This window comes from Pseudomonas sp. R9.37 (genome assembly GCF_963878885.1).
Lineage (GTDB): Bacteria > Pseudomonadota > Gammaproteobacteria > Pseudomonadales > Pseudomonadaceae > Aquipseudomonas.
Window position 1 is genome coordinate 1 of sequence record NZ_CAWNZA010000016.1, and the last position, 42,510, is coordinate 42,510.

General features: G+C 61.7%; 42 protein-coding genes and 1 pseudogene. 30 read left to right on the forward strand and 13 right to left on the reverse strand.

Translation table 11 applies throughout. The annotated features are described in order from the left end of the window. From AACU78_RS11395 to AACU78_RS11405, 3 genes and pseudogenes are all read left to right on the forward strand, one after another. A pseudogene (locus AACU78_RS11395) lies at positions 1-273 on the forward strand (hypothetical protein); the annotation flags it as partial. Positions 274-275: 2 nt separating this feature from the next. Continuing rightward, the gene (locus tag AACU78_RS11400; RefSeq protein ID WP_106580610.1) at positions 276-638 is read left to right on the forward strand and encodes a hypothetical protein; all 363 of its coding nucleotides are present in this window, start codon (positions 276-278) and stop codon (positions 636-638) included. 201 nt (positions 639-839) lie between these two features. Next, positions 840-1,202: a hypothetical protein gene (locus AACU78_RS11405; RefSeq protein ID WP_106580612.1), complete on the forward strand. Its 363-nt coding sequence runs from the start codon at positions 840-842 to the stop codon at positions 1,200-1,202. Positions 1,203-1,259: 57 nt separating this feature from the next. Here AACU78_RS11405 and AACU78_RS11410 read toward each other — a convergent pair whose 3' ends face one another. From AACU78_RS11410 to AACU78_RS11420, 3 genes are read right to left on the reverse strand one after another with little or no spacing between them, the layout of a single operon-like run. Beyond that, on the reverse strand, positions 1,260-2,600 hold the full coding sequence (locus AACU78_RS11410) for a c-type cytochrome (protein WP_106580613.1): 1,341 nt from the start codon (positions 2,598-2,600) through the stop codon (positions 1,260-1,262). Between the two features lie 16 nt (positions 2,601-2,616). Next, a complete protein-coding gene (locus AACU78_RS11415; protein ID WP_106580614.1) occupies positions 2,617-4,854 on the reverse strand; it encodes a xanthine dehydrogenase family protein molybdopterin-binding subunit in 2,238 nt (745 codons plus the stop codon). Next, on the reverse strand, positions 4,854-5,321 hold the full coding sequence (locus AACU78_RS11420; protein WP_106580615.1) for a (2Fe-2S)-binding protein: 468 nt from the start codon (positions 5,319-5,321) through the stop codon (positions 4,854-4,856). The genes AACU78_RS11415 and AACU78_RS11420 overlap by 1 nt, the downstream gene beginning before the upstream one ends. Before the next feature lie 270 nt (positions 5,322-5,591). Here AACU78_RS11420 and AACU78_RS11425 point away from each other — a divergent pair, with 270 nt between their 5' ends. The 3 genes from AACU78_RS11425 (at position 5,592) to AACU78_RS11435 (ending at position 7,530) form a co-directional block, all read left to right on the forward strand. Beyond that, entirely contained in the window at positions 5,592-6,332 is a 741-nt protein-coding gene (locus AACU78_RS11425; RefSeq protein WP_106580616.1) for a hypothetical protein, read from the forward strand. A gap of 131 nt (positions 6,333-6,463) precedes the next feature. Then, positions 6,464-6,754, forward strand: a complete 291-nt coding sequence (locus tag AACU78_RS11430; protein ID WP_106580617.1) for a hypothetical protein — start codon at positions 6,464-6,466, stop codon at positions 6,752-6,754. 266 nt (positions 6,755-7,020) lie between these two features. After that, the gene (locus AACU78_RS11435; RefSeq protein ID WP_177410146.1) at positions 7,021-7,530 is read left to right on the forward strand and encodes a hypothetical protein; all 510 of its coding nucleotides are present in this window, start codon (positions 7,021-7,023) and stop codon (positions 7,528-7,530) included. A 49-nt stretch (positions 7,531-7,579) separates the two neighbouring features. On the opposite strand, the gene AACU78_RS11440 is transcribed toward AACU78_RS11435, so the two are convergent. Both AACU78_RS11440 and AACU78_RS11445 read right to left on the reverse strand, forming a co-directional pair. Further along, the gene (locus AACU78_RS11440) at positions 7,580-8,206 is read right to left on the reverse strand and encodes a helix-turn-helix domain-containing protein (RefSeq protein WP_106580618.1); all 627 of its coding nucleotides are present in this window, start codon (positions 8,204-8,206) and stop codon (positions 7,580-7,582) included. A gap of 5 nt (positions 8,207-8,211) precedes the next feature. Continuing rightward, positions 8,212-8,370: a hypothetical protein gene (locus AACU78_RS11445; protein WP_164487920.1), complete on the reverse strand. Its 159-nt coding sequence runs from the start codon at positions 8,368-8,370 to the stop codon at positions 8,212-8,214. A gap of 261 nt (positions 8,371-8,631) precedes the next feature. On the opposite strand from AACU78_RS11445, the gene AACU78_RS11450 reads away from it, so the two are divergent. From AACU78_RS11450 to AACU78_RS11460, 3 genes are all read left to right on the forward strand, one after another. Further along, positions 8,632-10,749, forward strand: a complete 2,118-nt coding sequence (locus AACU78_RS11450) for a TonB-dependent receptor family protein (RefSeq protein ID WP_106580619.1) — start codon at positions 8,632-8,634, stop codon at positions 10,747-10,749. 383 nt (positions 10,750-11,132) lie between these two features. After that, on the forward strand, positions 11,133-11,675 hold the full coding sequence (locus AACU78_RS11455; protein WP_106580620.1) for a sigma-70 family RNA polymerase sigma factor: 543 nt from the start codon (positions 11,133-11,135) through the stop codon (positions 11,673-11,675). Beyond that, complete coding sequence (locus AACU78_RS11460; protein WP_106580621.1) at positions 11,672-12,604, forward strand: FecR family protein; 933 nt, start codon at positions 11,672-11,674, stop codon at positions 12,602-12,604. The genes AACU78_RS11455 and AACU78_RS11460 overlap by 4 nt, the downstream gene beginning before the upstream one ends. 1 nt (position 12,605) lies before the next feature. Here the strand turns inward: AACU78_RS11460 and AACU78_RS11465 are convergent, their stop codons facing one another. Further along, positions 12,606-14,438 carry a sigma-54-dependent Fis family transcriptional regulator gene (locus AACU78_RS11465; RefSeq protein ID WP_106580622.1) on the reverse strand — a complete coding sequence of 611 codons (1,833 nt, stop codon included), beginning with the start codon at positions 14,436-14,438 and terminating at the stop codon, positions 12,606-12,608. Between the two features lie 377 nt (positions 14,439-14,815). Here AACU78_RS11465 and AACU78_RS11470 point away from each other — a divergent pair, with 377 nt between their 5' ends. From AACU78_RS11470 to AACU78_RS11495, 6 genes are read left to right on the forward strand one after another with little or no spacing between them, the layout of a single operon-like run. Then, the gene (locus tag AACU78_RS11470) at positions 14,816-15,910 is read left to right on the forward strand and encodes an ABC transporter ATP-binding protein (protein WP_106580624.1); all 1,095 of its coding nucleotides are present in this window, start codon (positions 14,816-14,818) and stop codon (positions 15,908-15,910) included. Next, entirely contained in the window at positions 15,910-17,007 is a 1,098-nt protein-coding gene (locus AACU78_RS11475) for an ABC transporter ATP-binding protein (protein WP_106580625.1), read from the forward strand. The genes AACU78_RS11470 and AACU78_RS11475 overlap by 1 nt, the downstream gene beginning before the upstream one ends. After that, positions 17,004-17,870 carry a carbohydrate ABC transporter permease gene (locus AACU78_RS11480; RefSeq protein WP_106580626.1) on the forward strand — a complete coding sequence of 289 codons (867 nt, stop codon included), beginning with the start codon at positions 17,004-17,006 and terminating at the stop codon, positions 17,868-17,870. The genes AACU78_RS11475 and AACU78_RS11480 overlap by 4 nt, the downstream gene beginning before the upstream one ends. A gap of 10 nt (positions 17,871-17,880) precedes the next feature. Further along, positions 17,881-18,681 carry a carbohydrate ABC transporter permease gene (locus AACU78_RS11485; RefSeq protein WP_106580627.1) on the forward strand — a complete coding sequence of 267 codons (801 nt, stop codon included), beginning with the start codon at positions 17,881-17,883 and terminating at the stop codon, positions 18,679-18,681. 10 nt (positions 18,682-18,691) lie between these two features. Then, positions 18,692-18,964: a DUF2160 domain-containing protein gene (locus AACU78_RS11490; RefSeq protein ID WP_106580628.1), complete on the forward strand. Its 273-nt coding sequence runs from the start codon at positions 18,692-18,694 to the stop codon at positions 18,962-18,964. Positions 18,965-18,996: 32 nt separating this feature from the next. Then, positions 18,997-20,739 carry an ABC transporter substrate-binding protein gene (locus tag AACU78_RS11495; RefSeq protein WP_106580629.1) on the forward strand — a complete coding sequence of 581 codons (1,743 nt, stop codon included), beginning with the start codon at positions 18,997-18,999 and terminating at the stop codon, positions 20,737-20,739. A 208-nt stretch (positions 20,740-20,947) separates the two neighbouring features. Here AACU78_RS11495 and AACU78_RS11500 read toward each other — a convergent pair whose 3' ends face one another. Then, the gene (locus tag AACU78_RS11500; RefSeq protein ID WP_106580653.1) at positions 20,948-21,838 is read right to left on the reverse strand and encodes an AraC family transcriptional regulator; all 891 of its coding nucleotides are present in this window, start codon (positions 21,836-21,838) and stop codon (positions 20,948-20,950) included. Positions 21,839-21,976: 138 nt separating this feature from the next. Between AACU78_RS11500 and AACU78_RS11505 the strand changes: the two genes are divergently transcribed. The 5 genes from AACU78_RS11505 to AACU78_RS11525 all read left to right on the forward strand — a co-directional run bounded on the left by AACU78_RS11505 (position 21,977) and on the right by AACU78_RS11525 (position 27,019). After that, positions 21,977-22,720 (forward strand): SDR family NAD(P)-dependent oxidoreductase, encoded by a 744-nt coding sequence (locus tag AACU78_RS11505; RefSeq protein WP_106580630.1) that lies wholly within the window; start codon positions 21,977-21,979, stop codon positions 22,718-22,720. Positions 22,721-22,735: 15 nt separating this feature from the next. After that, positions 22,736-23,134 (forward strand): VOC family protein, encoded by a 399-nt coding sequence (locus tag AACU78_RS11510; RefSeq protein ID WP_106580631.1) that lies wholly within the window; start codon positions 22,736-22,738, stop codon positions 23,132-23,134. A gap of 178 nt (positions 23,135-23,312) precedes the next feature. After that, positions 23,313-24,692 carry an iron-containing redox enzyme family protein gene (locus AACU78_RS11515; RefSeq protein WP_106580632.1) on the forward strand — a complete coding sequence of 460 codons (1,380 nt, stop codon included), beginning with the start codon at positions 23,313-23,315 and terminating at the stop codon, positions 24,690-24,692. Positions 24,693-24,704: 12 nt separating this feature from the next. Beyond that, entirely contained in the window at positions 24,705-25,649 is a 945-nt protein-coding gene (locus tag AACU78_RS11520; RefSeq protein WP_106580633.1) for a methyltransferase, read from the forward strand. A 125-nt stretch (positions 25,650-25,774) separates the two neighbouring features. Next, positions 25,775-27,019 (forward strand): zinc-dependent alcohol dehydrogenase, encoded by a 1,245-nt coding sequence (locus AACU78_RS11525; RefSeq protein WP_106580634.1) that lies wholly within the window; start codon positions 25,775-25,777, stop codon positions 27,017-27,019. A 49-nt stretch (positions 27,020-27,068) separates the two neighbouring features. Here AACU78_RS11525 and AACU78_RS11530 read toward each other — a convergent pair whose 3' ends face one another. Continuing rightward, a complete protein-coding gene (locus tag AACU78_RS11530; protein WP_106580635.1) occupies positions 27,069-27,500 on the reverse strand; it encodes a hypothetical protein in 432 nt (143 codons plus the stop codon). Between the two features lie 167 nt (positions 27,501-27,667). On the opposite strand from AACU78_RS11530, the gene AACU78_RS11535 reads away from it, so the two are divergent. Then, complete coding sequence (locus tag AACU78_RS11535; protein WP_106580636.1) at positions 27,668-28,060, forward strand: RidA family protein; 393 nt, start codon at positions 27,668-27,670, stop codon at positions 28,058-28,060. On the opposite strand, the gene AACU78_RS11540 is transcribed toward AACU78_RS11535, so the two are convergent. Further along, entirely contained in the window at positions 28,061-28,957 is an 897-nt protein-coding gene (locus tag AACU78_RS11540; RefSeq protein ID WP_106580637.1) for a LysR family transcriptional regulator, read from the reverse strand. It abuts the gene before it with no gap. A gap of 148 nt (positions 28,958-29,105) precedes the next feature. Here AACU78_RS11540 and AACU78_RS11545 point away from each other — a divergent pair, with 148 nt between their 5' ends. Beyond that, positions 29,106-30,119 (forward strand): ABC transporter substrate-binding protein, encoded by a 1,014-nt coding sequence (locus AACU78_RS11545; protein ID WP_106580638.1) that lies wholly within the window; start codon positions 29,106-29,108, stop codon positions 30,117-30,119. 1,339 nt (positions 30,120-31,458) lie between these two features. Here AACU78_RS11545 and AACU78_RS11550 read toward each other — a convergent pair. Continuing rightward, the gene (locus tag AACU78_RS11550; RefSeq protein WP_106580640.1) at positions 31,459-32,247 is read right to left on the reverse strand and encodes an AraC family transcriptional regulator; all 789 of its coding nucleotides are present in this window, start codon (positions 32,245-32,247) and stop codon (positions 31,459-31,461) included. An 85-nt stretch (positions 32,248-32,332) separates the two neighbouring features. Here AACU78_RS11550 and AACU78_RS11555 point away from each other — a divergent pair, with 85 nt between their 5' ends. The 6 genes from AACU78_RS11555 to AACU78_RS11580 all read left to right on the forward strand — a co-directional run bounded on the left by AACU78_RS11555 (position 32,333) and on the right by AACU78_RS11580 (position 37,197). Continuing rightward, positions 32,333-33,331, forward strand: coding sequence for a bile acid:sodium symporter family protein (locus AACU78_RS11555; protein ID WP_106580641.1), 999 nt, complete (start codon positions 32,333-32,335; stop codon positions 33,329-33,331). Between the two features lie 86 nt (positions 33,332-33,417). After that, positions 33,418-33,780: a hypothetical protein gene (locus tag AACU78_RS11560; RefSeq protein WP_106580642.1), complete on the forward strand. Its 363-nt coding sequence runs from the start codon at positions 33,418-33,420 to the stop codon at positions 33,778-33,780. A gap of 111 nt (positions 33,781-33,891) precedes the next feature. Continuing rightward, a complete protein-coding gene (locus AACU78_RS11565; RefSeq protein WP_106580643.1) occupies positions 33,892-35,079 on the forward strand; it encodes a sugar transporter in 1,188 nt (395 codons plus the stop codon). A gap of 44 nt (positions 35,080-35,123) precedes the next feature. Further along, positions 35,124-35,684 (forward strand): hypothetical protein, encoded by a 561-nt coding sequence (locus AACU78_RS11570; protein ID WP_106580644.1) that lies wholly within the window; start codon positions 35,124-35,126, stop codon positions 35,682-35,684. 377 nt (positions 35,685-36,061) lie between these two features. Then, complete coding sequence (gene aqpZ / locus AACU78_RS11575) at positions 36,062-36,748, forward strand: aquaporin Z (protein ID WP_106580645.1); 687 nt, start codon at positions 36,062-36,064, stop codon at positions 36,746-36,748. Between the two features lie 89 nt (positions 36,749-36,837). Continuing rightward, on the forward strand, positions 36,838-37,197 hold the full coding sequence (locus AACU78_RS11580; RefSeq protein ID WP_106580646.1) for a lysozyme inhibitor LprI family protein: 360 nt from the start codon (positions 36,838-36,840) through the stop codon (positions 37,195-37,197). A 79-nt stretch (positions 37,198-37,276) separates the two neighbouring features. Here the strand turns inward: AACU78_RS11580 and tal are convergent, their stop codons facing one another. From tal to AACU78_RS11595, 3 genes are all read right to left on the reverse strand, one after another. Beyond that, positions 37,277-38,200 carry a transaldolase gene (gene tal, locus AACU78_RS11585; protein WP_106580647.1) on the reverse strand — a complete coding sequence of 308 codons (924 nt, stop codon included), beginning with the start codon at positions 38,198-38,200 and terminating at the stop codon, positions 37,277-37,279. Between the two features lie 102 nt (positions 38,201-38,302). Continuing rightward, positions 38,303-38,602 carry a YciI family protein gene (locus AACU78_RS11590; RefSeq protein WP_106580648.1) on the reverse strand — a complete coding sequence of 100 codons (300 nt, stop codon included), beginning with the start codon at positions 38,600-38,602 and terminating at the stop codon, positions 38,303-38,305. Positions 38,603-38,676: 74 nt separating this feature from the next. Continuing rightward, positions 38,677-39,621, reverse strand: coding sequence for an aliphatic sulfonate ABC transporter substrate-binding protein (locus AACU78_RS11595; RefSeq protein ID WP_106580649.1), 945 nt, complete (start codon positions 39,619-39,621; stop codon positions 38,677-38,679). A 245-nt stretch (positions 39,622-39,866) separates the two neighbouring features. Here AACU78_RS11595 and AACU78_RS11600 point away from each other — a divergent pair, with 245 nt between their 5' ends. Then, positions 39,867-40,805: an aliphatic sulfonate ABC transporter substrate-binding protein gene (locus AACU78_RS11600; protein ID WP_106580650.1), complete on the forward strand. Its 939-nt coding sequence runs from the start codon at positions 39,867-39,869 to the stop codon at positions 40,803-40,805. Beyond that, entirely contained in the window at positions 40,802-42,127 is a 1,326-nt protein-coding gene (locus AACU78_RS11605) for an LLM class flavin-dependent oxidoreductase (protein ID WP_106580651.1), read from the forward strand. Before AACU78_RS11600 ends, AACU78_RS11605 begins: the two co-directional genes overlap by 4 nt. Positions 42,128-42,510 lie beyond the last annotated feature (383 nt).

Below are 42,510 nucleotides of genomic sequence, written 5' to 3' on the forward strand. Positions count from 1 at the left end.
CGGCGGGCGAAATATGTGGAGACGGGGAAATTGATGGGAGGGGTGGCGGGGGCTTATGGCGCAGGGAAGCTGGGTTCAACAGTAGCCCGTAGCGGCTGTAGGGTTCTTTTGGGCATCGCGGCTAAAGGAAACGGTGCGCTGGCCTGCGCAGTGATCGGCGGCGCTGCGGGCGGGTACGCAGGGGGCAATGCAACGGGAGAATTCGGAGCGTTTCTGGGCGGGAAGATCGAAGAGATCGACGGTGATTTGATCTTTCAGCCAGAGGGGGCTTAAGCATGGACTTTCAACTCATCCTGGCAATCATTTTAGCTGCCGGGACACTGATTTTCGCAGGGCTGACTATATACGCTGAGTACACAAAGCTCGAAGCCCTGGAAAGCTACTTCAGCCAGAACAAAGTGATCTGCGACAACAAACGCTTTTGGGGCAGAAATCAGCATATCGACAGGTTTCATCGCATGCTCGTGATCAATGGCCTGTTGGGAATGCCTAAATTTCACATCAAAAGAGGGGAGGTAACCGAGGCTGAATTGGCGTCCGTGCCCTTGTCCCTCAAGCGTTGGGCGTTGTGGCCGTATCGTTTTGGAATGGTGTGGTTTGCCGGCTGTATGCTTTGGTCCATTTTGTATGGCTGGTAGCCCGGGACGCACGGCGTTCCGGGCTGCGTTCCCACGGGTGCTGGTCACTGGCGTCGTGTCTAAAGGAAACGGTGCGCCGGCCTGCGCAGTGATCGGCGGCGCTGCAGGAGGCAACCTATTCGGCACTGGCGGTGCGTTTCTGGGCGGGAAGATCGGAGAGATCGACGGTGATTTGATCTTTCAACCAGAGGGCGCTTAAACATGGATTTTCAACTCATCCTGGCAATCTTTTTATTTGCAGGGGCGTTTGTTGGCGCGGGACTCACTTTATATGCTGAGTACACAAAGCTCGAAGCCCTGGAAAGCTACTTCAGCCAGAACAAAGTGATCTGCGACAACAAACGCTTTTGGGGCAGAAATAAACACATCGGCAGGTTTCATCGCATGCTCGTGATCAATGGCCTGTTGGCAATGCCTAAATTTCACATCAAAAGAGGGGAGGTAACCGAGGCTGAATTGGCGTCCGTGCCCTTGTCCCTAAAGCGTTGGGCGTTGTGGCCGTATCATTTTGGAATGGTATGGATTGCCGGCTGTATGCTTTGGTCCATTTTGTATGGCTGGTAGCCCGGGACGCACGACGTTCCGGGCTGCATTCCCACGCGGGAGCGTGGGAGCCCTCTCTCAGCGCATATGCAAAATGATCGGGCTGCTGCTCGCCGGGTCCGTATGCCCGCGCAGTTTATTCACCGCCGCGGCATCGACTGCGCCGCCGTTGTTGCCCCACGTACCTCGCACGTAAGTCAGCACCTGCGCGATTTCCTCATCCGACAGCTGCTCCCTGAACGCCGGCATCCGGTAAGCATCCGGCACACCGGCGGTCACGATCCGTTGTGAGCCATTGAGCGTGATGTTGATCGCCGAGGCATTTTCCTTGGCCAGTGCCGAGGTGGCGCCCGCCAGCGGTGGCATCCACTCCGGCTGGCCCTTGCCGTCCAGGCCATGGCAGGACGCGCAACGGGTTGCGTAGGTGTGGGCACCAGGGGCGTCTGCGCGCGCGTTGGCCGCCTGATACTGCCACGGCGAACCGTCCCGCTGCGGGTCGCCAGGCAGGGATTTGAGGTAGCGGGCGATGGCGTTCAAATCTTCATCGCTCATGAATTGCGTCGAGTTGTTGAACGCCTCGGTCATCGAGCCATACACCACTGCATGCTGGTTACGCCCGGTCTTGAGGAACCGCACGATCTCGTCCTCGCTCCAGCGGCCCAGCCCGGTGTTGTGGTCCTGGCGCAAACTCGGTGCATACCAGCCATCGAGCAGAGCGCCCGCCAGGTAGGGCGCGCCGGACTCGTCCAGTGCCTTCTCGTTGAACGCCAGGCCGCGCGGCGTGTGGCAACTGCCGCAGTGCCCCGGGCCTTGGACGATGTAGGCGCCACGGTTCCACAGCGCGTCCTGGGCGGGTTTGGCCGCGTAGGTGGCGTTGGGGGCGAACACGCCGTTCCACAGGGCGATGGGCCAGCGCATGTTCAGCGGCCAGGGAATGCTGCTGTCGATATTGGGCTGATTGGCCGGCTCCACGCCTTGCATGAAAAACGCGTACAGCGCACGCATGTCGTCGTCGCTGAGCTTGGCGTAAGACGGGTAGGGCATGGCCGGGTAAAGCCTGCGCCCGCCCGGCGCGACGCCGTGGCGCACCGCACGGTCGAAGTCGGCCGGGGTGTAGGCGCCAATGCCGGTGTTGCGGTCGGGCGTGATGTTGGTGGCGTGAATCGCGCCCAGCGGCGTGGCCATCTCCAGGCCGCCAGCGAACGGCGCCTTGCCCGGCAAACTGTGGCAGGCCACGCAGTCGCTGACGCGAGCGACGTACTCGCCGCGGCTGACCAGTGCCGGGTCCGCTTTGGCGGCAGGTTGTTGCTCAAAAGGCGAGGCGGGCTCGCGGGTCACGTACCAGGCCAGTACGCCTGCGGCGACCGCGCCGGCCAGCACCAGCCAGCCTGCGGTTCTAGCCAATCGTTGGTTGTTCATGCGCGTTCCTTGTCGGTCAGGCGAAAGTGTATCGGCTCAAAGGCAGGCTACGAATGCGCTGGCCGGTCAGGTGCGCGACTGCATTGGCCACGGCCGGCGCCACTGCAGGTAACGGCGGTTCGCCGATGCCACCCATTTTTTCACCACTCTCGACAATCTTCACGTGCACCTGGGCCATGCGCGACAGCGGCAGGATCGGGTACAGGTCATAGTTGCGCGCCCGTGGTTTGCCGTCCACGTACACCGCCTCCTCCAGCAAGGTTTGCGACAAGCCCAGGGCCACCGCGCCATTTACTTGCGCTTCAACAATCGCCGGGTTGACGATGCTGCCCGGGTCGATGGCTTCCCAGATGTGGTGCACCTTGACCTGGCCGTTTTCGATCGACACTTCGGCGACCACCGCAGCGTGGGAGCCGAACGGTGAGGCCATGGCCACGCCGCGTGCACGGCGGCTGCCGTCCTCTGCGGTGTAGGGGCCACGCTTCCAGCCGCCGGACAACTCGCCCACCGCCTGCAGCAGCGTGGTTAGCCGCGGGTTATCGCGCAGCAAATGCAGGCGCAGCTCGTACGGGTCTTGGCCGCCTTTGTCGGCCAGCTCATCGAGGAAGGCTTCATAGAAGAAGTCATTCAGCGAATTGCCCACCGAGCGCCAGTAGCCGAGCATGGTCGGGCCTTTGACGTAGATCTGCGCAATGCGCTTGTTGGGGATCGCGTAGCTTTTGCCCGACAGCCCTTCGAGGGCCGTCGGGTCGATTTTGTCGCCCTGTTTACCGGCGATGGCTTCGCTGGGGCCTTCGGTGGCACTCACCGCTTCAATGGCTACCGGCAACCCTTGCGCGTCCAGCGCGGCGCGAAACTTGACCACCGCCACCGGGCGCAGCACGTCGCGCAGGAACTCCTCTTCACGGCTCCAGATCAGCTTGACCGGGCGACCGACTGCCTTGGCCAGTGCGATGGCCTGCGGGTAAGGGTTGGCCGAGTCATACAAGAAGTGCCGGCCGAAAAAACCGCCCAGCAGCGGTGAATGCAGAGTGATCTTCGCCGGGTCGAGCCCGGTGCGTTTGGCCATGTCGGCGCGGAACATATCCGGCGCCTGGTTCGGCAGCCACACCTCCAGCGTGCCGTCGGGGTTGAAGCGTGCCAGGGCAGAAGGTGGCTCCAGCTGGGCGTGGTTGACGTACTGGTTATGGTAGGTGGCTTCGACTTTGGTTTTGGCGTTTGCCAGTGCGCCGGCTACATCGCCTTCGTTCTCGTCGTCACGCGCCGGGCCTTGCTGGGCGGCGAGGAAGTCGCGGTACTTGTCGCTGGAAAAATCCGCCGGCATCGCGCGTACGGTCGAATCTGCAGCGGCTTCCAGCCATTCCACCTGGATCGCCTCCACCGCGCGCTTGGCGTGCCACCAGCGCTCGGCCACCACGGCCACGGCGCCGGGCAGTTGATGCACCGAGTGCACGCCCTTCATGGCTTCGACCTGTGCCTGGTTACGCAGGCTGCCCACGGTCATGCCCAGGCGAGGCGCGTGCTGGACGGCGGCGTGGAGCATGCCGTCGACTTTCAAGTCGATGCTGTATTGCGCCTTGCCGGTGGATTTGTCGTAGGCATCCAGGCGTTTGACCGGCTTGCCGATCCAGCGGAACTGGCTCGGGTCGCGCAGGGTGATGGTGGCTGGGTCGGGCACCGGCATGTCCAGGGCGCGCCCGGCCAGCTCACCGTAGCCCAGCGAGCGGCCGGAGGCGGCATGCACCACGCGGCCGGGTGTTGTGGTCAATTGCGCGACCGGCACGCCAAGCTGCTCGGCGCCGGCCTGCAGCAGCATCGCGCGGGCCAGGGCGCCGAGGCGTCGCATGGTCGGGTAACTCATGCGCACCGACATGCTGCCGCCGGTGATGCGCATGCCGTTTTCCATCACCACATACGCATCGCCGGGCGGCGCGGCCTCGACAATGAAGGTGGCGGGGTCGGCGTCCAGCTCTTCACCGACAATCTGCGCCATGGCGGTGTGAGTGCCCTGGCCGCCTTCCATGAAGGGGCTGAGCAACCGCACGGTGCCATCAGGGCGAATCTCTAAAAACGCCGGCACCTGGGTGCCGCGTTCTGCTGCGTTGGGCGTGGCGGCGTAGGCCCTGGGCGTGCCCAGCGGCAGGCCGAAGCCAATGACCAGCGCGCCCACGGCGGTGCTGGCCAGAAAGCGGCGCCGGGACAGGTTGATCGGTTCGCCCAATGGCGTATCAGGGAGGGCGTTGCGCGTGTTCATCAGGCGCTCTCCTGCCGGGCAGGCTGAACGGCCAGGTCATGCACCGCCGTGCGAATGGCGTTATAGGTGCCGCAGCGGCACAGGTTGATCATCGCCGCTTCAATCTGCGCATCGCTGGGCGCCGGGGTGTGCTTGAGCAGCGCAGTGGCGGCCATCACCTGCCCGGACTGGCAGTAACCGCATTGCGCCACTTGATGCTCGACCCAGGCCGCGACCACGCGCTTGCCCACGTCATCGGCTTCGATCGCCTCGATGGTGGTGATCTCGTGGCCAACCACACCCGCCACTGGCGTGACGCACGAGCGCACCACGTTGCCGTCCACCAGCACCGAGCAGGCGCCGCACTGGGCCAGGCCGCAGCCGTATTTGGTGCCGGTCAGCCCCAGGTCATCACGGATCACCCAGAGCAGCGGCGTATCGGCGTCTGCATCGACCTCGTAGGATTTCTGGTTGATACGTAATTGCATGGTTCACCTGCTGATCATCGGTTGGTGTGGCTTTTTTTATAAGTTGCCCATCGTTGCACTCTAGACCACGGCGCAACAGCTATCGATCCCGTCATCGACAACTCGGAGGATCAGGCAAGAATTCGACAGGATTGCACCACTGCGCGTGCTTTTAGCCTGTAGGCCTTTGCTGATCCACGCCGGCGCGCTGCACTTTTTTTCATTCTTCTGATCTATCCCTGTCACGACCGCGCTCATTCTGCGCGTGGACAGCAGCCAGACCCGGTGCCGATGGATCGAACGTCAATTGCTTTTATCACCCGCTGGCCGCTGCTGATCGCAGCGGTGTTTATGCTCTGTGCCACCGGCTGCAGCCAGCAACAGGGCCGCGATATCGCCAGGCAGTTCAGCGATGGCAAGCCCGATGAGTTTTTTCAGACCAGCGTCGACCGCATGGCAACCTTGAGCATGCGCGACAACCTGCAAAGCCTGTACGTGCTGATGAACAAGCTCTACCTGCGCAACCCCAACCAGTGGCGCCAATCGGGTTATACCGATGCGGTGAGTGCCGCACGGGAAATTCGCCGCGCCATCGAGAACCGGCAACCGCTGCCTGCCCTGGGGGACCGTCGTGACCTGGTGGCCTTGAGCTATTCGCTGAGCCCGGACTTTCGCGGCGACCGGGTCGGGGCGTTTATCTATGCCATTGGCAGCATGCTGGTGACTGCACACGGTGGGCGCACGCAGTTTTATGTCACCGACTCGATCAACCCGCAATTTGTCAGCAATGCCGCGCGCAATATCGAGAAAGCCACCTGGCTGCTCAGCCAGCGCCAGGACGCCAATGGCGTGTTGCTGTTGTTCTCCAATGAAATCTCGGAGGAGGGCAGCAACCTCAGTTTCGCCGTTGAGTTCGGCAAAGTGGTTGCGCGCCTCGACCTGCTCGCGCAGATGCTTGATGAGCGTTACCGGCGCGTTGCCCTCAATTACGCGCAGAGCTTGCTGCTGATGAATTTTTTGCCCGTGCAGTGATGTGTGGACCGATCTTGCAGTGCGGCATTTCCCTTTCATATGTGGGAAACGGCCTATCTTGCCCCCCTTTGCTTGAAACATACCCACGGTCGGCAATAGCCTCGGACTTTTCTTGACGATGAGTGCCTACCTTGGGAAAGCGCAAAACGGTTTGGCCTACTGATCGCGAAGTCCGCCTGCGATTTATCCTGTTTGCCGTGATCGACGTGGCAAGTGCTCAAGGCGTCCCCGCCGACGTGCTATTGCCCGCCCACAAACTGCTGCGCGACGCACCGACAGAGGCGCAGTTGCGTGAAGCGCTCGCAAGTGTTCTGGCGTGTGACGAAATGCTTGGGTTCAGGTTTCCACAGGGCACGGAGGCGGATGATTTGCTGCGCTTGCTGGCGCCGACGGCCGATGAGACCCCTGCGGGGTTTATTTGAAGCGGGTTAGATCGTTTATTTCCTTACGATTGGTCTCAAGAGCGTAATCGCATATCTACAGCGACGTTTATCTGCCTATACAAGAGGTCAGCGGCGTCGCGACGTCGCTGGCTCTGTTATCGCAGCGTGCGCAGCTGTTCTGGTCAACTAAGCTTGTCCCCGAACAGCCAATCCTGCTGCTCTGCTGCCGTCTTGCGCCGCTGCCCGGCGTCTCTAGAATCGGCGCCAGAACTTAGCCATTTCCTGTCGATTACGGAGTTTCGAACATGATGAATGCAATGCAGATGCCGATGAACACCTCCATGCCAATGATGCCGATGATGATGGGCATGCCGATGATGATGGCCACCATGCACTGCGAAATGGCCGGCGACGCCATGATGTGCACCATGAAGCCCGCAGCCGGTATGGACATGGCTCAGTTCAAGACTAACGCCGAGATGATGGCGATGATGATGAACTGCGGCATGCCGATGATGATGCAGTGCGCCAACCTGTCGATGATGTGCCTGTCGGCCGACGCCATGAAGATGAACATGGAAATGCCGAACATGATGCCGATGATGGCCATGGGCATGTCGATGCCGATGATGAAGTGCATGATGGAATGCACCCTGATGGGCGACAGCCTGCAGTGCAAAATGATGCCGATGCCGGGCATGAGCATGGCCATGATGGAAAACTGCTGCATGCTGATGAACAAGCTGATGAATGACTGCGCCATGCCGATGATGATGAGCTGCAATGGCATGCCGATGATGTGCTGCACCTGCTGATAGCACCCGCAGACTAAAAAACGCCCCGATGATTCGGGGCGTTTTGCATTCAGTCCAGGCGTTCCGGGTAGGTGATCACTAAAAACGCCACCGCCTCGCTGTCCGCCGGGTTGCGGTAGCGGTGGGGCTGGTCGGCGTAGAACAGGATCGAATCGCCGGTGGAGAGCAGGTAGCGTTCTTCATTGACGCTGACTTCCAGCACGCCCTGTGCCACCACCAGGTTTTCCTGGATGCCCGGGCCATGGCCTGCGCAGACTTCCTCGCCGAGGGCGCGCAGGCGGATCTCGTAGAATTCGGACTGGCGGGCGGTGTCGTAGGGGAACAACGCGCGGCTGACAAACGCACCATCGGCACTCACCAGGCGCTTGCTCTGCTGCGCCGGCAACACCTCGACGCCTTCAAAGGCGCGGTCTTCCAGAAAGGCCGCCACTGACACCTTCAACCCCTTGGCAATTTTGCACAGCACCTTGATCGACGGCACGCTGCGGCCCGATTCGATCTGCGCCAGCATTGCCCGGCTGACGCCGCAGGCGCGCGCCAGCCCGTCCAGCGACAGGTGGCGTTTGCTGCGCAGGCGCTGCAGGTTCTGCGCAACACACAGGCTGGTGTCGTCGTCATCGGTGCCAGGTTTTGGAAGCGGTTCGGGTGACTCGGCAAGTACCTGCAGAAAATTCATCGGCCTTACGCCCGGCGCGTATCACTGGAGGGCGTCGCCTGGGCGGTCAACACGGCAAGCCCGGCACGTGCCGCGTACATCGCCCACATCAGCTCGGCCGCTGCACGCGCCTGGCGGCGCTTACGGTGGAGGGTGAAGTCGATGACGGTGGCAGATGTTTGCATGGGCGCGATCTCTTGGGGCCGGGGTGATTCACGTAGGTGACTCAGTGGCTCCACAGTACTGCGTGGCGGTTATTTCCTTAAATACTGAGTTTGCATGTGTTAATTCGATTTTGGACTTAACCAATACAAGCAGTCCGAACCTGTTGTGGGAAGGGTCTGGTCCGTTAATAAGGCGTGACTCGGTAAGCCTGCGTGGCTTCCCACCCCTGTTCGCGTGCTCGGCCCCGGCCTGTCTCGCCCCTACATTCCAAGGATCTGTCCATGCTGTTGCGCCAACCTCCGCTCCTTTTTGCCGCCTTGACCCTCAGTTCGCTGGCGCAGGCCGACGCCCTGCAATTGGCACCGGTCGAGGTCACCAGCAGCGAGGTCAGCGCAGGCGAAGTGGCCCAGGCGCAACTCAAAAGCGTGCCCGGTGGCACCAACTACATCGACATGAGCAGCGTGCAGCAGGGCCGGGTCAGCACCAATGAAGACGTGTTCAAGTACCAGGCCGGGGTGTACGCCAAGGCGGCCAACAATGAAGGCGTGAAGCTTTCGATACGCGGTTCGGGCTTGAACCGCAGCCCCGGTTCGCACGCCTCCGGCCTGTATGAAATGTTCGACGGTTTGCCGCTGACCGGCCCGGGCGGCACGCCCTACGAACTCAAGGACCCACTGTGGCAAAGCCGCGTCGAAGTGCTGCGCGGCGCCAATGGCTTTGACCAGGGCGCGCTGGCCTTGGGCGGGTCGGTGAATTACGTCACCCGCACGGGTTACGACGCACCCAACCTGCAAGTGCGTTATGAAGCAGGCAGTCGCGGTTATGCCCAGCGCGAGATCAGCTCCGGTCAGGTGCTGGGCGATGCCGACTATTACATCAGCCTCACCGACTCCGAATCCGATGGCTACCAGCACCAGAGCGCCGGTACCGGCAAGGGCATCGCCGCCAACTTCGGCTACCGTTTCAACCCGGACCTGGAAACGCGCTTCTATTTTCGCTACCGCGAAACCACCAATGACACCCCCGGCAAGCTGACGCGTGACCAGATCAGCCACGATCCAACGGCCGCCAACAGCCTCAACGCCGCCCGCGATTCCAAGCGTTTGCAGCCGGGTTCGACCTGGATCGCCAACAAAACCACCTTGCAGTTGGATGACAATTCCCGCGTTGAAGTCGGGCTGGCCTATCACGACTATCCGATGGACTTGCGCGAGGGCACCAATCGCCTGAAAGTCGCCTACACCGACGTCAGTGGCACGCTCAATTACATCCGCCAGGACCTGCTGTTCGGCCACGACAGCAAGACCACGATAGGGCTGCGCAGCACCCAGGCGATGCCGAATAACGGTGCTTCGGAATACGTGCGCACGCCTGCCGGCAACACGGCTATATACGCGCCCGGCACCAAGACCCGCGACTACAGCTATCTCGGCGCTGACACCGTGCTGCATGTCGGCAACGACTTGGAACTGGTTCCGGACCTATGGCTGACCACCGGCCTGGCCGCGATCTACACCCGCCGCGAAACCCAGGTCACTTATCCCGAAGGTCAGGCGCCGTTGAGCCAGCACGACTGGGATTACGCCCCGCGTATCGGCCTGCGCTATGACTTCACCGCGCAATTGCAGGTGTATGGCAACCTGAGTCGCTCGGTTGAGCCACCGCATGCGTGGTCGATGATCTGGGGTTCCAATAAATACTTTCCCAGCGGCAGCGGCCCGGCCACCGGCTTGCAGCGTGAAGGCGTGAGCCTGCGCAACCAGACCGCTACCACTGTGGAAGTCGGTGGCCGTGGCGAACAGTGGTTTGGCCAGTGGGACCTGGCGCTGTACCGCTCAGAAGTGCGTCACGAACTGCTCACCGTCGAAACTCAAGCGCAAACCGCCACCACCAACGCGATTGTCGCCGAGGCCAACGCCAGCCCCACCGTGCACCAGGGTGTGGAACTGAGCCTGCTCAGCCCGCTGTGGGAGGGCGGCGGCAATGGCCAGTTGGCCTTGCGCCAAACCTACACGTTCAGTGACTTCCACTACCGCGACGATGACCGCTTCGGCGACAACACCCTGCCGGGCATCCCCAAGCACTACTACCAGGCGCAGTTGCGCTACAGCCATCCGACGGGGTTCTACACCAGCCTCAACACCGAGCATTCCTCGCGTGTGGCGGTGGACTACGCCAATTCCTACTACGCGGCGGCCTACACCACCCTCGGCGCCACCTTCGGCTACGACGCGCCGAAGCAGGACTGGCAAGCATGGGTCGATGTGCGCAACCTCACCAACCGGCGCTACGCCAATACGGTCACCCCGGGTTATGACGACAAAGGCCTGGATGTGGCGCGGTCCACGCCGGCAGACGGGCGAGGCATTTTTACCGGCGTGTCGTGGAGTTGGCGTTAAGCAACCGTGTGGGGAGCAGACTTACTGTGAAGCGCGGGTTTACCGTGGAGCGCGGGTTTGTTGACGGCGGGCGGGCCTGTTGTGGCGAGCGGGCTTGCCCCGCGTTGGGCTGCGCAGCAGCCCCAAAACCAGCTAATGCGTTCTAACTGTAAAAAACGCGGTGACCTTACTGGGGCCGCTACGCGCCCCAACGCGGGGCAAGCCCGCTCGCCACAACAATCCCATTGGCCACAACAAGCCCAGTCGCCACAACAAGCCCGCTCGCCACAACTACCAGCATGGAAGCCCGAAAAGCAGCAGACCTGAGCCCCCTTGCCCTCATACCGTTTTGCTGGCATTGTTCGCGCAATTGGTAATATTTCCCATTTGAGAAGTTTTTGCGCATGCATGACATTCCGGCCGCGCCGGGCGATGGCGCCCGTCAGCAGACCCTCACGGCAATGTACCGCGAGCACCACGGCTGGTTGCACGGCTGGCTGCGCAAAAAACTCGGGTGTTCGCAGCACGCCGCGGACCTCGCCCACGACGCGTTCATCCGCGTCCTGATGCTGGCCGAACCCCACAACATCAAGGAACCGCGGGCTTTTCTGGCCACCACCGCCGGGCGTTTGCTGATTGATGGTGCGCGGCGCCGCCGCATCGAAAGGGCCTATACGCAAGCCCTGGTGATTCAGTGCGAAGACGCCGGCATGCCCGATCCGGCGGCAATCCACGTGGCGTTGCAGGCGCTGGAACGCATCGCCGAGATGCTCGCCGGCTTGCCCGCCAAGACCCGCGAAGCCTTTCTGTTAAGCCGCCTCGACGGGCTGACTTACAGCGAAATCGCCAGCTGCCTGGACGTGTCGCCCAGTACCGTCAAAAATTACATTTCCACGGCGCTGGTGCATTGCTACCACAGCCTGCACGCGGCGGACCCGCTGTCGTGAGCACTGAACACATCATCCAGCAAGCGGCGAACTGGTTGACGCGCCTGCACGACGAAGACGTCAGCGACGCCGACCGTCAGGCCTTCAACACCTGGTGCCAGGCCGACCCGCGCCATGCCGTCGCCATCGACCGCATGCGTGCGCTGTGGGGCAATTTCGACGCCGTGCCCGCGCGCCCGGCGCGCATCGCCCTCAACCGTGCTTTCGCCCCACAACGCTCGCGGGGTGCGCAGGTGCTGGGTTTACTCGGCGTATTACTCTGCGGCTGGGTCGGTGTGGAGCGCGCGCCAGTGTGGATGGCCGACCAGCGCACCGGTGTCGGCGAACGCCGTCAGGTCGCGCTCGAGGACGGCAGCCGCTTGCAGCTCAACAGCAACTCGGCCGTGGACGTGAAATTCGACGGGCACCAACGCGTGATTCAGTTGCTGCAAGGCGAGCTATGGGTCGAGGTGGCCAAGGATGCGCAACGGCCATTCGTGGTGCGCACCGATCAAGGCACGGCCACCGCCCTGGGCACCCGCTACCTGGTCAAGCGCGCCGCGGACGGCACCACCGTGGTCACGGTGATCGAGTCCAGCGTGGCGGTCAAAGGCGAGGGCGCAGAAGGCGTCAAGGTCGCAGCCGGCCAGCGCACGGTGCTTGCCCATGGCCGCGCCCAGTCGCCGCAGGCGATTGGCAACACCGACCCGGACGCCTGGACGCGTGGCCTGCTCAAAGTCAATGACCAGCCCTTGAGCGAGGTGCTGCAAACCCTCGCCAACTACCGCCATGGCCTGGTGCGGTTTGACCCACAGGCCCTGCAAAACCTGCGGGTGTCCGGCGTGTTCAAGCTCGACGACACCGCGGCGGCGCTCGCGGCATTGGCCGACAACCTGCCGATCAAGGTGGAGTACTTCACGGACTTGCTGGTGGTGGTCAAGCCGCGTTAAGTCAAGGCTCATGTTGGCGCAGGCGCTTGTACAGCGTGTTGCGACTGACGCCCAACTCCCGCGCCAGGTGGGAAATATTGCCGCCAGCGGCCTTCAAGCGTTGCGTGAGGTCGATGCCATCTTCCACATCCTCGCTGGCAGGCAACGGCGCTGGCACGTTCAAATCCACAAAAAAATCATCCGGCAGATGCTCGGGGCGCACCGGCTGCTCCTCGGCCATGGCCAGTGCTACCTGCAACACGCTGCTGACCTGGCGCAAATTGCCCGGCCACGGGTGTTGCTCGAACAACGCCAGCACCTCGGCACTCAGCCCGGCCCATTGAGTTGGCTCGCGGTGCTGCTGCCACAACTGCTGGAACAACGCCTGCTTGTCGGTGCGCTCGCGCAACGGCGGCAGCTCCAGGGTCAGGCCGCCGATGCGGTAGTACAAATCCTCGCGAAAGCGCCCGGCCTGCACCCATTCGCGCAACGCGCGGTTGGTGGCGGAGATGATCCGCAAGTCCACCGGGAACAGCTCGCTGCTGCCCACCGGCTGCACGCAGCGCTCCTGCAGCACCCGCAGCAAACGGGCCTGGGTCGGCAGCGGCATGTCGCCGATCTCATCCAGAAACAACGTGCCTTTGTCCGCCTTGCGAATCAGGCCGATGCTGCCTTTTTGATTGGCGCCGGTGAAGGCGCCTTTTTCATAGCCAAACAACTCTGACTCGACCAACTCCGCCGGAATCGCCGCACAGTTCACCGCGATAAACGCCTGCGCGCTGCGCGAGCTGGCCTGGTGCAGGGCTTTGACGAACACCTCTTTGCCGACGCCGGTTTCGCCGTGGATCAGCAACGGAATGTCTTTTTCCAGCAGACGCTCGGCCTGGCGCACGGCTTTTTCCACACGCGCATCGCCAAAGTGCAGGGTCTTGAGGTTGATCGCGGTCGGCTTCAGCTCGGCAGGCTTGCCCGGCTTGGGCTCACTGAAGACCCGCGCCTGCACCGGCATCTTCTTGGGCCGCTTCAATAAACACTGAAACCGGTTGCGTCCCGCCGCCTGCAGCGAGAACGGCAAGCCTTCCGGCTGGTTCAACAACTCCAGCAACGAGACCTTGAACAAACTGTCGATCAGCACCCGCGACAAACTGATGCCCAGCAAATTGTCCGCCCGGCGGTTGGCCGACAGCACTTGCCCGCTCTCATCAAAAATCAGCAGGCCGGCCCACTGACTGTCGAGGTTGTTCAGGCCGGTGTTGAAGGTCAGCTGAAAATGCTCGCCGCGAAACAGGTTGAGGATCAGCCGATTTTCCACGGTCTGGCTCATCATCTTGACCATGCCCAGGGTGTGGGAGGGCGGCAGATAGCTGTCGCTGGACACATCCAGCACCGCGATGATTTCGCGCTGGGCATCGAAGATCGGCGCCGCCGAGCCGGTCATGAAGCGGTTGGCCTTGAGGAAGTGTTCGTCGTGCTCGATATGCACCGCCTGGGCACAGGCCAGTGCGGTGCCGATGGCATTGGTGCCGCTGCTGCGCTCCCTCCAGCTGGCACCGGCGCTGAAACCGCGCGCCAGTTTCGGCTCGATAAAGCGCTGGGTGCCCCACGAGGTCAAGACCTGGCCCTGATTGTCGGCCAGCATGATCAGGCAGTTGGAGTTGCTCAGGATGTTTTCGTAATAGGGCAGCACTTCCTGGTGAGTGGTCTGCACCAGCGAATGCTGGCTTTCCAGCAATTGGCTGATGCCCTCGGCGGGCAGTTGGTCGAAGCTGGGCGTGCTCTGGTGATCCAGGCCAAACGCGCGGCAGCGGCGCCAGGAATCCTGGATGAGGGTGTCGTGAGCCAAGGGTTCGGCCATGGGGGCGACCTTCTTTTTTATTGTTATGGGCGTGCACAATCGGGCTGAAGAAACAGGGCCGAAATGTGGGAGCGGGCTTGCTCGCGAATGCGGTGGGTCAGCCAATACCGATGCCGACTGTTCTACCGCATTCGCGAGCAAGCCCGCTCCCACCTTGAATCTGTGTCGCCCATCAATTGTTGTTCAGAACTGTTCATTGTCAACCCGCCCGTTGTTCAGTTGTTCAGCCCCAATTGTTCACTTCTGTTGATGCCTGAACAGCCGATCGGGTCCATGTCCTTACAGATCAATCACCTGCCAGTTCTGGCACGAAACTCGCTCTGGGCTCTGGTCGAACGTATTGCCAGATTCATTCCAATAATAAAAAAGGGCGTGTCATGTCATTGACCCTGGAACATGTCTCCCGCGTCGTCGAAGGCCAGACCTGGATCGACGACGCCAACCTGCGTTTCGAAGCCGGTTCCTTCAATGTCTTGCTGGGCCGCACCCTGTCCGGCAAGACCAGCCTGATGCGCCTGATGGCCGGCCTGGACAAGCCCGACAGCGGCCGCATCCTGATGAACGGCGTAGACGTCACGCACAAGCCGGTGCGCCTGCGCAACGTGTCGATGGTCTATCAGCAGTTCATCAATTACCCGACCATGACCGTGTTCGAAAACATCGCCTCGCCGTTGCGCCAGACCGGTGTGTCCAACGAGCTGATCCAGAGCAAGGTGCTCGAAACCGCGAAAATGCTGCGCATCGAGAAATTCCTCCAGCGCCATCCGTTGGAGTTGTCCGGTGGCCAGCAGCAACGCACGGCCATGGCCCGCGCGCTGGTCAAAGACGCCGAGTTGATCCTGTTCGATGAGCCGCTGGTGAACCTGGACTACAAACTGCGCGAAGAACTGCGTCAGGAAATGCGCGAGCTGTTCAAGGCCCGCCACACCATCGCCATCTACGCCACCACCGAACCCAACGAAGCCCTGGCCCTTGGCGGCACCACCACGATTCTGCATGAGGGCCGGGTGATCCAGAGTGGCAAGGCTGCCGAGGTGTACCACCAGCCGCAGACCGTGCTGGCTGCCGAATTGTTTTCCGAGCCGCCGATCAACCTGATGCCGGGGCGTATCAGCGGCAATGAAGTCAGCTTCGCCAATTTTGTGCACTTCCCGCTCAACGTCGACCTGCGCCCCATCGGCGAGGGCGAGTTCCGCTTTGGCGTGCGCCCCAGCCATATCAGCCTGGTGCCGAGTAACGACGATGACCTGGAACTGGCCGTGACCGTGGAAGTGGCCGAAATCAGCGGCTCGGAAACCTTCCTGCACGTGCGCAGTGAGCATTTCCTTCTGGTGCTGCACCTGCCGGGCGTGCACGAGTACGACGTCGATGCGCCGATCCGCGTGTACATCCCCACCCATAAACTGTTTGTGTTCGATGGCCAGGGCCGCTTGGTCCAGGCCCCCGGGCGCCGCGTAGCGAGGGTTGCCTGATGGCCGAGATCCATTTGCAGAACCTCGCGCACAGCTACAACCCTACACCCGCCGGCCCTGAAGACTACGCGATTCGGGAAATGAACCACGTGTGGGAGCAGGGCGGTGCCTACGCTTTGCTCGGGCCTTCCGGGTGCGGCAAGTCGACCTTGCTGAATATCATCTCTGGCCTGCTCAACCCTTCGGAGGGCCAGGTGCTGTTCGACCACAAGGTGGTCAACGAACTCACCCCGGAACGCCGCAATATCGCCCAGGTGTTCCAGTTCCCTGTGGTGTACGACACCATGACGGTGTTCGACAACCTGGCCTTTCCGCTGCGCAACCAGGGCATGCCCGAGGCGAAAATTCACAGCAAGGTGCAGGAAATTGCCGAAGTCCTCGACCTGCAAACCCTGTTGAACAAAAAGGCGCGCAACCTTACTGCCGATGAAAAGCAGAAGGTCTCCATGGGCCGTGGCCTGGTGCGTGACGACGTGTCGGCAATCCTGTTCGACGAGCCGCTGACGGTGATCGACCCGCACCTGAAGTGGAAACTGCGGCGCAAGCTCAAGCAGATCCACGAGCAGTTCAATATCACCATGGTCTACGTGACCCACGACCAGCTTGAAGCCTCGACCTTTGCCGACAAAATCGCGGTGATGTACGGCGGGCAGATCGTGCAATTCGGCACCCCGCGCGAGTTGTTTGAGCGGCCGAGCCACACGTTCGTCGGCTATTTCATTGGCAGCCCCGGCATGAACCTGATTGAAGTGCAGGCCGAGGCGGGCGGCGTGCGTTTTGCCGGCACGCTGCTGCCGTTGCCCGAGGCGATGCAGCAGCGCATCCGCGAGACCGATTGCCAGAAGCTGCAGGTGGGGATCCGCCCGGAATTTATCCACGTGTGGGACGAGTACAACCCTGACGCGCTGCAGGCCGACGTCACCCATGTCGAAGACCTTGGCACCTACAAGATCATGACCCTCAACCTTGACGGCGCGCCGTTGAAAGTACGCCTGGCCGAAGACAAACCGGTGCCCCAGGGCAGCGCCTCGATCAGCTTCCCGGCGCAGTGGCTGATGGTCTACGCCAATGATTACCTGCTGGAGGTGCAGCCATGAACAAGGTGCAGAACAACAAGGCCTGGTGGCTGGTGTTGCCGGTGTTTCTGTTGGTGGCGTTCAGTGCGGTGATCCCGATGATGACCGTGGTCAACTACTCGGTGCAGGATATTTTCGACCAGTCCAGCCGCTACTTTGTCGGCGCCGACTGGTATAAGCAGGTGCTGCTCGACCCGCGCTTGCATGACTCCTTGCTGCGCCAGTTCATCTACTCGGCCTGCGTGCTGCTGATCGAAATCCCGCTGGGTATCGCCATCGCCCTGACCATGCCGACCAAAGGCCGCTGGTCGTCGCTGGTGCTGATCATTCTGGCGATTCCGCTGCTGATTCCGTGGAACGTGGTGGGCACCATCTGGCAGATCTTCGGCCGTGCCGACATCGGTTTGCTCGGTTCAACCCTCAACGCCATGGGCATCAACTACAACTACGCGGCCAACACCATGGACGCCTGGGTCACGGTGCTGGTGATGGACGTGTGGCACTGGACCTCGCTGGTGGCGTTGCTGTGTTACTCGGGGCTGCGGGCGATTCCGGACGTGTACTACCAGGCCGCGCGGATTGATCGGGCATCGGCCTGGGCGGTGTTCCGACATATCCAGTTGCCGAAGCTGAAAAGCGTGCTGCTGATCGCGGTGATGCTGCGGTTCATGGACAGCTTCATGATCTACACCGAGCCCTTCGTGCTCACGGGCGGCGGGCCGGGTAACGCCACCACCTTCCTCAGTCAGACGCTGACCCAGATGGCTGTCGGCCAATTCGACCTGGGCCCGGCGGCGGCGTTTTCCCTGGTGTATTTCCTGATCATTTTGTTGGTGTCCTGGCTGTTCTACACCGCCATGACCCACTCCGACGCCAACCGCTGAGGCCGCCAGCATGAGCAAACGCAAGCTGATACCGCTGCTGATCTACATCCTGTTCCTGCTGGTGCCGATCTACTGGCTGCTGAACATGTCCTTCAAGAGCAACACCGAAATCCTCGGCGGGCTGACCCTGTTTCCGCAGGCTTTCACCCTGGCCAACTACAAAGTGATCTTCACCGACCCGAGCTGGTACACCGGCTATATCAACTCACTGTATTACGTGAGCCTGAACACGGTGATTTCCCTGAGCGTGGCGCTGCCGGCGGCCTACGCCTTCTCACGCTACCGCTTCCTGGGCGACAAGCACCTGTTCTTCTGGCTGCTGACCAACCGCATGGCACCGCCGGCGGTGTTTTTGCTGCCGTTTTTCCAGCTGTATTCGTCCATCGGCCTGTTCGACACGCACATCGCCGTGGCCCTGGCGCATTGCCTGTTCAACGTGCCGTTGGCGGTGTGGATTCTGGAAGGCTTCATGTCCGGCGTGCCCAAGGAAATCGACGAAACCGCCTACATCGACGGCTACAGCTTTCCCAAGTTTTTCGTGAAGATTTTTATCCCGCTGATCGGCTCCGGCATCGGGGTAACCGCGTTTTTCTGCTTCATGTTTTCCTGGGTCGAGCTGTTGCTGGCGCGCACGCTGACCTCGGTCAACGCCAAGCCCATCGCGGCGGTGATGACCCGCACGGTCTCGGCTTCGGGTATCGATTGGGGCGTGCTGGCGGCGGCGGGGGTGTTGACCATCCTGCCCGGCATGCTGGTGATCTGGTTTGTTCGCAACCACGTGGCCAAGGGCTTTGCCCTGGGCCGGGTCTGAGGAGTCGATGATGGAATGGATGGCCTGGACCACTCCCACCGCGTTGTTCTTTGCGGCCATTGGCGTGCTGCTGGTGGGCATGACCACCTGGGAACTGCGCTCGCCGAGCATCCCTCGGCGCGGTTTTTTACCGATCAGCACCACCCGTGGTGATCGCCTGTTTATCGGTCTTCTCGGCAGCGCCTACCTGCATTTACTGGTAATCGGCGTTACCGACTGGAGCATCTGGGTGGCGTCCGCGCTGTCCCTGGTATGGCTGTTGAGTGTGATGCGTTGGGGCTAGTGCCCTTGTGAATAAACCACCAGGAGGTCTCTATGTTGAATAAAAACAATAAGCTGCGACATAGCATTTCATTGGCCGCCGTACTGGCCCTCAGCGGTTTGAGCGCCACGGCCTGGGCCGATGCGTATGAAGACGCGGCGAAAAAATGGATCGGCAGCGAGTTCAAACCGTCAACCCTCACCCAAGACCAGCAGCTCGAAGAGTTGAAGTGGTTTATCAAGGCGGCAGAACCGTTTCGTGGGATGAAGATCAATGTGGTGTCGGAAACCCTCACCACCCACGAGTACGAATCCAAGGTGCTGGCCAAGGCCTTCAGCGAAATCACCGGCATCAAGCTGACCCACGACCTGCTGCAGGAAGGCGACGTAGTGGAAAAGCTGCAAACCCAGATGCAGTCCGACAAGAACATCTATGACGGCTGGGTCAACGATTCCGACTTGATCGGCACGCACTTTCGCTATGGCAAGACAGAGTCGATCACTGACCTGATGGCCAACGAAGGCAAGGACTTCACCTCGCCGACCCTGGACATCAAGGACTTTATCGGCATCTCGTTCACCACCGCGCCGGACGGCAAAATTTACCAACTGCCCGACCAGCAGTTCGCCAACCTCTACTGGTTCCGCGCCGACTGGTTCGAGCGGCCGGAGCTGAAAGCCAAGTTCAAGGAAAAATACGGCTACGACCTCGGCGTACCGGTGAACTGGTCGGCCTATGAAGACATCGCCAAATTCTTCAGTGAAGACGTCAAGGAAATCGACGGCAAACGTATTTATGGGCACATGGACTACGGCAAAAAAGACCCGTCACTGGGCTGGCGTTTCACCGATGCCTGGTTCTCCATGGCCGGCGGCGGCGACAAGGGCCTGCCCAACGGCTTGCCGGTGGACGAGTGGGGCATTCGCGTGGAGGACTGCCACCCGGTGGGCTCCAGCGTGACCCGCGGCGGCGACACCAACGGCCCGGCCGCGGTGTACGCGACGCAGAAATACGTGGACTGGATGAAAGCCTATGCGCCACCCGAAGCGGCGGGCATGACCTTCTCCGAATCCGGGCCGGTGCCGTCCCAGGGCAACATCGCCCAGCAGATCTTCTGGTACACCGCGTTTACCGCCGACATGACCAAGCCTGGCCTGCCGGTGGTGAATGCCGACGGCACGCCGAAATGGCGCATGGCCCCATCGCCGGTCGGACCTTATTGGGAAAAGGGCATGAAGAAGGGCTATCAGGACGTGGGCTCCTGGACTTTCCTCAAGTCGACGCCTGAGAAGCAGAAACTCGCGGCCTGGCTCTACGCGCAGTTCGTGACCTCGAAAACCGTCTCGCTGAAAAAAACCATTGTTGGCCTGACGCCGATTCGTGAGTCCGACATCAACTCCCAGGCCATGACCGACCTGGCGCCCAAACTCGGTGGCCTGGTGGAGTTCTACCGCAGCCCGGCACGGGTCGAGTGGACCCCGACCGGCACCAACGTGCCGGACTACCCGCGCCTGGCGCAACTGTGGTGGAGCAACATCGCCGCTGCCGCCAGCGGCGAGAAAACCCCGCAGCAGGCGCTGGACAACCTGGCCAAGGAGCAGGACGCGATCATGACGCGCCTGGAACGCTCCAACGTGCAGCCGATATGCGGCCCGAAAATGAACCCCGAGCGTGATGCCCAATACTGGTTCGACCAGCCCGGCGCGCCGAAGCCGAAACTGGCCAATGAGAAACCCAAAGGCGAAACCGTGAGCTACAACGACCTGCTCAAGTCGTGGGAGGCAGCGCGTAAGTAACACAGCATCCGTGGCAAGCGGGCCTACGTGGCGAGCGGGCTTGCCCCGCGCTGGGTTGCGAAGCAGCCCCAAAACCTGACGACCGAGTACTGTCTGGATGAACTCGGCGTCTTGATTGGGGCTGCTGCGCAGCCCAGCGCGGGGCAAGCCCGCTCGCCACATCAAGCCCGCTCTTCACAATGGGCCGTTCAGCACACTGATTTTGTGCCTACTGACACCCCCTGTTTGCCGCCAAAATCCGCGCCGTGTCCCGCGCGGGCGGCAGCCCGAACACCCGCGCATAGTCGCGGCTGAACTGGGTCGCGCTTTCGTACCCCACCGCAAACGCCGCGCCGGTCACACTGCTCGCCGTGGCCAGCATCAGCGTGCGCGCCTGCAGCAAGCGCACGCGCTTCTGATACTGCAACGGGCTCAGGTTGGTCACCGCCTTGAAGTGGCGATGAAACGCCGAAACGCTCATCGCCGCCTTGTGTGCCAGCGCCTCCACGCGAATCGGTTCGGCAAAATCCTGGCGAATCCATTGGATGGCCTGGTTGACTCGCGCCATGGCAGTGTCCGGCGCGGCGATGTCGCGCAACATCCAGCCATGGGGGCCTTGCAGTACGTGGAAGAGAATCTCCCGTTCGTAAGCAGGCGCCAGTGCCGCAATCGCTACCGGGTCGCCCATCAGGCGCAGCATGCGCACCCACGCGTCCATCAATGCCGGCGTTACCGTCGCCACCGAGAAGCCGGCTTCCTGCGCACGGCGTGCAGTGGGCGCAGGCAGGTCGTTGAGCAGGGTGGTCAGCAGCGTCGGGTCCAGGCTCAGGCTGACCGCCAGGTAGGGCTCGCCGCTGCTCGCCGGGTGCACTTTGCCCACGGCCGGCAACTCGATGGACATCACAAAGTATGTCGCCGGGTCGTAGTGCAGCGTGCGGTCGCCCACGGTCATGCTTTTACTGCCCTGCAGGATCAGGTTGATCATTGGCTCATACACCGCCGCCAGCCGGTGTTCCGGGATCGCGCCCTGAACCATCGCCACACGCGGGATACCGGTCTCGGTGCGGCGGTTTTCGGCCTTGGCGGCCAGGACGCGCAGTTCGATCAATTGATTATTCATAGCCGCCATGCTGTGCCTTCCTGCGAACCGCGCGCAAGCAAAAAGCAGAAACAGGCAAGATTGGAGTAGGAACGGCTGCGCTGACGGGGAGGGCGATGGCTACTGTAGCCACTCAATTTTTCACGCGTGGAGCAGCTCATGAGCGTCATCGTAATCACCGGAGGCAGTCGTGGGATTGGTGCCAGTACCGCCGAGCTGTGTGCCCGTCAGGGCCATGGCGTGATCCTCACCTACCATCACCATCCTGAAGCGGCGCACGCAGTGGTGCAGCGCATTGAGTCCGCCGGCGGCAAAGCCGTTGCCTTGGCGTTGGACGTGGCAGACGTCAGCGTTTTCGCGGCATTTCGTGAGACGGTGCTGCATACGTTGCAGGCCACCTGGGGTACCCAGCGCCTCAGCGGGCTGGTGAACAACGCCGGCTACGGCCTGTTCAGCCCTTTCGAATCGGTGAGCGAGGCGCAGTTCGACGGCCTGTTCAACGTGCACCTCAAGGGCCCGTTTTTTCTCACCCAAACCCTGTTGTCGTTGCTGGAGGACCACGCCAGTATCGTCAACCTCACCAGTGCCACCACCCGCGTGGCCACGGCGGGCGTTGCGCCTTATGCCGCCTTCAAGGGCGGCCTGGACGTACTCACTCGCTACATGGCCAAGGAGTTCGGCGAGCGCCGCATCCGCGCCAATGCGGTGTCCCCCGGCGCGATCCGCACCGAGCTTGGGGGCGGCTTGAACGATGAGTTCGAAGCCCAGTTGGCTGCGCAAACCGCCCTCGGCCGAGTTGGCGAACCCCAAGACGTGGCACGGGTCATCGCCATGCTGCTGTCGCAGGAAGGCCGTTGGATCAATGCACAGACCCTTGAGGTCGCGGGTGGCTACATCATTTGAATTGTGAGGTCACACATGCTGGATCATCTGTTTATCTCGGTCAGCGACATCCGCCGCTCGGTCCGTTTCTATGAAGGGGCGTTGGCGCCGCTGGGCATCACCACACGGTTTGACTACGACGGCAAGGACGGTCCCCCCGGCCATCCCGACCTCAAGGGCTTTGGTGCCAACGGGCGGATGTTCTTCTGGCTGCGCGAAGGCGTGGTCGACGGGCGTGCGGTGCATGTAGGCTTTGTCGCCAATAGCTGTCAGGAGGTCGAAAAGGCCTACGCGGCTGCACTGGAACACGGCGCCACCGACAACGGCGCACCCGGTGCGCGCATGCACTACGACCCCAACTACTACGCCGCCAACGTGGTCGACCCGGACGGGTACAGCCTGGAGTTCGTCTACAAGAACTGGCAGCACGTTTGATAGCCCCTGGCGCCTCTCGGGCGGTGCCGGATAACCGCTGATCCGCAGCCTCGCAATGCCGATTGAATTTTCCCCACAGCCGGATGCTCTGCACTTTAGAAGCGCGCGTTTTGAGCGCTCTTGCGGGGCTTTCTGGTGAGAAAGCCGAGTAGTATCGGACTTTGTGGAAACTGCCATCATGACGCTTTTTACAGCGCTGTCGGGCCAACCGGCCACCCTGACTGACTCGGCCGACGGCCGCCATCAACGCGTGTACCAGCAGTTGTACAACGAGGCGCAGGGTTGCGAGGCGCTAGCACGGGAATTCTTGCTGGCGCAATTGGCCCAGGTGCAGGACGTGCCCTGCGAATTGCCCGACACGCCCGAACAATTGCCTGCGTGGGTCGAGCAGCGCTGCGCCACCGTGGCCCGCGACTACGCCGACTACCTTGAGCAACGCCAGCAGGGTCAGCCACGGCGCTACTTCCAGAACAAGGCTCACGCGTTGTACGTGTTGCAATGCGTGGCGCCGACCAAACAGGTCGATGGCGCCTGGCTGTACGGGTTAGTGCGCTATTGGCAGGACCAGCGCTTCGATGGGCTGCTGACCACCTACCTCGAAGAACTGGGCGACGGCGAAGCCGCGCAGAACCATGTGGTGATCTATCGCAAGCTGCTCAGCGAGCACGATGCCGATAGCGAAGCCGGCGTCAAGGATGACGACTACCTGCAAGGCGCCTTGCAACTGGCGCTGGGCCTGTGTGCCGAGGAGTTTCTGCCGGAAGTGATCGGTTACAACCTGGGCTATGAGCAATTACCCCTGCACCTGCTGATCACCTCGTACGAGCTGAGCGAGCTGGGCATCGATCCTTATTACTTCACCCTCCACGTCACCATCGACAACGCCAGCAGCGGCCACGCGGGCAAGGCCGCGCAGTCGGTGTTGAACCTGCTGCCGCTGGGCGAGGGCAGGGAGCAGTTCTACCGCCGCGTGGCCCGCGGTTATCAGCTCAATGACCTCGGGCCGGGCACCACGGCCGTGATCGAACGCTTCAACCTGCAGGAGGAAGTCGTGGCCATGCTTGAGCGTAAGCGCACGTATGGCCAGCACATGCATTCCGATTACTGCCGCTTCGAGGGCAAAACCGTCAATCAATGGCTGGCGCAGCCTGGGCAGATCGCTGAGTTCCTCCAGGCGCTGCAAGACAAAGGCTGGATCAAGCGCAACCAGGACCCTGCCGACAGCCGTTTCTGGCAACTGATCGAGGGCGCCGGTGCGGCGATGTTCGGGGTGTTCAGCGGCGCTGAAAAGCAGCTGCTGCACGACTGGATTGCCGGTGACTGGGTCAGCGGCGAGCGCGTGCCGCCTGCACGGCCGGGGCGCGGCAGCCGTTTTTCCCGGGAGCAGCACCGCCCGGCCGATCCGGACACCCAGGCGCTGGTTGAATCACTGTGCAAGCTGCCCGATGAACAGCAGCTCAATGCGCTGATCCCGTGGATGTCGGCGCGGCGCCATTGCGCTCCGGCCGGGCTTTACGCGACGCGGCGCTTTATCCAACTGCGCGCGCGTCTGCGCTGAGGAGGGTCGTTCATGTCTGCACAGCAGCTCGTCGATCGCACTTTGTTGAACCTGGGCCGCGGATTGAAAGAGAACGGCTACCGGTTTATCACGCCGACGCCCCTGACCCATGAACGGGTCTGCCAGCGCCTGGCAACGCCGCTGGCGATGACCATGCGCGATGTGTTCGGCTGGTCGCTGCCATTTGATAACGCGTTGTTGCCAGAGGCCTTTCGCGAGGAATTGCAGCAAGCGCAGGTGATCGAAAAACACGACGCCCTGTGGCGCAGCACCGTGCGCTGGTCGAGCCTGGACGAATTGCTGTTCGCCCACTCGCCGTACCCGACCACACAGGCCGACGCTGTGTTTTTCGGACCCGACAGCTACCGGTTTGCCCACGTGATCCAAGCCTATCTGCAACAGCGTTTCGACCCTGTGCGGCGGGCGGTCGACATCGGTTGCGGCGCGGGTGTCGGTGCATTGGTCATCGCCCGCGCCCGGCCTGACGCTGACGTGCTGGCGTTGGACATCAACCCCCGCGCCCTGCGCATGACGGCAGTGAATGCCGAGCTGGCGGGCCTGGCGAATGTCAGCGCCTACCACAGCGACATACTGGCCAGCGTCGACGGTGAATTCGACCTGATCGTTGCCAATCCGCCCTATATGAATGACCCGCATCAGCGCGCCTACCGCCACGGTGGCGGTGCCTTGGGCGCGCAGTTGTCGGTGCGTATCGTCAGCGAGTCCCGCGAGCGCCTGGCCCTTGGCGGCAGCCTGGTGCTCTACACGGGCGTGGCGATGGTGGCCGGTGCCGATCCCTTTCTGGAGGCGATCAAACCGCTGGTGGCCAGCGCTGACTATGGCTGGACCTACCGCGAAATCGACCCTGACGTCTTTGGCGAAGAGCTTGAAAAACCCGGCTATGAGGGCGTCGAGCGAATCGCCGTGGTGGCGCTCACCGTCACCCGGCTGCGCTGAAGCTTGGCGCGCGTCGGCGGCGACCACTGATCGGCTGTGGCCATACTTCGACGGAACACTTGCAGCCACCGCGCACCTTAATCAATAACCCTCTCAACACCCTCTCAAGAACAGGAGTGCAGAGCATGCGAGCGATGACTTTCCAGGGCGCGCACAAAGTGCAGGTCGATACGGTGCCCGATCCGATCATTGAGCAACCCGACGACATTATTTTGCGCGTCACCGCCACCGCCATTTGCGGCTCGGACTTGCACCTGTACCGCGGCAAGATCCCGACCGTCGAGCACGGCGACATCTTTGGCCATGAGTTCATGGGCATCGTCGAGGAAACCGGGCCGGCGGTGACAGCCGTGCAGCGCGGCGACCGCGTGGTGATTCCGTTCGTGATTGCCTGTGGCGACTGCTTCTTCTGCCAACTGCAACAATTTGCCGCCTGCGAAACCACCAATGACGGGCGTGGCGCGATCCTGAATAAAAAGGCAATCCCGCCGGGTGCCGCGTTGTTCGGCTACAGCCGTCTGTATGGTGGCATTCCCGGCGGCCAGGCCGAGCTGGTGCGGGTGCCGAAAGCCAACACCGGGCCCTTCAAGGTGCCTGGGCTGCTGGCGGATGAAAAGGTCCTGTTCCTCTCGGACATCCTGCCGACGGCCTGGCAGGCGGTGACCAACGCCGGCATCGGCAAGGGCTCCAGCGTTGCGATCTACGGCGCCGGCCCGGTAGGCCTGCTCAGCGCGGCGTGCGCGCAGATGCTTGGCGCCGAGCAGATCTTCATGGTCGATGACCATCCCTATCGCTTGGCCTATGCGCAAAAAATGTACGGGGTGATCCCGATCAACTTCGAAGAAGATGACGACCCCGCCGACACCATCATTCGCCAGACCGCCGGCATGCGCGGGGTCGATGGCGTGGTGGACGCCGTCGGGTTCGAAGCCAAGGGCAGCACCACCGAGACCATCCTCACCACGCTCAAGATCGAAGGCAGCAGCGGCAAGGCCTTGCGCCAGTGCATCGCCGCCGTGCGCCGTGGCGGGGTGGTCAGCGTGGCCGGGGTGTATGCCGGGTTTATTCACGGGTTCATGTTTGGCGACGCGTTCGACAAGGGGCTGACGTTCAAGATGGGCCAGACCCATGTGCATCGCTTCCTGCCGCAATTGCTTGAGCACATCGAGCTGGGGCATCTGAACCCCGAGGCGATCGTCACGCATCGGTTGTCGCTGGAGCAAGCTGCGCGCGGCTATGAGCTGTTTGACAAGGCCGAGGAGGAGTGCCGCAAGGTGATCCTGCTGCCGGGCATGGATGAGCGGCCGATTGTCGAACCGCTGGAAGAAGTGACGCCCGATCTACGCCTGCAGGGCGTTCCAGGCTTCTAAACCAAACGCAGCGCAAACCGGGAGGGGGCAAGCCCCTCCCGCATTCACGTCAGGCTGACGCCTGCGGTTGGATCTGCAGCACGCCGTCCACGTCCTTGACCAGCCCACTGGCCACAAACAACGGCGCCACGCGCTTGTGCAATTGCGGCTCGACGAACTCCTTGACCGTGTCCAGCGCCAGCTCGCCACTGAGCGGAAGCTCGGCCTTGGTGTACGACAACCAGGCTTTTTTCAGCATCGTCAGCACATCACTGCCCGCAGTCGAGGCAAAGCGGCGGTGGCTGGGTTTGCCGTCGAAGTTGAAGCTGTGCTGGTACGCGTAGCCGGTTTCGTCACCGTTGCTGGCGGCGCAGCGTACGCAGGTGCATGGGCCGTCGCCGAACGCGCTGCGCAGGTAGGCGTTGAAGTCCACCACGGGCTTGAGTGACAGGCGCTTATCCACCTCGAACAGGTCCCCGGTCATTTTATCGTCAGTGTTCAACGTCCATTTCCTCGCAGGTCGGCAGGTGCATTTCAAAGCGCGGCACAATACCAGCCGAGCGGCGCCCATGGGGATTTTTTGCGCGAAAGGTACTCGCTTCAGTGTCGACGTCCATTCGCCAATAGCCTTGTTAGAGTTTCCCCAATCAACCTCCACGGGACACTCATATGCGCACTCACACTTCTATCTATAACCACGGCGTGGCCTGGGAAGAGGGCAACAGCGTCAGTCAAGGCTACAGCGTCAACGGTACGATTTTCATCGCCGGGCAGTTTTCCCACACGCTTGAAGGTGAATTCGTCGACGGCGACGCCGCAGCGCAAACACGTAAAACCCTCGAAAACCTCGACCATGTGCTGGCAGGCTTTGGTGTCGGACGCTCGAACATCGCCGCCGTGGATATTTACCTGGTGCACGCCAAGCGCGATTTCGAGGCAGTGGTGGCGGTGTGGAAGGCCTACATCGGCGCTCATCGCCCAGCTGCCACGCTGGTGGGTGTGAATTACCTGGCCTCGGACGCGCAAATTGTCGAGATCAAGGCCGTCGCCCACGCGGATTGATCAGCCCGGCAGCTGCTCGGCCAGCAAGTCGATGAAACGCCGGACTCGCGGTTCCAGGTAACGCTTGCTTGGGTACATGGCCATGATCTCCACATCGCCTGCGTCCAGGCCGGGCAGTACCGCTGCCAGCCGCCCGCTGGCCAGGTCGTCGGCGACCAGGAAGTCCGGTAGCAGGGCGATCCCCATGCCAGCCACGGCGGCGTCACGCAACGCCTCGCCGCTGTCCAGGCGCAGGCGGCTATGGCCGGGGGCCTTGAACCATTGACCCTGTTCGTCACGAAAGCGCCAGCTTTGTTTGCGCGTCCGGCTGCTGAAATACAGGCAGTCATGGTGGGCGAGGGCGTCCGGGTCGCGGGGTGTGCCGTGTTCGGCCAGGTAGGCCGGGGCGGCGCACAGCAAGGCTCGATAGCGCGCCACCACGCGGGACACCAGTTGGCGGTCGGCGTGCTCGCCGCCGATACGAATCGCCAGATCGAAGCCGTCCTCGACGATGTCGGCCATGCGGTCGGTGAAGCTCACTTCTACCTGCACGTGCGGCCAGGTTTTCAAATAGGTGTCGAGCAGCGGCAGGATCACGCGGCGCCCGAAGGCATCCGGCAGGGTGAGCCGCAGTACCCCGCGCGGTGTGCCGCTGGGCTGGCCGATGGCCGTTTGCGCGGTGTCGACGGCGGCCAGAATCTGCACACCTTGATCGTACAATGCTCGGCCTTCATCGGTCAGGCTCAGGTTGCGCGTGGTGCGGTTGAGCAGGCGCACGCCAAGGCTGTCTTCCAGACGCATGACCGCCTTGCCGGCCGCCGAGCGCGTAAGCCCCATGGCCTGGCCGCCCGCGACAAAGCTGGCACCGTCGACCACGGCCATGAAGATCAACATTTCATTGAGGTTGGTGCGCAGCATCGAGCGACTCGCGATGGAAGGGCAGGCGCGCAATATAGCAGTTCAGCGCTGCTGATTTATTGCATAAGAATAGAGCTATATATTCTTTTCGTGTCTTAAAAAACGCCGCTAGGCTTCATCACCTTCCCGAAAACGCGGCAGATCCCCCATGACTTTCAAGCGTTCCCCCTTGACCCTATTGGCTGCGTCGCTGGCCGCTGCTGGCAGCTTGCTCAGCCCCGGTGCCCAGGCCGAAGGCAAAATCAGCATCGCCCAGCAGTTCGGCATCGGCTACCTGATCCTCGACGTGGTGCGCGACCAGCACTTGATCGAGAAACACGGCAAGGCGCAGGGGCTGGATATCCAGGTGGAATGGAACAGCATCTCCGGCGCCACGGCGATGAATGAATCGCTGCTGGCGGGTGCGCTGGACGTGGTATCGGCCGGTGTGCCGCCGATGCTCACCTTGTGGGACCGCACCAAGGGCAAGCAGAACGTCAAGGCCATCGCTTCCCTTGGTTCGATGCCCAATTACCTGCTGACCAACAACCCTAATGTGAAGACCCTCAAGGACTTCACCGAGAAAGACCGCATCGCCGTGCCCGCTGCCGGTGTGGGGTTCCAGTCGCGCACTTTGCAGATCGAAACCGCCAAGCAGTTTGGTGATGCGAATTATAAGAAATTCGACGATATCTCCATCAGCCTGGCTCACCCTGATGCCACGGCGGCGTTGATTGCCGGTGGTTCGGAGATTAATTCGCACTTCTCCAGCCCGCCGTTCCAGTACCAGGAGTTGCTCAACCCTAACGTGCACAAGGTGCTCAGTTCCTACGACATCCTTGGGGGGCAGGCTACTTTCAACGTGCTTTACACCACTGAGAAATTTCACGACCAGAACCCCAAGACCTACAAGGCGTTTTACGACGCGCTGGCTGAGGCTGAGACGATTATCAAGGCCGATAAACCGGCCGCGGCCAAGGCGTATATCCGTGTGGAGCAGTCCAAGCTGCCGTTGGACCTGGTGGAGAAAATTGTCCAGGACCCGGAGATCGATTTCACCATCGTGCCGCAGCGGACCTATATCTATGCCGAGAAATTGCAGGAACTGGGGGTATTGAAGAACAAGGCGGCGAGTTGGAAGGATTACTTTTTTGAAGAGGCTCATGGTGGGAATGGGAGTTGAGGGGGGGCTGATGGCCGGCGTTTGGTCGGGGGCATATCCGTTGCTGCGGTAACGGCCGCTTAGGGTTCCGCTCTTACAGCGGGTCACTTTTGGCAAACGCCCGGAATGCCGGCCCAGCCAAAAGTAACCAAAAGGTCTTTGCCCCACCACTCGGCACCTCGCCTGGGCTCGGTGTGCCCTCACTCCGGCTTGAATCCGTGGGCCGCCGTGACGGGCCATCCATGGCCCAACACGGCTAACCCGGCGTCCTGCCGGGTTACCCACGGATTCAAGCCTGCGTTCGGCCAGCGTGGTTGACGGGGCCTGTCAGATCAAAGTCAAAAGCAAGATCAAAAGCAGAGCATGGCGGCCTGGTAGCCGACCTGAGTGGTTGAAGCAAAAGCGGATCAAAAGCACAGCAACACACTTCTATCTGATGCACAGAGATCCAAATGTGGGAGTGGGCTTGCTCGCGAAGGCGGTGGTTCAGTCAGCTCATGTGTCACTGACCCACCGCCTTCGCGAGCAAGCTCGCTCCCACAAGTTGACCGAGTTCAGCCTCCAGCACCGCACTGCTTGGCTTTTCTATGGGAGCTGGCTTGCCTGCGATGCAGACACCTCGGTGTATCAGGCACAACCCGTTGATGCCATCGCAGGCAAGCCAGCTCCCACCTTTGACCGAGTGCAAACGACACCCATCTATCTGATGCCCAGAGATCCAAATGTGGGAGCGGGCTTGCTCGCGAATGCGGTGGGTCAGTCAGCTCATGTGTCACTGACACACCGCCTTCGCGAGCAAGCCCGCTCCCACAAGTTGACCGAGTTCAGCCGCCAGTACCGCAGTGCTTTGCTTTTTTGTGGGAGCTGGCTTGCCTGCGATGCAGACAACTCGGTGTATCAGTAACACCCAGTTGATGCCATCGCAGGCAAGCCAGCTCCCACCTTTGATTGGGTTCAGCTCTCAGAATCAGGTCGGCTGTCAGGCCGCCTCGCCTTCGCTTTTGATCTAACCACTCAGGTCGGCTACTAGGCCGCCGTGCTCTGCTTTTGATCTTGATCTGCTTTTGACTTTGATCTTAGGCGCCCCGTTAAACCACGCTGGCCGAACGCAGGCTTGAATCCGTGGGTAACCCGGCAGGACGCCGGGTTAGCCGTGTTGGGCCATGGATGGCCCGTCACGGCGGCCCACGGATTCAAGCCTTCGTTCGGGCACACCGAGCCCAAGCGAGGTGCCGAGTGGTGGGGCAAGAGCCCTTTGGTTACTTTGGGGCTTTTCCAAAGTGACCCGCCGTAAGGGCGGAACCCAAATCAGCCATCACCCAAACAACGGATATGTCCTCAATAACCCCCCAAAAAAACATCACCGAAAAAACTCCCCCGGTGTCGCATCAAACTGCTGCCGAAACGCCGCAATAAACGCCGATGTCGACTCATACCCACACCCCAGCGCCACATCCGTAACCCGCTCCCCCTGCTCCAGGGCAGGCAACGCACTCAACAACCGCAACCGCTGACGCCAAGCCCGAAACGTCAGCCCGGTATCACTCAAAAACAACCGACTCAACGTCTTCTCACTCACCCCCAGCCTGCGCGCCCAGTCCCCCAAGGTCGTCTGCTGCTCCGGATGCAGATTCAAACTGCGATAAACCTGACGCAACCGCGGGTCCAGGGGCAAGGGCAGCATCAAATCCACCTGCGGCGCAGCGGCCAACTGGTCGAGCACCACTTGGGCCAGGCGCCCATCCGGCCCGTCCTCGGCATATTCCACCGGCAACTCACTGAAACTGCGGATCAACTCGCGCAACAAACTGCTCACCGCCAACACCTGACAACGCTCGGCCGCCCAGGCGGTGACGCTGCAATCGATGTACAGGCTGCGCATTTCCGTGTGCGGCGAACTGAACACCCGGTGCGGCACGCCCGCCGGGATCCACACCGCGCGCTGGGGCGGGGCGACGAAGCGGCCGACGCTGGTCTGGATCTCCAACACCCCGCAAATCGCGTAGGACAACTGCACCCACGGGTGGCTGTGCCGGCGGGTCAGCGCGCGATTGGGCAGCGACTCCGTGCGCCCATACACGGGCCTCGGCAGGCTGGAAAGCCCGGGCACACTGCGGCGGACGGACTTGTCATGTCCTTTAGGCGGCATTTACTGGCTCATTGGCGTTAGTCGGTAACAAGCCGTTACGTTAGAGTCGCAGCGATGCTCTTGGCAACCCCTGGAAGATTTGCTTATGACCCGCCCGCGTTTTCTGCCTGACAACTTCACCCTGACCCTGATTGCCACGGTGATTCTCGCTTCCCTGCTGCCCGCCAGCGGCCAGACCGCCGTGGCCTTTGGCTGGGTGACCAACCTGGCGATCGCGCTGCTGTTTTTCCTGCACGGCGCCAAGCTGTCGCGCCAGGCCATCGTCGCCGGTGCCGGGCACTGGCGCCTGCACCTGCTGGTGTTCAGCCTGACCTTTGTGCTGTTCCCCTTGCTGGGCCTGGCGCTCAAGCCGGTGCTGTCGCCGCTGATCGGCAAAGACCTGTACATGGGCATGCTCTACCTGTGCGCCTTGCCGGCCACGGTGCAATCGGCGATTGCCTTTACGTCGCTTGCGCGCGGCAACATCCCGGCGGCGATCTGCAGTGCGGCGGCCTCCAGCCTGTTCGGCATTTTCCTCACGCCGCTGCTGGTGACGCTGCTGCTCAACGTTCACGGCGACGCGGGGTCCACCGTCGACGCGATCCTGAAAATCAGCGTGCAATTGCTGTTGCCGTTTATCGCCGGGCAAATCGCTCGTCGCTGGATCGGCGATTGGGTTGGCCGGAATAAATCCTGGCTGAAGTTCGTCGATCAGGGCTCGATCCTGCTGGTGGTTTACGGCGCGTTCAGCGAAGCGGTCAACGAAGGCATCTGGCACCAGATCCCAGTGTGGGAGTTGGGCGGCCTGGTGGTGGCGTGCTGTGTGTTGCTGGCCCTGGTACTGGTGGCGTCCACCGTGCTGGGCAAGGCCTTTGGCTTCAACCAGGAAGACCGCATCACCATCTTGTTCTGCGGCTCGAAAAAAAGCCTCGCCACTGGCGTGCCGATGGCGCAAGTGCTGTTCGCCGGCGCGACCATGGGCGTGTTGATCCTGCCGCTGATGCTGTTTCACCAGATCCAGTTGATGGTGTGCGCGGCGCTGGCGCAACGCTACGCCAAGCGGCCGGAAAGCATCCCCGAGATGATGGGGCAGGTGGATCCGTGATCTAGATCACACCCTTGGCCGAATCACCTCAAGTTAACGCCCGGCCAGACGACTCCTTTGGTGAGAGCCCAATAAGGAGTGTCGGCATGAGCGTTAAAGGTATTTCGGTGTTTGCAGGGCTGTTTTGCCTATGGGCCAGTACCTGTGGTGCGGCGCAGACTGTAGGGCAGGGCACTATCCAGTTCACCGGCGCAATCGTCGAGCCAGGGTGTGCGACAAATGCGCGCAGCGGTGCGGTGATGGAGTTGACCGGCTGCGCCCCTTCCAACCGCGGCAGCCGCTTCGAAGTGCGCAGTCTGACGCCGGTGGCCAGCGTCGATGCGGCCCGGGTGAAGCTGGTTGCCGACAGTGGCGCCGGGCGTTATTACGACCAGCGCTACCTGCTGGTGGACAGCGCCGGCACGCCGATTGTGTCGGGCAACTATGTGATCACCATGACCTCGCCCTGAACCTCAGAGCGACGATGCGCGTCAACAGCGCGACGAGAAACCTATAGAATGCTCGGCGGCGGCGCTGTTCTGCGTGGCCGTTGGATCACCGTCAGAGTACCTCGCCCGCCAATGAGCATTTCAGCCGCAACCCCCCAAGCCAACTGGCAACCGGTCATCGCCCTTGCTTTGGCCGCGTTTGTGTTCAATACCACCGAATTCGTCCCCGTCGGACTGCTCAGCGCCATCGGCGCCAGCTTCGACATGCCCATCGCCAGCGTCGGCCTGATGCTCACTATCTATGCCTGGATCGTCTCGCTGACGTCGCTGCCGGTGATGCTGCTCACACGTAACGTCGAACGGCGCAAGTTGCTGATCGTGTTGTTCGGCTTGTTTATCGCCAGCCATATTCTCTCCAGCGTTGCCACCAGCTTCGGCTTGCTGATGGTCAGCCGCATCGGCATCGCCTTGTCCCACGCGTTGTTCTGGTCGATCACCGCCTCCCTGGCCGTGCGCCTGGCGCCGCAGGGCAAGCAGGTGCAAGCCCTCGGCCTGTTGGCCACCGGCACGTCACTGGCGATGGTCCTGGGCATTCCACTGGGCCGCCTGCTCGGCGAAGCCATGGGCTGGCGCACCACGTTTCTGGTGATCGCCGCCTTTGCCGCGGCCCTGGTGTTCTGGCTGGCGCGCACCTTGCCGCTGCTGCCGAGCCAGAACTCCGGCTCGTTGCGCAGCCTGCCGATGCTGTTCAAGCGCCCGGCATTGGTGGCGCTGTACGTGCTCACCGCCATGGTGGTGACGGCGCAATTCACCGCCTACAGCTACATCGAACCCTTCGTCGAAGGCGTTGCCGGCCTGAGCGGCAACGTGGTCACGCTGTTCCTGCTGGTGTTCGGCGGCGCGGGCATCATCGGCTCGCTGCTGTTCAGCCTGGTGCACCGTTTCAACCCGCACCTGTTCGTGGTCAGTGCAGTGTTCCTGCTCGCGGCATGCCTGGCGCTGATGCTGCCCTTGAGCGGCGCCGAGTCCTACCTCGTCGGCCTGAGTGTGTTCTGGGGCATGGCGATCATGGGCTTTGGCCTGGCCATGCAATCCAAAGTGCTGGTGCTGGCACCCGACGCCACCGACGTGGCCATGGCGATGTTCTCCGGCATCTACAACATTGGCATCGGCGGCGGCGCCCTGATGGGCAGTTGGGTTGGCAGCCACTTCGGCTTCGCCTGGATCGGCGCGGCGGGCGGGTTGCTCGCGGCAGTGGCGCTGATCGGCTACTGCCTGGCGATTCACCGGTATGGGCAGGGCGTGGCGCGTAGCAGTTGATGTGTTGGTCACTGATGACTTGAAACAATCAAAGGATTGAACCCGTGAGACACCTCGTCGTTTTAGGTTTTCTGTTTTTACTCAGTGGTTGCGTCACCAACCAACTGCATTTTGCTCCGTACTCCACCGAGGCGGAACTCGCCGCGATAAAAGCGCGTGTGATCCAGGCTGACGTTGTGCACGTTTCCGGCGGGGAGCGGTGCACACGTTGCTCGGAGTCGAGCAAGGTTGTGTGGCATGCGGCCAATTACAACGTCGGGCTCTATGAAGGCTTCGCCAACGTGCCGGTCGATGACTGGACCGAATTCACCCGGCAGTCGATAGGCGCGGTCCCGGGGTCGGCGCTGAAAACCGACGTTGAAATCGATCGAGTCTTTGTTAAAACCTTTAACTCACCAGACTATTACGCGTGCGAAGTCAGGCTCTCAGTGGACATCGGCGGCGCTCGTTACGCGGGCCGCGCGCGTCTCAAGCTCAAGCAATCGGGGCAGAGCCTGGTAGGCCAGAACGCTGCCACGCTTAATTCCGAGGTGCTCGGCACGGTGAGTCTGGGATTGAAAGCGGCCTATATGGATGCCGTGGATCAGTATAAAAACGTGCATTGATCCGTCGACACGGCGGGTAGCGACCCGGTGGCTCTGGGACGCAGAAAGAAATGAAGGGTGGGTGAGACCACAGAAGACCACCGCAAGTTGCCCATACGCGTGGCGTGGAATAACACCCTGCAGGTGGAGAACATCATGGAAGGCTGGCTGCCAGAGAAAGACCCTCGATAACCTGTCAGGGCGCGGCCCTGGAAGCATTTTTTTGCTGAGCAGCCGACGGGCAAAACGCTGCACATTCGATAAAACCAGACAATCCTTACAGGGCGTTTTGACGCCCATTGCTACCGTCGCCCCGGGCCTGCCACATCCCGTGGTGACGGCGATTGCCACGACCTTGAACAACAGGGCGTAGCACTTGGAATGCAAGGGAGTCGATTGTGCAAAAACGTTTGACCGCAGAGTTTCTAGGTACCTTCTGGCTGACGTTCGGCGGCTGTGGCAGCGCCATTCTGGCGGCGGCCTTTCCGGAACTGGGCATTGGTTTTGTTGGCGTTTCGCTGGCGTTTGGTCTCACCGTGCTGACCATGGCCTACGCGGTGGGCGGTATCTCTGGCGGGCACTTCAACCCGGCGGTGACCATCGGTTTATGGGCGGGGCGCCGTGTTCGCAGCGTTGATGTGCTGCCCTACATTGCGGTGCAGGTGTTCGGCGCGATGCTTGCCGCTGCGGCCTTGTACGAAATTGCCAGCGGGCAGCCGGATTTTGCGGTCGGCGGGTTTGCCGCCAACGGTTACGGTGCGCTCAGCCCAGGCAAGTTCGATATGCTTGCCGCCTTGCTGGCCGAAGTGATCGCCACGTTTTTCTTCGTTCTGATCATCATGCGCGTGACGGCGGCGGGTGCGGCGGCGGGCTTTGCGCCCATCGCCATCGGCCTGGCGCTGACCTTGATTCACCTGGTCCTGATCCCCGTCACCAACACCTCGGTCAACCCGGCCCGCAGCACCGGCCCGGCGCTGTTTGCAGGCGGCGAATACCTGTCGCAGCTCTGGCTGTTCTGGCTGGCGCCGATCGTCGGCGCAATACTCGGTGCACTGACCGCTCGCGCGCTGGGTGAACGCGACTGAAGGGTGCTCGGTGTCGAAGAACTTTTTGGTCGGCGGCGGGCCTATCTATAACGCCGCCGTTTGCCCATTTTCTTCGGAGCCCATCGCCGATGTCACGTTCATTGCTCAAACCCGCATTCTTCACCGGTATTTGCACCCTGATGCTCAGCCTTTCAAGCCAGGCCGCCAGCTTTGATTGCGCCAAGGCCAAGGCCGCTGACGAAATTGCCATCTGCGCCAACCGCAGCCTGAATGACCAGGACGTCACGATGGCGTTGCTCTACGACCTGAACAAGCACTTCATGGCCATGGGCGGGCGCGGCTCATTGATGGACGGGCAGGCGGACTGGCTCAAGCAGCGGCGCGCGTGTGGCGCGCGGCTGAGCTGCCTGAGTGATGCCTACACCCAACGGATTGGCATGTTGCGCGGGTTTATTGATGAGCGGGTGATGACGAAGGGGCCGTTCTGAATCACGTCGAACACACAGCCTTTGAATGATTGCCGTGGCGAGGGCGCAGGCTCTCTCGCCACGGCAATCGGGCGTCCTGTTACAACGCCGCCAGCACCGCCTCCAACTTCTCCTGATCGCGCGCGAACTGCCGAATACCCTCGGCGAGTTTTTCCGTTGCCATCGCATCTTCATTCGACGCCCAGCGGAACTGCGCTTCGGTCAATTGCTGACGCACTTCACCTTCAGCGCCCGGCACCAATTTGCGCTCCAGCGTACCGTTGTCTTCATCGAGTTTGTGCAGCAAGTCGGGGCTGATGGTCAGGCGGTCACAACCTGCCAGTTGCTCGATCTGGCTGAGCGTGCGAAAGCTTGCGCCCATGACCACGGTCGGGATGGCGTTGGCCTTGTAGTAGTTGTAGATACGGGTGACCGATTGCACGCCCGGGTCTTCGGCGCCGGTGTAATCCAGGCCCGTACTTTTGCGGTACCAGTCGTAGATGCGGCCTACGAATGGCGAGATCAAAAACACCCCGGCATCAGCGCACGCCACGGCCTGGGCGAAGGAGAACAGCAGTGTGAGGTTGGTCTGGATGCCGGCTTTTTCCAGGCGTTCGGCAGTGCGGATGCCTTCCCAGGTGGACGCCAGCTTGATCAGCACGCGCTCGCGGCCGATGCCGGCCTGGTCGTACAGGGCGATCAACTGGTTGGCCTTGGCCCACAGTGCGTCTTCGTCAAAGGACAACCGCGCGTCGACTTCAGTCGAGATGCGCCCGGGAATGACCTTGAGAATGCCCGCACCGACCGACACGGCGAAGTGATCGCAGGCCAGGCCGACGTCGCCCTTGGACAGGTTCACGGCAGTGCGCAGCAGCTCGGCGTATTCCGGGATGGCGGCGGCTTTAAGCAGTAACGACGGGTTGGTGGTGGCGTCGACCGGACGCAGGCGGCTGATGGCTTCCAGGTCGCCGGTGTCGCAGACCACGGTGGTGAATTGCTTGAGTTGTTCGAGCTTGGACGTCATGAGCGGCGGTCTCCAGGAAGTGGGATGTGGCGCAGCGCTGGGCGGCACGGGACACCCGTTGTACCACTTCCCGGGCGGCTTGTTTACCCGCGCGCCATGCCTTTACGCCTCTGGGAAGCCGACTTTCTGTGGCCAGCGGTTCTGGAAAACCTGCACATCCAGTTGTTTGAACAACCCTCCATGCGTAAACGGCTCGGCCGCCAGCCACGCCCTTACATGGGCTTCATCGTCAAAGTCCACCACCATCAGCGAACCCACGGGTTCGCCTTGGGCGCCGAGCAACGGCCCGGCAAACGCAATGCGTTCGGCAACTGTTCCCAGGTAGGCGCGATGGCTGGGCAGCAGCGCGGCGCGCTGCTCGGTCACGTTAGGTAGGTAGAGTGCATGGATGGCGAAAATCATGCGCGATGACCTGATCAGCAAAAGAGGAGAAGCCCTTTATGCGGCAACCCGTGGGGGTTGCCAAATGAAACTTTTCACGGCTGCCAGGTCTGCACATCCTGGGCATCCACCGCCTTGGGCAACAAGCCGGCCTTGAAGAAGGCATCGGCGATCCTCTGCTGCTCACCCAACTGTTCGACCGTGACCGGTTGCACCTCGTAACTGCGGTGCGCGTTGGCGGCTTCCACCGTGGCCACATCCAGGTTGCCCCACAGTGGGCCGAGTACTTTCGCCGCGTCCTGTGGGTGGGTTTTTACCCATTGACCGGCTTTTTCCAACTGCTCATACACACGTTTCAAGACCTCGGGATGCGCCTTGGCGTAAGGCGTGCCGGTCAGGTAATAGCGCTTGTAACTGGCAAGGCCTGCGCCGTCGGCCAGGGTGCGGGTCGGCAGTTGACGCTGCACGCTGGTGAGGAACGGTTCCCAGGTGACCCAGGCGTCAACCTTGTTGTTCTCGAAAGCCGCGCGACCATCGGCCGGCGACAGATAGGCCGGCTCGATATCCGAGAACGCCAAGCCGGCTTTGGCCAGTGCGGCGATGAGCAAATAGTGAGTGCCGGCGGCCTTGGTCACCGCGATTTTCTTGCCTTTCAAATCTGCCAGCTGCTGGATCGGCGAGTCCTTGCGCACCACGATGGCCTGGGCTGAAGGCGAGGGCGCTTCCTGGGCGAAGTAGGTGAGTTCGGCCTGGGCGGCCTGAGCGAAGATCGGCACGGTGTCGGCCACGTCGGCGCTGATGTCCACGTTGCCCACGTTCAATGCTTCGAGCAGCGGCAGGCCGCTGGGGAATTCATGCCAGCTCACGTCGATGTGGTCGGCCTTGAGGGCTTTTTCAAGCGTGCCCTGGGTTTTCAGCAGGGTGATCAGGGTCGAGGATTTCTGGTAACCGATGCGCACGGTTTCCTGAGCCTCGGCGCTCACCGCAGCGCAAAAGGCCAGCAGCCCGAGGACAACGGCGAGGGGACGACGAATAGACATGGCGCGCTCAATCTTCAGCGAAATAAGACCAAGCTTAAAGTTCTAAAAAGCATTCGATAAATACTCTTTCGGTCTGAGCTTAGGGCGCTTTTAACGCGTTCCGACGAATTGGGCATAACCATAGAATTATAGGGTTCTTTCATAATTAGCCGTTCTTAATATAATCGATTTCGCTTGTCTGCCAGGCTTTATGGGGTCTTTTGGCATAAGCAGCTTCCTTCAACTCACCTATGCCAAGGCCTTCCATGACGTTGAAACAACTGATCCTCGCCGCCAGCCTGCTGTTTGCTGCAGCGGCGGCCCACGCCGAGCAGACCCTGGACATCAGCTACCAGCGCTCGTCGACGCTGTGGATCCTGCTCAAGCAAAATGGCCAGCTCGAACAGCGCCTCAAGCCCTTGGGTTTCACCGTCAACTGGCATGAATTCAGCACCGGCCTGCTCAGTTCCTTGAACGCCGGCAGCGTCGATTTGCACGCAGACGTGGCTGACGCCTTTGCGCTGTTCACCCAGGCTGCCGATGCGCCGCTGACGTATTACGCCCAGGAAAACTCATCGCCCGGCGCCCAGGCAATCATCGTCCAGGACGCATCCCCGATCCACAGCATCGCCGACCTCAAGGGCAAGACCGTGGCCGTGTCCAAGGGCTCTGGCAGCAACTTTCTGCTGATCTCGGCGCTGCACAAAGCCGGCCTGACGCTGGCCGATATCACCCCGCGTTACCTTGAGGCGCCCGACGGTGGCGCTGCATTTTCAAATGGCAGCGTGGATGCCTGGGTGATCTGGGACCCGTTCTTTGCCACTCAGCAGCTTGAGCATCACGTGCGTGTGATCGCCGATGGCAACGACGGCCTGGCCAACTACAACCGCTTCTACCTGGCGACCACACAATTTGCCAACGCGCACCCGGATGTGCTGCAAATCACCTTCGATACCCTGCGCGATACCGGCCAATGGGTCAAAGCCCATCCCAGGCAAGCCGCTGACATTCTTGGGCCGCTGTGGGGCAACATCCCACCGGCCACGGTGGAGCGCGCCAATAGCCGGCGCAGCTACGACATCATCCCGGTCAAGCTGCAAAACCTTGCCGAACAGCAACGCATCGCCGACACCTACTACGCCGCCAAGCTGATTCCCAAGCCGCTGAACGTCTCCGATATCACCGTGTGGACCCCCAAACCATGAGCCGCCAGATCCATTTGTCAGCCTTCCTCCTGAGTGGGCCGGTGGTGCACAGCCACGCCGTGTGGCGCCACCCCGAAACGCTCGGCAATTACCTCGACCCCGACTACTACTCGCGCATCGCCAAGGTGGTGGAGGAGGGCCTGTTCGACTTCCTGTTCTTCGCCGACCGCCTGGCCGTGGGCGACCAGATGGGCGGCTCGCGCGAGTTTGCCTTGCGCTACGGCGCCCAGGACGCCACGCGCCTGGACCCGTTGCCGATTCTCTCCTACCTGATAGGCCAGACCCGCAAGCTGGGCCTGGGCGCGACGCGCTCGACCACCTATTACGAACCGGCACACATCGCGCGCGAATTTGCCACCCTCGACCACCTGTCCAAGGGCCGCGCGGCGTGGAATATCGTCACGTCGATGAATGACAGCGAAGGGCGCCTGTTCGGCAAGGACAAGCACCTGGAACACGACCTGCGCTACGACCGCGCCGATGAGTTTGTCGAAGTCGCATTGAAGCTCTGGAACAGTTGGGGCAAGGACGCCCTCAAGCTGGACCGCGAACATGGCGTGCTCGCCGACCCGGCCTTGATCACGTCGGTGCAGCATCAGGGCGAGTGGTTCAAGGTCGAAGGCCCGCTGAATATCCCGCGCACGCCCCAGGGCCGTCCGGTATTGATTCAGGCCGGTTCGTCCGGGCGCGGACGGCGGTTTGGCGCGCGCTGGGCCGAGGCGATTTTCACCATTCACCCGCATTTGAACGCGATGCGCGCCTTTCGCGATGACGTGCGTGCCCAAGTGGTGCAGCAAGGGCGCGACGCCGACAGCTGCAAGGTGTTGACCGCGGTGATGCCGTTTATTGGCGGCAGCGAGGCCGAAGCCCGTGCCAAGCGCGATCGGCACAACGCCCTGGCACGCCCTGAGCTGGGGCTGGTGACACTTGCTTCGCAGCTCAATGTGGACCTGTCGCCGTTCCCGCTGACGGCCACCCTGGCCGAGGTTGCCCGGTCGCCACTGATCCCTGCCGCTGCAGCGGAAAAGCTGTTGATGCAAGGGCCTGAAATCACCCTGGAACAACTCGGCCGCATTTTCGCCAGCAGCGTACGCGTGCCGCAACTGGTGGGCACTGGCGCGCAGATCGCCGACCAGTTGGCGGAGCTGTTCGAGCAAGGTGGCTGCGACGGGTTTGTGATCTCACCGGGCTATCTGCCGGGTTCGTTCACTGAGTTTGTCGAGAGCGTGATTCCGCACTTGCAGCGCAAGGGGTTGTTTCGTACCGCCTATGCAGGCTCGACGCTGCGCGAGCACCTGGGGCTGGCTGATCTGGCGACCTGACACCGCCTTGATGTGGCGAGCGGCGCTGTCGTGGCGAGCGGGAGTGTGTTCAGTGACCGGCCGGCCAAGGTTCAGGCGCAATTGACGATTGATCGGCCGTATCCTCGGCATCGGGATGATGCGTATCTGTTGGGGTTGCGGCGGGAGATATTGGGGTTGCTGGGGTTGGGCGGGCTGTCAGATCGAAGTCAAAAGCAAGATCAAAAGCAGAACACGGCGGCCTGGTAGCCGACCTGAGAGGTAGAAGCAAAAAAGCACAGCAACACACTTCTATCTGATGCACAAAGATCCAAATGTGGGAGCGGGCTTGCTCGCGAAGGCGGTGGGTCAGTCAGCTCATGTGGCACTGACCCACCGCCTTCGCGAGCAAGCCCGCTCCCACA

Bases quoted from the DNA above. Each gene is read 5' to 3' on its own strand.
- AACU78_RS11445 (WP_164487920.1), bottom strand. From the start codon at position 8,370: ATGCAAACATCTGCCACCGTCATCGACTTCACCCTCCACCGTAAGCGC.
- AACU78_RS11425 (WP_106580616.1), top strand. From the start codon at position 5,592: ATGGATCGAACGTCAATTGCTTTTATCACCCGCTGGCCGCTGCTGATC.
- AACU78_RS11455 (WP_106580620.1), top strand. From the start codon at position 11,133: ATGCATGACATTCCGGCCGCGCCGGGCGATGGCGCCCGTCAGCAGACC.
- AACU78_RS11580 (WP_106580646.1), top strand. From the start codon at position 36,838: ATGTCACGTTCATTGCTCAAACCCGCATTCTTCACCGGTATTTGCACC.
- AACU78_RS11510 (WP_106580631.1), top strand. From the start codon at position 22,736: ATGCTGGATCATCTGTTTATCTCGGTCAGCGACATCCGCCGCTCGGTC.
- AACU78_RS11540 (WP_106580637.1), bottom strand. From the start codon at position 28,957: ATGCTGCGCACCAACCTCAATGAAATGTTGATCTTCATGGCCGTGGTC.
- AACU78_RS11400 (WP_106580610.1), top strand. From the start codon at position 276: ATGGACTTTCAACTCATCCTGGCAATCATTTTAGCTGCCGGGACACTG.
- tal (WP_106580647.1), bottom strand. From the start codon at position 38,200: ATGACGTCCAAGCTCGAACAACTCAAGCAATTCACCACCGTGGTCTGC.
- AACU78_RS11560 (WP_106580642.1), top strand. From the start codon at position 33,418: ATGAGCGTTAAAGGTATTTCGGTGTTTGCAGGGCTGTTTTGCCTATGG.
- AACU78_RS11565 (WP_106580643.1), top strand. From the start codon at position 33,892: ATGAGCATTTCAGCCGCAACCCCCCAAGCCAACTGGCAACCGGTCATC.
- AACU78_RS11420 (WP_106580615.1), bottom strand. From the start codon at position 5,321: ATGCAATTACGTATCAACCAGAAATCCTACGAGGTCGATGCAGACGCC.
- AACU78_RS11545 (WP_106580638.1), top strand. From the start codon at position 29,106: ATGACTTTCAAGCGTTCCCCCTTGACCCTATTGGCTGCGTCGCTGGCC.
- AACU78_RS11600 (WP_106580650.1), top strand. From the start codon at position 39,867: ATGACGTTGAAACAACTGATCCTCGCCGCCAGCCTGCTGTTTGCTGCA.
- AACU78_RS11590 (WP_106580648.1), bottom strand. From the start codon at position 38,602: ATGATTTTCGCCATCCATGCACTCTACCTACCTAACGTGACCGAGCAG.
- AACU78_RS11415 (WP_106580614.1), bottom strand. From the start codon at position 4,854: ATGAACACGCGCAACGCCCTCCCTGATACGCCATTGGGCGAACCGATC.
- AACU78_RS11500 (WP_106580653.1), bottom strand. From the start codon at position 21,838: ATGAATAATCAATTGATCGAACTGCGCGTCCTGGCCGCCAAGGCCGAA.
- AACU78_RS11605 (WP_106580651.1), top strand. From the start codon at position 40,802: ATGAGCCGCCAGATCCATTTGTCAGCCTTCCTCCTGAGTGGGCCGGTG.
- AACU78_RS11435 (WP_177410146.1), top strand. From the start codon at position 7,021: ATGATGAATGCAATGCAGATGCCGATGAACACCTCCATGCCAATGATG.
- AACU78_RS11520 (WP_106580633.1), top strand. From the start codon at position 24,705: ATGTCTGCACAGCAGCTCGTCGATCGCACTTTGTTGAACCTGGGCCGC.
- AACU78_RS11475 (WP_106580625.1), top strand. From the start codon at position 15,910: ATGGCCGAGATCCATTTGCAGAACCTCGCGCACAGCTACAACCCTACA.
- AACU78_RS11410 (WP_106580613.1), bottom strand. From the start codon at position 2,600: ATGAACAACCAACGATTGGCTAGAACCGCAGGCTGGCTGGTGCTGGCC.
- AACU78_RS11485 (WP_106580627.1), top strand. From the start codon at position 17,881: ATGAGCAAACGCAAGCTGATACCGCTGCTGATCTACATCCTGTTCCTG.
- AACU78_RS11555 (WP_106580641.1), top strand. From the start codon at position 32,333: ATGACCCGCCCGCGTTTTCTGCCTGACAACTTCACCCTGACCCTGATT.
- AACU78_RS11465 (WP_106580622.1), bottom strand. From the start codon at position 14,438: ATGGCCGAACCCTTGGCTCACGACACCCTCATCCAGGATTCCTGGCGC.
- AACU78_RS11450 (WP_106580619.1), top strand. From the start codon at position 8,632: ATGCTGTTGCGCCAACCTCCGCTCCTTTTTGCCGCCTTGACCCTCAGT.
- AACU78_RS11535 (WP_106580636.1), top strand. From the start codon at position 27,668: ATGCGCACTCACACTTCTATCTATAACCACGGCGTGGCCTGGGAAGAG.
- AACU78_RS11515 (WP_106580632.1), top strand. From the start codon at position 23,313: ATGACGCTTTTTACAGCGCTGTCGGGCCAACCGGCCACCCTGACTGAC.
- AACU78_RS11525 (WP_106580634.1), top strand. From the start codon at position 25,775: ATGCGAGCGATGACTTTCCAGGGCGCGCACAAAGTGCAGGTCGATACG.
- AACU78_RS11405 (WP_106580612.1), top strand. From the start codon at position 840: ATGGATTTTCAACTCATCCTGGCAATCTTTTTATTTGCAGGGGCGTTT.
- AACU78_RS11495 (WP_106580629.1), top strand. From the start codon at position 18,997: ATGTTGAATAAAAACAATAAGCTGCGACATAGCATTTCATTGGCCGCC.
- AACU78_RS11595 (WP_106580649.1), bottom strand. From the start codon at position 39,621: ATGTCTATTCGTCGTCCCCTCGCCGTTGTCCTCGGGCTGCTGGCCTTT.
- AACU78_RS11470 (WP_106580624.1), top strand. From the start codon at position 14,816: ATGTCATTGACCCTGGAACATGTCTCCCGCGTCGTCGAAGGCCAGACC.
- AACU78_RS11480 (WP_106580626.1), top strand. From the start codon at position 17,004: ATGAACAAGGTGCAGAACAACAAGGCCTGGTGGCTGGTGTTGCCGGTG.
- AACU78_RS11440 (WP_106580618.1), bottom strand. From the start codon at position 8,206: ATGAATTTTCTGCAGGTACTTGCCGAGTCACCCGAACCGCTTCCAAAA.
- AACU78_RS11550 (WP_106580640.1), bottom strand. From the start codon at position 32,247: ATGCCGCCTAAAGGACATGACAAGTCCGTCCGCCGCAGTGTGCCCGGG.
- AACU78_RS11490 (WP_106580628.1), top strand. From the start codon at position 18,692: ATGGAATGGATGGCCTGGACCACTCCCACCGCGTTGTTCTTTGCGGCC.
- AACU78_RS11505 (WP_106580630.1), top strand. From the start codon at position 21,977: ATGAGCGTCATCGTAATCACCGGAGGCAGTCGTGGGATTGGTGCCAGT.